Origin of the sequence: Maribacter sp. MAR_2009_72 (genome assembly GCF_007827235.1) — a bacterium.
Taxonomy (GTDB): domain Bacteria; phylum Bacteroidota; class Bacteroidia; order Flavobacteriales; family Flavobacteriaceae; genus Maribacter; species Maribacter sedimenticola.
This window is the reverse complement of the sequence record NZ_VISB01000001.1, coordinates 3,114,260-3,171,930: the sequence shown is the minus strand read 5'-3', so window position 1 is coordinate 3,171,930 and position 57,671 is coordinate 3,114,260. Positions and strand designations below refer to the sequence as shown.

The following is a 57,671-nucleotide window of genomic DNA, read 5'->3' as shown; positions in this document are numbered from 1 at the left end:
TACTTCCCCCAATTTAACGGGTCCAAAAGGAGAAAAAGGAGATACGGGTCCAGAAGGTCCTGCAGGTGCAGACGGATTAAGCCAGCAAGAACAGATTATAATAGTTGCCAGCAACGGTCAAACCCGCTTCAATACTCCAGCACCAATAGTGGACGATAAAAAAATATCGGTCTACAGAAATGGTATTAGGATTGCATTTAGAGCTATTGATTCCACAACCATAGAATTGGAAAATGAAATTATATGCTATCAAAATGATAACATACGTATTGTACAAATTTTATAATAAACTTTAATAACCCAAAAATTAAAAATCATGATTTCAAAAAATTTAACTAACATTTTCAAAGGTTTGGCCGTTGGCCTAATCATGTTTGCAGGTGCCACATTGAGCGCACAACAAACTACAGGTGATGTCACAAAACAAAGTGATGTAGTTCCCGGTACTACCACTACGGCAGGGGCGGTCAGAGTTATTGACAACAAAGGAACCATTAAATATTTACAAACGCAGAATGGCATTACCATGCTTTCCAATACTACAAATGATGTTACTACTACTACTTGGCAATTGGGCGGTACATTGACCAATGATACTTTTATAGATGTTGACGGTAATGTATTTGGGTTGGACGGTATTGAATTGATTTCTACCGAGACTCCTTCTACAGATGCTACTACAGCTTCTGACCATGGTACGGGTACAGGGTATACGCTCTTGGTTAGGGACGAGGCCACAGGGGCGGTCAAGAAATTATTGGCAACTGATTTGCTTCAAAGCGGACAGGAAAGTTTTACCGCAACGGCCGCACAGGTAGCATATCCTTTAACCGGAAGTCCGGTTCTACCTACTTTCAGCCAAGTTTGGGTATACAGAAATGGCGCAAAATTAATTGCCAATGTTGATTATACGGTGGCTGCATCTACGGTTACTTTAGTTCCAAATACCACAAGTCCAAATGACTGGGCTGTTTATGCCGGTGATACAATAGAGGTGCAATATGTAAAATAGTGTTTTACAATTATCTACTACCCCGTTCCATTTTAATTTAACTTATGAACTCAACATACTCATTTATTAAAGTATGCAGGAACGGGGCCCTTAAAAAACCATTATACACATTTAACGTTCACACAATTTTCACAAAAGGTACTAAATATCGATTCTTTGCCCTGTTCCTACTATATTTTGTCCAGGTGGGCATGTATGCGCAAGAAGAAGAGGTCATTAACCATAAAGGTACAAGGGTCTTGGTAAGAAATACCGTGGTAACCACTTCTGCCACTGCACCTACAGGACCGTTGTTAAATGATATTTGGTTTGATACCAGTGCCGAGGTCACAAAAATATATGACGGTACTTCATGGCTCACCATAAACCTGGATGCCTTGAACAAGAAGGAGAATAGCGAAAACAAATCTACCGATAGCTCTTTATCCGATGCTACCAACACGAAATTCCCTACCGAACTTGCCGTTAAAACATATGTGGATAACGAAATTGCAGCCGTTGGAGATGATGACATCACCGGTGTAAGTTTTGATGGTACGGACTTAACTGTTGCGGAAGGTGCCACAAATTTCTCTGCAGATTTATCCTCGTTGGAAGAATCTGCGGATATAACCGCCAATACAACTTTGATCAACAACCACATTACAGCGGATAACGATCTAAGTGCTACCAATGAATTGCAGGATGCAAATGAAATTTCCATAGATGACAGTTTAAATAATTTTACTGCAACAAACGTAGAAGATGCACTAGCGGAATTGGCATCAGGTACTGCCACCAATTTATATACGGATGACGGTAGTCTTTCTGGCAATAGGGCGGTTACCCAAAATAACTTTGACCTAAATTTTGATGCAAATACCTTAGTGATCAGCGGTAATGACAATAGAGTGGGCATAGGCACTGACTCCCCCATACAGGAGATGGATGTAAGCGGTAGAATAAATATTACCAATGGAGTTATACAGAAAGGCGGCACTGCAATTACTACGACCAATGACCTTGGGTTATATAGCAATATCTCAGGAGATGCAATTCGCGTGGCCACAAATAACGCACCTATAAACTTTTATAGTGACCTAAACGGATCCGGAAGTACTGGCGGTACGGCAAATCTTTCTATAAACGCAAATGGCAATGTTGGCGTAGGCGTAGCTACGGCCACTTCTAAAATGGATATTAACGGAGATCTTAGGGTGCGTTCCTTAGGTCCAGGCTCCAATACGGACAATATAGTCATTACGGATAGTGATGGTAACTTAGGACAGCTTCCTATTACCGATCTGGAAACACAGACCACAATTTCCCAAAATAACACCACAGGAGTAATAACCCACAATAGTGAGAACGGTGCCACACAAACTGTCAATGTAATCAGCACAAATGCCAATAATAGTATTTCAACAGGTACAGACGGAGGTGCTTATTTCAACAATCCCATAAAAGCATATGGCACTTTAATACCTTCAACAAATTCCATAATGTCCATTGGTATTAGCAGTGCAGTGAAAAACGGGGTGGGTAGATATACCTTTACAATGTCTACGACACGATCAACTGCAAACTATCCTATTCAATTAAGTGTTTTTGAATCTGGCACCCGTGACATCAATATATTTGTAACATCACAAACGACCACCACCTTCAGTATTGCCATCATAGAGGAAATTGGCGGAGCTTTTCCTTCAGATAATTACATAGATCGGACCTGCTATTTCAACATAATGGATTTTTGATATCATGAAGATACTACCGTTTTTTACTCTATATATATTATTTATACAGTATACCTTTGCACAGAATATAAGAAATATTGGTGACCTTAAAATTCATGAAAAAGGTCAAATTGGTTTTTATTCAAATTTAAAAAATGACGGTAATTTTAATAATACCAATGGGTTAGCCGGTTTTTATGGATTAAACTTGAATACAATTTACGGTACAACCCCTCTTTCATTCCATGATATAGAGATCAATAATGACCAAGGTGTATTACTACAAGTACCGGTTCAGGTCAACCAAAACATAAACTTTATATATGGAGATTTTATAAGTTCAAAATCAACTAGTTCTCCAAGTTTAAACTTAACCACGGATTCGTTCTATAATGGAGAATCTAATTTTTCAAAAGTAAATGGCTTTGTTTCTGTATACGGTCAACAGAATTTTCTTTTTCCTATAGGGGACGAATTTTATTTGCGCCCATTGGGTCTAAAAACCAATAACTCTATCACAACCTTTAAAAGTGCCTATCTTTTTGAAAACAGCACTTGGTATTATCCCTTTATTGATCAAGGACAAACCGGTATAGCGCAAATTAGCGAAAATGAATATTGGGTTTTAGAAGGTAACGATTCCGCAATCATTACGATAAGTTGGGACGAAAGGAGCGCTATAAGTAAGATGACCAATAATCTGGACAACCTAACCATTGTTGGTTTCAATAAAGAATTGAATTTATGGCAATCCTTAGGAGCGCTAGATCGAACCGGTACCCTTGACCAAGGGATAATAACTTCTTATGAGTTCGTTCCTGACCATTATAGTGCAATTACTTTCGGCATAACACCAGGAAATACAGCAATTTCCCATAAGGGATATCATTATTTGGTTACCCCAAATGGCGACGGTATCAACGATTTTCTATTTATTCCGGAATTAACCGAATTTAAAACAAACAGATTACTGATTTTTGACCGTAACGGGCTTAAGGTTTTTGAACAAGAAAATTATACTAATGAATTTTTCGGGGAAGCAGGTTTTACCATTCCGGCCATAAGCAGAACCAAAGGACTTCCGGAGGGCATATATTTTTATCTTGTGGAGGTGGGTGAAAAAAAATTTACCATTCAAGGATTTCTTTTCCTTGATCGATAAAACCGTAAATTAACTATTTTATATACAAATGTGATAAACACACAAATTATTGAAACATTCAGTACTTTAGTCTAGCAACTAAATCCGTACAAATGAAATACTATTCTTTAATTTGTTTCCTATTCACCATTAGCGTGAGTTTTGCCCAGACACCTTCTGCACTAAAATCTCCCGTGATGGAGCATGCATCTCCACAAGAGGTAGGTATGTCGCCCGAACGTTTGAATAAAATAGATTCAATGATATCCACGGAAATCAACCAAGGCAATATTCCTGGAGCAGTTGCCTTAATTGCAAGAAACGGAAAGATTGTATTTCATAAGGCATATGGCATGGCCAATAATGAGAAGAACGTTAAAATGGAAAAAGATGCCATTTTTCGTATCGCCTCTCAAACTAAGGCCATTACTTCTACTGCTGTAATGATGCTTTGGGAAGAAGGAAAATTTCAGTTAGATGATAACATATCCAAATACATACCAGAATTTGGAGAAGCAACAGTACTGGATACTTACAATGAAAAAGATGGAACTTACACGACCAAACCGGCAAAAAACCAAATTACCATAAGAGATTTACTCACCCATACATCCGGTATTGGTTATGGAGAAATTGATGGAGACCCACGTTTTAAGAAAATTTATGCTAACGCCGGTATAACCGATCTATTTACCACAAAGAACATAACCATTGAGGAAAGCGTAAAAAAATTAGCGAAATTACCTCTACATCATGAACCAGGGGAAGCTTTTACCTATAGTGAAGGACTGGATGTCCTTGGTTATTTTATAGAAATTATTTCCGGAATGCCATTTGATGAATTTTTGAGGACTAGAATTTTTGAACCCTTGAATATGGATGATACATGGTTTTATCAACCAAAGAAAAACTATAATAGATTGGTTACCGTACAAAAAAAAGAGAACGATCAATGGATAAAATATCCTGTCACATTTTATGATACGGATTATCCTATTAAGGGGTCAAAAACATTTTTTTCTGGGGGAGCTGGTCTTTCAAGTACTGCCAAGGATTATGCAAAATTCTTACAAATGTATCTTAACAACGGAGAATACAACGGTATAAGATTACTGAGTCGTACTACTGTTAGAAGCATATTAGGAAACCAAATAGGAACAATTTGGAACGGGCCCAAGCATCACGGTTTAGCTTTCTCGCTCGTAAATGAAAAAGGTGAAATAGAAGGTGGGTTAGGTAGTGCAGGTACTTTTGAATGGGGAGGTTATTTTAACACCCAGTACTTTGCAGACCCAAAAGAAAAAATCATAGGAATTATTATGAAACAAACTCAGGGTCCTATAGATGATGCTACGAGTTGGAAATTTAAGCAAATGCTTTTTTCCGCTATCGATAATTAAGCTCCTTACGAGTCGAGTAAATAAAAGCCTAATTTAATTTTCCAATACGGAATTTTTTCTTCAAAATACTCGAAGTAATCCTTTATACCTGTAGCGTTGGTTAATTCTGATTTTGCCGCTTCTATTTTTGATATTTCATCGGCACTTACAAACTGATTTAAATCAAGTTCCTCACCTTCTGCATGCTTTTTCATTAAATGTCCGTAGATAGTATTTTCAGATAGGTTTCTAGCGGTGGCAATTTCAGCGATCGTCAAACCGTCATTGAATAGTTCAAAGGTATGGTCGTGGGTTTTCCGTTTGGTCCTTTTTGTTCCAAGATGCTTACTAATTTCCTTTATGAATACTTCGGCATATTTATCCAATTTGGCCTGCCCTACCCCGGTTACCTCCATAAATTCAGTAGTAGTGGTGGGCAATTTGGCTTCCATATCCTTTAAACTGGCATCACCAAATACAATATAGGCCGGTACGTTCTGTTCTACGGCAATTTGTTGACGTAAGACCCGTAATTTATCGAACAGATCCGTCCGTTTAGAAATGGGTTTGTCAACTACTTTTTTCTTATCGGAAGCTTTTTGTAATACGGCTAGTTCTATTTTTTTGCCCATGAACAATACCTCTTTTGCCAAAGGGGTCAATCCCAGTCTTGCACCCTCCCTAAAATTTATGAACAACACCCCTTGGTTCAACAACTGTATTACATATTGCTGTAGGTCTAGCCAAGATATATTTTTGACCGCACCATAGGTTTTTATATGTTGATATCCCTTTTCCAAAACCTGTGCATTCTGCGCACCACGTAAAACATCAATGACCAAACCCATAGGTTCCCTTTCTTTTAACCGTGCAACAGCGGAACAAACTTTTTGAGCCAATTGGGTAGCATCAAAATACGCCGGAGGTGATGTACAGATATCACAATTTCCACAACCTTTGGTAACTTGTTCCCCAAAATAATTCAATAATGCTATACGCCTACAACTTAAAGCTTCCGCAAATTGTTGCATACGTTCCAACTTGGCATATTCAACATCTGCATTCTCACTTTGTGTTATAAATCTGCGTAATTGTGCTACATCGGCAAAACTATAAAATAATAAGGCATGTGCCGGGAGTCCGTCACGGCCACCACGACCAATTTCTTGATAATACCCCTCTATATTCTTTGGTAGATTATAGTGAATAACCCAACGCACATTACTTTTGTCTATTCCCATACCAAAAGCAATTGTGGCCGCAATAATAGGAACCTTGTCCGTAATAAATTCCTCTTGTACCAAGGAACGTTCCTCAGACGACATACCGGCGTGATATGCCTTGGCCTTATGACCGGCATTACGCAATTTCTCTGCAATGGACTCGGTACTTTTTCTACTTAAACAATAGATAATTCCGCTTTCAAACGGATGTTCGTCCAGAAATTGCAGGATATGTTTTATACGGTCTTGGGCCGGTTTCACCTCCAAATATAGGTTTGATCTGTTGAACGAAGCTAAATGGCGCTGTGCATTTGGCATTCTCAATTGATCAACGATATCGTCTTGGGTGGTCTTATCGGCCGTTGCGGTAAGTGCCATGACCGGAATATTTGGGAATCTTTTCTTTAAACTTCCCAGTTGGGTATAGGCCGGTCTAAAATCATGTCCCCAAGATGAAATACAATGTGCCTCGTCAACGGCGAACAAGCTAATTTTAAGCTGCTCCAAAATTCCATTTAGGAACCCCAAACTTTCTGGAGCAACATAAAATAGTTTCAATTGCCCTTTCTCTAATTGCTGAAGAATTTCCTGTTGTGTTTCCTGGGATTGTGAGCTATTGTAATATGCAGCTGCTATTCCGTTGGCTTTTAACACATCTACTTGATCTTTCATCAAAGCTATTAGCGGTGAAATCACAATTGCAGTTCCTTCTAAAGCCAAAGCGGTCATCTGATAACAAAGCGATTTACCTCCTCCGGTTGGCATAATTGCCAACACATCTTTTTTGTTCAGGGCGTCCTCAATAATGGCCAATTGATTCGGTTTAAAAGAATCGTAACCGAAATGATTTTTTAATAATGGGAGTAAATCTTGCTCTGTAGTTATCATGTAATGCAAAAATAAGAAGTTTAATTACCATAATAGTCTTCGACTGTACATAGACTGACATCATATTGAAATCTAAACTTTAAGCAGTGAAAAGTTTATTTAACAATAATCAATATTTTATACGGTCCCCTTTTATAAAATGGCAATATGTCATCCTTAGCGCAGTCGAAGGACTTAGGGACACGAATCTGAATTATATATAGAATGTGTAAAATTTCTACATTCCGATAATATTTGAATAATATCAAAATCCTCATTTATCAGCGCAATTTTTTTAGCCCGCGTCCATCCCTTAATTCTTTTTTCAAATAATATTGCTTGGATAACATCAGTAAAGTTTAAAGAATAAACGAGTTTTACAGGTCTCCTCTTAAAAATATAACAACTACGAAAGTATCCCATCTCATGATAAACCAATCGAAGTTTTATATTACTAGAATTACCGATGTAAAAAGAATCATCTGAACAACGTAAAATATACACTATATAAGTATTCTCTAACAAATATTGGGTCTTAGACTGCGCTCAGACCTACAAGCATTTTCGCATGTAACTTGTTATCAAATTAATGTTCAAAATTTGACAAAGATTCATTGGATAAAAATTTTGAAGCCCCAATAAAACAACTTGTTAAAATATTATCCTGAGCGCAGTTGAAAAAATTAAAAGTGTAATTACTTCCCCAACATCAACAATTCATTACACCTAATTTCCGTGACATATCTCTTTTCTCCTTCCTTGGTTTCATAGGAGCGATGGGTAAGTTTACCTTCTATGGCCACCTGTTTTCCCTTTGTTAAATAATTCTCCACGATTTCTGCCGTCTTACCCCAAGCAACAATATTATGCCATTGGGTGTCTTCTACCTTTTCACCTTGGGCATTCTTATAATTTTCTGTAGTGGCTATCGAGAATTTTGCCAATTTACTTCCGCCTTCCATATTAACGATTTCCGGGTCTTGCCCTAAATTACCAATCAACTGTACTTTGTTTTTTAATGCGTTCATTTTACTAAATTTTAATGGTTAAACAGTTTATACTATCAAGTCTCCTTGACCCGACACTGCAAACCTAGTTCAGCCTAAAAAGATTAATCGGTAATTAAACGTTTACTATCGTTTGTATTCGTTTACAGTTGTTTAAAAACAGATATGATACTGTTATACTGATGATTACACATATATATTTATTTATAAAATATGGCCATTAAGTGAAAATAATTAAGAAATACTACGTTTTTCAACTAGTTCTAAGTTTAAAATCAAGAGCCGATTTTGCGGAAGGACCACCAATTCATATCCCTAGTCAATTCAAACCCCAATTTTTCATAAAGCGGAATGGCCAAATTACCCTTATTAGTATGTAATATTGGTTTCTTATTTACCTTTAATATTTGGTTTGTGGTATATGCTATCAACTGTTTTGCAAGACCTTTTCTGGTATAATCTGGATGTGTGACCACTGCACTGATCTCAATGAATAGATCGGTTTGAAGACGCTGTCCGGTTACGGCCACCAATTTTCCTTCTTTAAAAATGCCATAGTAGTTGCCCATTTCAAAAGTTCTTCTTCTATAATAACCTGGCATAACCAACCAAATTAAATTATAGATTTCATCCATATGTTCCCTGCCCAATAAAGTAATATCTTCGGAAATCTTTATTTCTGGAAGTTGATTAAGCACCATTTGACAACCCTCTATCTTTTTCTCCAGAACAATTTTAGATTCATCAACTATGGGCGTTTTATTCTCGGAAACAAAGAAGAAACTATCCGTAGATTCCACATAATGTCTTGAAGCTCCCAATGTATGTGCCTCATCAAAAAAAGAGCCGAACGTACATACTTCTTGATCATAAAATTGAACCCCCTCATACGCAATAAGATACTTGTTATGGGTTTCATTTAACGAATACCATACCGGGTTTTTAAGTTGATCTTCCAGATTGGACATGTAAAACAATGATTGATTATAATTAGTAAGACGTTCTATTTTAATTTAAACTTCCCCTTCCAAATTCATTAACTTTTGAAACTCCTCTACGAACAAACCAACTTCATACCCATCCATTAATGCATGGTGCACATGTATGGATATAGGCATTGACCTATCCTCACCTTCACCGGTCATCTTACCAAATGAAATTTTTGGACAACTATCCTCAAATTTAAAATGCCTGGCATGGGAAACGGATGTAAAATCTAACCAGGGCATACTGGAGCAATGAATAACGTTTAATCCACATTGGGGCAGTTCTAATCCTTTTGAATGGGCCACCTTGTCAATTTCAGTTGTTGCCCGCTCTTTAAAATCATAAAAAGATTCTTGATATGGCATATAGGAAAAACCAAAGGTGCCATCGGTTCTAGCAATAGTAGGTGAAGCATGCACATCATCATATTGGAAAACCTTACCCTCCTCAATTCTATATTTAAAAGGTTGTATTTTATTGGCTGCTTTCAATGTCCTATGCAAATAGATCAGGAAAAAGGAATTCCCGGTGTTTTTGGCATACTCATATGCCTTAGCACAATTAACCCTCACGTTAACGCCAAAAAAAGGTTCATCGAACTGGGAAAAGAAATTAAAATGTCCTGCCCTGTTCCATTCTTCAATATTCAGCTCCTTCTTCATTATATCCTTTAATTCAACGTTTACATTTAAGAGGTTAAATATACAACGTACCGGTTTTAATATAAAATGGAATATGATCTATGGGTGTTTGCGTATAATTATTAACAATTAGGTAATTACATATTCCCTGTAAGATGCATTTTTTTCCTACCTTAAAACTTCTAAAATATTGAACAAACCTATTGTTCATTAACATAAATCAATAACAATGAATGAAAACCAACCAAAAGACCCCTGCATAACCGAAATCATCGTTGCAAACAATGGTCCGCTAAAAATCAAAGGAAATCTAGAAATACAATTGGCCTCGGGTGAAATTGTAACTAAGGAAGGTACCACCGGATTCTGCCGTTGCGGTGTTTCTAAAATCAAGCCTTTTTGTGATGGATCACATAGAAATATAGAATTTATCGGATAAACAATACAACCTTACCAACCCATGGAATTAGCCATACATAATTGGATGCGTGCAGAATCATTAGAGCACACACTCAATAGGATCAACAAATTAGATTATACGCATATAGAAATACAGGGTGCACCAAAAAGTTATGATACCCAAAAGGCAAAGTTGCAGTTAGACCTCTACGGCATACAATGTTGGGGCTCGGTTACACTTATGTTAGAACAGCGCAATTTACTGGCAAAAGACCCCGCGCAACGTAAAATGTCTATACAATACGTAAAAGATGTCGCCAAAATGGTATATGAATTGGGCGGTAAAGTCATTTCATTGGTACCGGCAACCGTAGGCAAAATTGTACCCGATGCCAGACCTGAAGAGGAATGGAAATGGGCGGTAGAAGGCATTAAAGAAATTTACAAATATACCGAAGACCATGGTTTACAAATAGGCATAGAGCCCATTAACCGTTTTGAGACCTATTTTATTAACAGAGGTGAACAGGCATTGGCGCTTGCGGAAGCTGTTGGTCCTAATTGTGGAGTTTGCCTGGATACTTTTCATATGAATTTAGAGGAGGTCAATATGTTCGATACCATTAAAAAAGTAGGCAAGCGTTTGGTGAATTTTCATGTTGCCGATAATAATAGAATGGCACCGGGCATGGGGCACCTCAATTGGACTAAAATCATAAATACGTTAAAAGAGATTGAATATGACAAGGTGCTATCTGTAGAATTTTGTTCCCCGTTAGATAGAACACCTGCCAATCCGTATCCGAATTCCATAGAAACAAATCCAGAGGGACTCACTGCAGAACAAAAGAAATTCTTGGAAGATCACGGTAGTTCTGCCGTCACCGATGAGTTTTACACCATGCTGACCAAAAAATCTATAGACACCCTAAAAGAGCTTATTAAATGAAAATCACCAATATAGAAGCGTTTTGGTTACGCTGTCCAATACCCAAAGAAAAGCAACATTTTTCCGATTATGGTCTATTGACAAATTTTGATATGACCTTGGTAGTGGTAACGACCGATACTGGGTTACAAGGTTTTGGCGAAGCAAAAGCCGCTGTAGGTTCTTCTGGGTCTTGTGCCTCTATTGTTAGCTGCATAGAAAATGAACTAAAACCACAATTAATAGGTAAGGATGCCCGAAATATCTCCCGTATTTGGGAACACGTATACAACGGCACACGAGATCATTATTCCCTATCAAGAGGTCGTAAATTTCCCATTTTAGGAAGAAGGGGATTGACCATTTCTGCCATGAGCGGAATAGACACCGCGCTGTGGGACATTAAAGGAAAGGCTTTAAAAGCTCCTGTGGTAGAATTGTTGGGTGGTAGCTGTCGCGATAAAATGCCAGCATACGCCAGTGGTGGTTGGGCAAAAGCCGATGCTATTGGCGAACAACTGTTGGGGTATACCCAAAAAGGGTTTAGCGGTGTAAAAATGCGTGTGGGTATTATGGATCAAACTGTAGCCGAAAGTATTAAACGTGTAAAGGCAGCCCGTGAAGCCTTGCCCGATAACATAAAGTTAATGACCGATGCCCATGGTACTTTTAGCGTACCCGAAGCCAAGCAGTTTACAAAGGGTGTAGAAGACTGCAACTTATACTGGTTTGAAGAACCTATTAGTCCAGATAATAAAATAGGTACTGCGGAAGTTCGCGCCAATACCTTTATACCCATTGCTGCTGGTGAAAGCGAGTACACCGCTTTTGATGTTCGAGATTTAATAGCTGAACGTGCGTTAGATGTGTTACAACCAGATTGCGCCATAATTGGCGGTATTACAGAAGCCATGCGGGTTTCACAATTAGCACATACCTATCAACTGGAATTGGCACCGCATTGTTGGGGATCTGCATTTTCCTTTATGGCGGGACTTTCGGTGGCATTCGCTTCCCCTTCTGCCAATGTAATAGAGTTTTCATTGGGCGGCAACCCTATGATGTATGATTTGGTAGAGGAACAAATTACGGTGGATAATGAAGGTATGCTCAATACACCCACCAAACCCGGACTCGGTTTAACCCCTAATTGGGATTTTGTAAAAGACTTTAAACAATAAATTATGGCAAAGGCAGTACATATTAATCACGTTGCACTAGTGGTAAGCAACTTAGAAGAAGCTTGTAAATTTTACGAGGAAGAACTCGGTTTGGAAGCCATACCCGCATTCTTATTTGATTATCCTACGGCATTTTTTAAATTCAACGAGGAGCAACAATTGCATTTAACCGAGTGGGAAGATGCGTATTCGTTTAGAGGTCACATCTGTGTTCAGGTAGATGACATCAATACACTATTCTTTAGAATGAAAGAGCTTGGTGTCATTGACATAAAACCGTGGGGCAATGTACGTCAACTGCCGGACGGCGCCATACAGATGTTTGTTCGTGACCCATCGGGGAATTTGGTAGAACTCTCTTCCGTTCCCGGCGATTATATAGACCCAAAGATTTTTGAAGACGAGTTGTTCAAAGAAGGAATCTATGTATCGGGCAGAAATGATTTCCGTGGATACAAATCCAAAGACGCCACGCTTTACCATAAATCAGATGAATAGAAAAAATATTCTTTTACTGGAAACGGTTGCCGAAGATGCCATGAATATGTTGGAAAATGCTTCGGACATGAATATTTTAACAGGGTTTGATGAAGCATCGCTAAAGAATCAGATAGAAAACAATGCTATTGATGCCATCATTACACGAGGGAAAGGTCAGGTACGTGATTCGTTCATGGAACAGTTGCCCAATTTAAAAGTAATATCCCGTTGTGGTGTTGGTTTGGACAATATTGATGTATCAAGTGCCACAAAACGAGGAATTAAAGTGGTGAACGCCCCAAATTCCAATGCCGATACCATTGCAGAACACACTATTGCCCTGTTATTAATGCTTCAGCGAAATTTGTACAATGCCGTTACCATGGTCAAAGAAAATAGATGGGGAGACCGGGGAACGTATGTTGGCGATGAAACCCATAGCAAAACTTTGGGGATTATAGGTATGGGAAATATTGGAAAAAAAGTAGCACATATCGCCAAGGCTTTAGGCATGAATGTCATTTATTGGAGCTCAAAAAAAGAAGATGTACCCTTCTCATTTGTAGAATTTCAACAGCTTTTAACCACTTCAGACGCAATTAGCTTACATCTTCCCTTGACCTCTAAAACAGAAAAACTAATTGATTCCGCTGCCTTTTCATTAATGAAAACCAATGCGTTGTTGATCAATACCGCCAGAGGAGGAATCATAGATCAAAAGGAGTTGTTCAATGCCCTGCAAAGTCATAGCATAGCAGGTTTCGCTGCCGATGTTCTGGCAGAAGAACCACCAGTGGAAAATGATTCATTACTTCAATTAAAAAATGTATTGATTACTGCACATTTAGGCAGCCTAACCAAAACCACGTATACTAAAATGTGTACCATGACGGTTAAAAATACCTTGGCAATTTTACGTAGTCAAGCTCCAATGGAAAATTGTGTTTTCAATAAAAAAGAACTGGAGAACTACTAAAGCATAATATTATGAGAAACAGTGAGCCTCTAATTGTCACTCAGCTTTTTAACACTTCAATTAAGCAGGTATGGAAAGCATTGACACATGTGGAATACATGCGAAAATGGTACTTTGCTGTTATTCCGGACTTTAAGCCAGAAGTTGGTTTCACCACCCGCTTTCTTATTACCAACGAAGGAAGAAATTTTACCCACAACTGGGAAGTGATAGCGGTAACACCGCCATCAAAAATCAGTTATCGTTGGTCATTTGATGAATACCCCGGAGAAAGCATCAGTACTTTTGAGTTGTCCAAAAATGAACTAGGCACCCTTCTTACCCTTACTGGTGAAGTCATTAAAGATTTCCCGACCGATATTCCTGAATTTAAAAAAGAAAGTGGCAAAGCGGGTTGGGAATATTTAATTCAGGAAAGTCTAGTCCAATTTTTAAAATCCCATAAATTTTAACAGCGGGCTATCGCCCTTAAATGAGTACCTTAGTTCAAAGAACTAAACTAACTTGAACATGAAAAAAGTACTACTCATTGGGGCATATTTTCTATGCTCCACATTTGCAATTTCACAAACGGTAGAAGATATGGTCAATGCCATAGAGAAAGAAGGCATTGAAAATTCTCAACTAGAACAATTGGCTTACGAATTAATGGACCTCAACGGTCCAAGATTAGTAGGTACGCCAGAAATGAAAAGTGCCCATGATTGGGCGGTAAACACCTACAAAAAATGGGGGATTTCTGCAGAAAACCAGCAATGGGGAACCTGGAAAGGATGGCAAAGAGGTATTACCCATGTAGATATGGTTTCACCTCGTGTAGCATCATTACATGCAACACAATTAGCATGGAACCCAAGTACTAGCTCTAAAGGTGTTACGGCTTCATTAATTACACTGCCAAGTTTTACAGATTCATTGTCCTTTGTAAAATGGCTACCTAACGTAAAAGGAAAAATAGTAATGGTGAGCATGTTGCAACCTACGGGCAGACCAGATGAAAATTGGGAAGAATACGCAACCAAAGAATCTTTTGAAAAAATGAAGAGCGAGCGCGATTCATTGGAGAAAATCTGGAGACAGAATATTAATAATACGGGCTATACCAGTAGAAACATCAATGCAGCATTTGAAAAAGCGGGTGCTGTAGGTATTGCACAATCAAGATGGTCCGAGGGTTTTGGTGCCAATAAGATTTTTAGTGCAGGTACTGAAAAAATTCCTGCTGTTGATATTTCATTAGAAGATTACGGAATGCTATACAGGATGGTAGAGCATGGTGCGGACACCAAAATTAAAATAGTGGCAGAGTCAAAAGACTTGGGCGTTGTACCTACTTTTAATACCATAGCCACCATACCCGGCACCGAGTTCCCGGATGAATATGTGATTCTTTCCGCTCATTTTGATTCATGGGATGGCGGTACAGGTGCAACCGATAATGGCACAGGTACCATTACCATGCTAGAAGCAGCACGTATTCTGAAAAAAGTATATCCAAACCCAAAAAGGACTATTCTTGTAGGGCACTGGGGCAGTGAGGAACAAGGTTTAAACGGTTCTAGCTCATTTGTTGAGGATCACCCAGAGATTGTTGCCGGTGTACAAGCTTTATTCAATCAAGATAATGGTACGGGCCGTGTGGTTCGTTTATCCGGGCAAGGATTTCTTCATGCATATGATTATTTAGGGCGATGGTTAGAAGCCGTACCGGAAACCTACAAAAACGAAATAGAAACTACATTCCCCGGTTCGCCTGGTCGTGGTGGATCAGATTATGCATCTTTCGTAGCAGCAGGTGCCCCTGCGTTTTCGCTAAGCTCGTTGAGCTGGGATTATTGGAACTATACTTGGCACACCAATTTGGACACCTACGATAAAATTGTTTTTGACGATGTACGCAACAACGCCATATTAACTGCTATTCTTACCTATATGGCATGCGAAGACCCAGAAAAAACATCTCGTGAAAAAGCTGTTTTGGGCATTAACCCAAGATCTGGCAAACAAGGAGAATGGCCAACACCAAGAACGCCACAACGTAAAGGCGGACAAGATTAACGGTACTAACTAAAACTGATTTTCAAGTTCAAGGCTATCCGCTGCTTGGAGTGCTTTTTTAATAGCAGTACTCCACAGTGCATAGCCTTGCTTGTTCAAATGTAATCCGTCAGATAGGTATAACTCCGGAATAGGCCTATTATCCGTAGTGATCATTTGTGCGAACACATTAATGTATTGAGCATTAAGTTCCGTAATTATATACTTGGACAACATTAAATTGGTTTCCATGATCAACGGAATAAGATGTTCGCGCTCAACACTTGGTTTAAGGCTAATCAATGCCAGCTCTACACCAGGATATTTATCATAAATCATTGTTACCAACTCCATGCATCCCGAAAGTACCTCTTGCGGAGTTTTGCCATCATTTAAATCGTTTTCACCTGCATATAATACAATTTTGGATGGGTGGGCTTCTTTAAAGATCTCATCAAAGTAATGAATGCACCATGCAAAGGTGGAGCCACCAAACCCTAAATTGACCACATTGAACGGGCTTAGGTCCCGTTGCATGTTCACCCATAATCGCACGGAAGAACTTCCATAAAAGGCAATAAGGTTTTCTTGGGTTTCCAATTTGCCGATTCGCCTTTTAAGTCGTTTTATTTCATTACACCAAATTGCAGGTGGCTCTTCAAGATTATCCGATCCTGAATTGGACACATTGAGTTCATCTGCCCTATCAATGGCAGTTTTTACATAGGATGAATATTCATCTTGATATTTTTGTAAAAAGGCATATAGATCTTGATTACTCTTACTGGCTACTTTCTCACTTAACAAAAAAGGTTTTTTTATTGCGCAATAGTATAATGATTTCCCTAAACGATGGTCAAAGTTGACCATAATCACAGGTACTATGTACGGTTCCGGTTCTGTGTGCAAAGCCAATTTAAATGCTCCCATTTTAAAAGGCCCCGGAGATTCTTCCGTTCTATAGGAAGTACCTTCAGGACTAATGATCAAATTGTATCCTTGTTCTAGATGCTTGGTAGCTTCGCGGTAAAAAATGCTTCTTGCTTCTTCTTTCTTATCGGTTGAGGGTTGTTCAGACTCTTTAGTATAAACATTAATGTAGCCCAGGTTATCATAATAATTTTGATGCCCGTATTCCTGTCCTTTTCCTATACGTACCGTTCTAATACCTGGCTCAGCATATTTCTTGTACAAAACCATGGCACTAAGAAAGTGTGAATCTAGTGTAATCTGAAAATTATTGTTCAGGGTATAATGTGCATCATTGACCAAATGGTTGTAAATAAAGATATTTCCGGTATTATCCGGTAGGTTTTCCCATCCTTCAATGATATGGGGCACGTTATTAAATACCTTAATGGTTAGCTCCGCACAGGATTTTCTGTTTTGTTTTACATCTTTGCTGTTCTTTTCGGCTACACTTTTATAAATTTCCTGTAATCCGCTCAGAAATTCATATTCCTTTTGGTCTTCTCCCAACAACTCTAAACTTAACGAAGCTATATGACGTTCTAAGGATGTTCCGCTTTTAACCAATTTGGTCAAAGCCCCATAGGCTAATTGTTTCGTCGTATTGCTCTTTAATAGATGTGGTACTTGATGTAATGGCGATGATAACAACAAACGGGATTTGTTATTCTTGATCAATTGATATACGGCCTGTAGGTTATGCTTGCCCAATAGTCCTACATAACGAACAAAGGCAGCATTTAATTGGTTGCCTATCAACCACAATAACCGTTGATAAAATTGACCCTCAAAAATATCGTCCTGTTGAAAGAGTTTCATTAAATCGCCCTCAGGAATAAAATAAGCAGATGTTTTTGTATTCGTTATTGCAGAACATATATCCTTTTCTTTTAACAGGCAAGACCATCCGAATACAAAGCCGGAATTTTTAATGGACCGTTGTTTAATTTCAATAGTGTTCTCTATCCGTTTAATGGTAACTTCACCATGTATTAATATAAAAAGTCCATTACTGGAACCATCCTGTACATAGAGCACTTCATCCGGTTCGTATTCCCTACGTTCCGCCAGTGCGGCCAAAGCCATTAAATTCTTTTCTTCAAAATAATCCAAAAATGGTGAGCGTCTCATTAACGAAACAATGGCTTCTTGCTCCGCTACTGGTGAAATAAAAAACTGACGGTCCTCCACAAAGGGTTGAAAACGCACAGGATTCAACAATTCTGTCTGTTTTAACAATGCCGTGCGCAAAACATGATAAAGTTTTGAGCCTATATTTTTTAAGAGTATGTTCTGATGTCCTTTTTGCAAATACGCCTTTAGTTCCTTAAACGGTATTTCAAAAAAAGTTGCTTGTGTGGAAGCTACAATTGCCTTATATGTAAATCTTTTAGGGGTATTGAACCCATTTAGTCCTATGGTTGAAAATGGTTCGGAATTTTGACAGACCAGAATATCGCTTTCTGGATTTTCCAATGAAATATAGTAATTGACACTACCCTCTAACAACCATCTAAATGTTGACACTTTTTTATGGATATAACTAATAGCGTACCCTTTAGAATACGTTTTAATTTGACCGTTGGGAAAATATTCCTGTAGCTTTTGGGTATTTATTTCTTGCTTTAAAAGTCTAGTTTGGTGTTCCATGGGCCACCTAACTTAAGGCATTAAACTTAAAAAATGAAGTCTGCACGGTATTAAAATCAATTTATCATTTTAAGAAATTTAAATTGATCAAAACCTTAAAATAGGCCTTGTAAAATTAGAATTACCAAATTCAAATACACCATTATTTTATTATCAGGCCTTTTGCTATCTTCCCAAAAATATCGTCTTTAAGCGGTTGTCTGCAAGATGGCCAGTAAAATGAAAAATGTAGTGGAAAAGTTAATAGTGGACAAAACCTTTATGGGAGAAAATTTTTCCTCCGAGCGGTTACCTAGGGCAGAATATGAAAACTGCATTTTTGAAAGATGCAATTTTAATAAAGGTTATTTGGACAACCAGACTTTTTTGGAATGTGAATTTATTGATTGCAACCTAAGTAATGCAAACATTGTGAATACCACATTTAAGGAAATAACATTTTCACAATGTAAATTAATGGGGTTAGCGTTCAACACCTGCAATCCTTTTTTAATGCAAATGTATTTTGCGGACTGTAACCTAAGTTTTGCAAATTTTGTAGAAATGAAGTTGATCGGTCAACAATTTAAGTCTTGTAACCTAGAAGAAGTAGATTTTAGCGATTGTGATTTAAGCAATGCCAAATTTTTGGAATGTAATCTGGAACGGTCCATATTTTCGCGAACTAATCTGCAAAAGGCAGATTTTAGTTCAGCGACAAATTTTAGTTTGGACCCAGAAAACAATATGGTAAAGGAGGCTGTTTTTTCAAGAGAAACACTGCAAGGATTATTGCATAAGTATAAACTAAACATCGTGGATTGATAACTAAAAAAGGCACCCTTTAATGACCCAAGAAATAAAACAAAAAATTATTCAGGTTTGCGATTCAAAAATTGCCGCTAAAGGAGAAAATGTAGGACTCTCTTTCTATGCATTCTTTAAAAATAAAAATGACAACCCAGAACTGTTAATGGAGGTGGCCCAATGGTGGATCTTGGAACATAGGTTAGATCATTTTGAGAAAGCAATAAAAATCAAGGGGATGATTAAATCGTTAAGCTAACAACAAATGAAATATTTAGTGTTTACGCTGTGTTTTGTGGGTGTTTTGATCAGTTGCGCCTGTCAACGCCCAAATTATAAAGAGGCTACAAAAATATACTACAATGCTCTGGATACAGGTAATTATAATGCTTTAAAAAATGTACTACACGATAGTGTTACCTTAATTTCCGGGGATTATATAACCCCCTATAACCATAATAGTTTCCATGAATTCTTTAAATGGGATTCTATTTTTAAATCCTCTTATAAAATCATTGCATTAGAAGAAAAAAACCATGTTGTTATTGCTACAGTTGCCCAAAAAAATAAGAGAAACGCATTTTTAAAAAACAACCCTTTAAAATATAAAGTGGAAATATCCTTTGCAAATGATAAAATAACCACATTTAGGGAGTTAGAATACATAGGGGTAAATTGGAATAACTGGAACCAAGAAAAAGATTCCCTTATAAACTGGATTAAGATAAATTACCCAAAACTAGATGGCTTTGTAACGGATATGACTATGGCCGGTGCTAAGAATTATATAAAGGCAATAGATGTATATGAAACTTATAAAAAGGTAGAAGTTGAGTAAATATTTCTTAAAATATAAAATGAGTACATCATGGTAATTAAAAGGTTGATATTACCCAGCACAATACTTTCAAAAAAAGTGGATTTAAATTAATCTCAATGAACAAAGTACACCATACCGCCATAATTTGCTCTAATTACGAAATTTCCAAAAAATTTTATACAGATGTTTTAGGTTTAGAGATAATCCGTGAAGTATATCGCAAAGAACGGCAATCATACAAACTAGATTTAGCATTGAATGGAATTTATGTTATTGAATTGTTTTCCTTCCCCAACCCTCCCAAACGACCTTCCAGGCCAGAAGCCTGTGGACTGCGCCACTTAGCCTTTGAAGTAGATGATTTGGACAAAATCATAGCTCACTGTAAATCGCAACATGTAATTGCAGAACCTATTAGAATAGATGAGCATACACATAAACGGTTCACTTTTATTGCCGATCCGGATGAGCTTCCCATAGAATTTTATGAGAAATAACCCTAAGTGTTTGTAAACGTTTAATTTGTATCTTGTTTACAAATACAAATTAATGAAACCAATTACGTTATGCTTTCTTTTTGCCTCTATTTGGCTACGATCACAACAAACCGTTTCATATGAAGAAGGAATGTTGAGCCCAACGACTAAGTTGGACACTATTTCATGGTTGGCCGGCCATTGGAAAGGTGAAGCATTTGGTGGTATTGTAGAGGAAATATGGAGTCCGCCACAAAACGGTTCCATGATGTTTTCATTTCGTTTGATTGCAGATGGTGCGGTAGGTTTTTATGAGTTTGGACATATTATTGAAACTAATGGTACTTTGCTCCTTCAATTAAAACATTTTGACGCTGACTTAAATGGTTGGGAAGAAAAGGATGAAACGGTAGATTTTAAGTTGGTCAAAATAACGGAAGACCGTTTATATTTTGATGATTTTACCATTGAGTATATTTCTGATAAAGAAATAAACATGTATGTAGATGTAGGTGAAGGTGATGGAAAATCCAATGAAGTTAAATTTAACTACCATAGGCAATAGATGAAACGGGAATGTTTAGAATGTGGTAAGGAAGTTTTTGGCAGAATTGACAAGAAATTCTGTAACGATTATTGTCGTAATGCCTATAATAACAAGGTAAATCCGGAAAGCAAGAATTTAATACGGAATATCAACAACAGGTTGCGGAAGAATTATAAAATATTGGATAGTTATAAACTTACCAATGGCAAAACCAAGACCACAAGAACTCGTTTAATGAACAAGGGTTTTGATTTTGACTATGTCACCAATCTATATACTACCAAAAAAGGAACTACCTATTATTTTTTATATGATTTAGGGTATTTACCTTTGGACAATGATTTTTATATGATTGTAAAGCGAGAATAAACAAATAAGAAAAGGCACCTCAATAGAAGCGCCCATAGCTATTATTCATATAAAAATTTAAACTACTTCCAATTATGTCCGCTAAGTTTTAAGGCTGCTATCACAATATCCTTTCTACTGATTTGCCCTACCAAAATACCATTTTTCATTACCGGTAGCCTTCTTCTGTTATGTTGTGCAAAGATACCTGCAGCATCAAATATGGATATATCATGTGGTATGGTCTCTACGGTTTTGGTCATAAATTTTTCAACGCTTTTATCCAATATCGGTTGATTAAAATAACGACTTTCGGATATTTGCTTCATGCAATCCGCTTCAGAGATGATTCCAACCAAAAACCCGTTACTGTCCAAAACCGGTCCACCGGATATATGATGTTTGGCAAATTTCTCCATTACCGCCAAAATAGAGTCTTCTGGAGAAAAAGTGATTAACTTTGTGGTCATGTAATCGGCTACCAAAATAGGGGCCTCAAATTCTTTTTTAAATACCTTTCTAACACCTTGAAAGCTTTTGATTCCCATAACAGTTTATTTAAAGGTTGATTAATAAAGATAACAAAATATTTGACATTTACTAATAATATTCGATATAAGCAATGTAATTTTTAATAATTTGTGACTTTAAAGAAGAATACCGTAATTATGAGAAAAACACCAACCGTATTAACCCTACTCCTGATAGTACTTGCTATTTATTGGAGTTTTCATTCCCTTTTGCCCAAGTATCAAACGGACATGGAAGTTCTGCAAACCAACTTTTCCACAGACAGGGCGTTACAACATGTACAACAACTTTCCTTAGAACCACATAGTGTTGGTTTTCCCGGTCATGTCAAAGCTCGTAACTACATCATTTCCCAACTCAATGAACTAGGGCTTGAAACCTCCGTTCAAGAAGGCTATACTGCGGGAGATTGGTCCAATCTTAGCAAAGCGGAAAATATTCTTGCTAGAATCAAGGGCAGTGAAAATGGCAAAGCCTTGTTGTTACTGAGCCACTATGACAGTAACCCACATTCTGCACTAGGGGCAAGTGATGCCGCCAGTGGGGTAGCAACAATCTTAGAAGGTATACGCGCTTATTTAAAAAGTGATACCAAGCCCAAGAATGATATTATCATTTTAATTTCAGATGCGGAGGAACTAGGTTTGAACGGAGCCCAACTTTTTGTAGATCGGCATGAATGGTTAAAGGATGTAGGGTTAGTACTTAATTTTGAAGCACGTGGCAGCGGCGGACCTAGTTATATGCTTATGGAAACCAATAGGGGCAACCGTAACATGATTACGGAATTCATTGCGGCCAATCCAGATTTTCCTGTGGCAAATTCTTTGGTTTACAGTATTTATAAAATGTTGCCCAATGATACGGACCTTACTGTATTTAGGGAAAACGGGGATATTGAAGGATTTAACTTTGCTTTTATAGATGACCATTACGATTACCATACCGTAATGGATAATTACGAACGCTTGGACCGGAACACATTGGCACACCAAGGTAGCTATCTTATGCCCTTATTAAAACACTTTGCAAATGCAGATTTAAGCAGTATAAAAAGTTTGAGTGACAATGTCTATTTCAATGTACCTTTTTTCAAAATGGTTTCATACCCCTTTACATGGATAATGCCCATGTTGGGCTTGGCCATACTATGCTTTATAATGCTACTCATTTTAGGTTTTAAAAAGAAGGTATTGAATGTAAAGGATATTTTCAAAGGTTGGATACCGGTACTTTTTACCCTTGTTGTAAATGGCGTAGTAGGATTTTATAGCTGGTCTGTTTTAAAATGGCTATACCCCGGTTATAAGGACATGCTACATGGTTTTACCTATAATGGACATGCCTATATTATGGCATTTACGCTATTTTCAATAGGTATTTGTTTCTACGCCTATTATAAATTTAAGGTCGTAAAAACGGCAAACTTGTTGGTTGCCCCAATCTTTTTATGGTTGGTACTATGTGGTTTAATTGCCGTATATTTAAAGGGAGCGGCATTTTTTATTGTTCCCGTATTTAGCGTTCTTGTTGCTTTGTATATACACATAAACCAAAAAAATCCAAATTCCTATTTACTGGTATTTCTAGGGCTCCCGGCCTTATTTATTTTTTCTCCATTTATAAAAATGTTTCCTATTGGCCTAGGTCTTAAAATGATGGTTGCCACAACCTTGTTGACTACCCTGACCTTTTTCCTGTTATTACCACTGTTTACCAGATATCGTAAAAAAGCGGCCTTGGCATTTTTAAGCTTCCTGTTGGGAATAGGGTTTTTGGTGTCCGCCCACATGAATTCCGATTTTTCTGAAAACAATCCAAAACCAACCAGCTTGCTATATGTTTATAATACGGATGAAAACCAAGCAATGTGGGCAACTTACGAACATGTACCTTCTAACTGGACAAAGCAGTATATTACAATGACCAACAATGCAGATAGCGTGTTGACTAAAAATACGTTAAGCAGTAAATACAGTTCTGGTTTTACCTACACCCAAAAAGCACCGTTAAAGAAAATTGAACCATTACAAATGGATATACAATTGGATACCGTTATCAATGGAATACGAAACCTAAGAATATGTTTAACCCCAAAAAGGTCCATTAACAGATTGGAAATATTTAGAAACGATTCGGAAATTTTAAGCGCTGAGGTCAACGGTATACCATTATCCACATTTGCATTAAAAGACGGAGGAAATAGTAGGTTGGTCACGCACTATATTAGTGATATCAAGTATACCGAACTAGATTTAACCTTACCAGAGTCAGAACAATTGGAATTAACGGTATATGAAGCTTCCAATGATCTGTTAAGCAATAGTTTGTTTACCATTCCGCAAAGACCTTCCCAAAACATACCAATGCCCTTTGTTTTGAACGATGCAATTTTAACTATTCAAAAATTTAAGTTTGACTACTAAAATAGGCATCATAGGCTGTGGTTGGTTAGGCCTGCCTTTAGCAACTAGTTTAATTGGTAAGGGGCATGTCGTAAAAGGCACCACTACATCCAAGGATAAATTAGAGTTGCTAAAAAAGAATGGAATTGAACCTTTTCCTATTACCCTGACCGAAAACAATATACAGGGCCCAATAGAAGATTTTCTACATACCATAACAACTTTGATTATTGATGTCCCTCCAAAATTAAGGGGAAAAGGTCCTAAAGAAAGCTATATCGCAAAAATACAATTGCTTCACGAGGCTATTAAAAAATCATCCGTTCAAAATATTATATTCACCAGTAGTACGGCCGTCTATGGAGATGTGGAAGGTATGGTCAACGAAAAAAGTCTGCCCGTACCAAACACCTCATCCGGAAAACAGTTGGTGCAATGTGAACAATTGTTTAAAAATGACAGCTCCCTTAAAACGACCATTATCCGTTTTGGAGGTTTGATCGGTCCTGGCAGACATCCAATTACCATGCTGGCAGGAAAGCAAAATCTAAACGGGGGTACGGCTCCGGTAAATTTAATTCATTTAGATGATTGCATCGGTATTATAGAAACGATCATTGAAACGGACCATTTTGGGGATACGATCAATGCGGTATACCCTGAACATCCAACAAAACAAGACTACTACACTCAAGAAGCCATAAAACGCAATCTCCCTTTACCACACTATACCCAAACTTTAGGAAAAACGTACAAAAAAGTCGAATCTTGTAGTATTTTTCTTATTAATAATTATGATTTTCTCACAACTATAAATTGAATTTTTACAACACCTATTAACTATTTCACAACAAAAGCCCTTAATTACCGTTAATATATTATTGGTTTACAAGTAGTTATCGATGTATGACATACCTTTATACCTCAATTTAAAACCAAAATGTTATGGAAAAGTCAAATTTAAGGGAGAGGGTTTTAGTTGAATTAGAGAAACTCATCTCCCTAAGCTGTAAAAATCCTACGGCATCTAAAAGATATCAGCAATTACATATTGCCTTATTGAAGAAATACTATAATGCAACGAACGTTACCATTGATTATCATCGCCATAGAATTCAAATGGAAGTAATCCAAGATGAGAGTGTCTATGATCCTAAACGGGTAAACACGTACTTGCCTACCATCTATACCAATTTGCTGTTTAAAAACCTGCGAAGTTTTTTGGCAACTTGTATAGAGAAAGATAACAAGAGCGTAGGGTTCTATTCTCAATTATTAAAAATGTTCGGTACTAAACAAAAAGGGTTGGAACTGGTATAGAAACCAATGTTATAAAAATTTGAAAGGCGCTTTTATAAGCGCCTTTTTCTTTTCCGGACATTTAAACCTTTCCTTAACAGGAGGATACAAATTATTTTAATAGTTTAGCGCACCTTAAAAAGAATCTAAACAGATGAAGAAAACAGTATTAATAGTGTTAACGACATTATTATTTTCAGGCAGTTATGCCATTGCACAGACCAAGACAGAATTGCAGAAACATTATGAGGCATTTTATGACCAAATGCGCCTACAGGGTGATATAGATGGTGTAATAAATGCCCTTACCCATTTAAATGTACTATCTCCTTCCAAGGAAAGAATGGATACCTTGGCCTATATATATGCCAATGATAATCAACACTTACAAGCATTGAACACCATTGGCATTGAAAAGATTGATACGGATTCTGATCTAGCGGTACAGGTAAAGGCTATATCCCTAAAAGCATTGAACCAACCCAAACGTTCCTTGGAACAATTTGAAATTTTAAACCAAAGAGACCCAAATGCATATTTGGCATATGAATTGGCAGACCTTAAGGTTCAATTAGGTGATAATGCCGGGGCCATGAACCATGTGGAATATGGTATTGCCAATGCAACGGATGATATGAAATATGCCTTTTATGAGCGACAACAACCGTATGAGGTTTCTTTAAAAGCTGCCTTTCTCCATATCAAGGGCCTTATTCAATACAATATGGATAAAAATAATATTGATGCCGCTATTGCCTCAATGGATGAAGCTTTGGCCATGGACCCAAACTTTAACTTGGCAAGTTTAAGTAAACAAGCGTTGACCTCTAGAAAAGATACCCCTGAGGATAAAAAATAATAAATAGGAGGTTTTGAATTAAAAGGCGAACAGCTTTTGTTCGCCTTTTTTAATATTTGGACCTTAGGTCAACCAGAAGAAGACTATCTTTCTCATTCTTTAATTTTACCAACTCCTCAACAATAGCATTGGGTACGGTGATAGATAGCACATAGTGGGCAATTTTCCACTGCCCGTCCACTTTTTTTAGTACTCCAGAACCGCGACAAATTTTCATTTGGGTGTCCAATAACTCATCGAACCAGGCAATATCATTTGTTCCGCCAACATAAATATTACGCTCTACGGCAGTAAAATTCCATGCCCGGCCTTTATCAAAATGGGGTTTTGCATAGGCCATAAACTCTTCCCGTTGCCAATTTTCACCGGCATCCGTCCCTATAAAAACGGCATCATCCGTCATAAGTTCAAAATAGGCCTTAAAATTTGCCATTGCTGCGGCTGCATGCCAATCATCAAGTGCACGTGAGACTTCCATGTTCGTATTGTTCTGTGCAAGCATGGCCGAGGATACAAAAATAAAAAGCAATTTAATTTTCTTCATTTGCACGTAATTCTTCCAACAGGGTATTGTTAACCACCACATTAACCTGATTTCGTAAATTGTTGAAGGCCACAATCATTTGTATAATGGATTCCTTTGGATTCTGTCGGTATTCCAAATCTCCTTTTGTTTTTAATATAAACGTCTTAAATACCTTTTGTCTACTTTTAATTTGCGGTATATCAAGTGAAGCAGGATATACACTATCCTCCATTTTCTTTTGGTTCTCGATCAACTCTTCCATTATAAGTACGAAGTCCTCTCTAAACTCCGTCGTGTACAGTTTATCAAAACTACGCTCAACGGCTACATATTCCTTCCAATCGCTCAAAAGTAATTGTGCTTTGGAATTTACCGGACTTTTGGCAGGAAGGCTATCTACAACAATCTCCCAGCCGGAACCTTGTGCTTCGGCCGTTTCTGAAACAGGGTCTTTACATGAAGCTATTAAGACCAGTACAACTAAATAAGCTAATATTTTAGGCATAAGCGAATGTACAAATTTTAAGAAAAGGTATCTTTATGCGGCAATTCATTTAACGCATTTTTAAATGTCAAAATATATATTGATTATCGGCGCCTGTGGTCAAATTGGAACAGAACTCACCTATACCTTAAGAGAAAAATTCGGAAGCGAAAATGTAATAGCAAGTGACATACGAGAAGGAAATGATGATTTAATGCAATCTGGACCTTTTGAAATCTTGGATGCTACCAATTATGATGCCCTTGAGGAAGTTATTGCGTATTATGATATTTCAGAGGTTTATTTAATGGCCGCAATGTTAAGTGCAACAGCGGAGAAATTTCCCATGCGTGCATGGAATCTTAATATGAACACCCTTTTCAACGTGCTTAATCTAGCTAAGGAAAAAAAGATAACCAAGATATTTTGGCCCTCCAGTATCGCTGTTTTTGGCCCAAATACCCCAAAGGACAATACCCCACAGAACACCATCATGGAACCTAGTACCGTTTATGGGATCAGTAAACAGAGCGGGGAGCGCTGGTGCGAATATTACTTTAAAAAATTTGGTGTAGATGTGCGGAGTATTCGTTATCCCGGACTGATCAGTTGGAAAACGATGCCGGGTGGCGGCACAACGGATTATGCCGTGGAAATTTACCATAAAGCGTTAACACAGGGCACCTATACATGTTTTTTGGAAGAAGATACCAAATTGCCCATGATGTTCATGGACGATGCCATTAGGGCAACCTTACAAATTATGGAAACCCCGGAGAATGAGATTAAAGAACGGTCTTCATATAATCTGGGAGCCATGAGTTTTACCCCAAAGGAAATAGCGGCCAGTATCCAGGCTATAATACCTGATTTTACGATTGACTATGCACCGGATTTTAGGCAACAAATTGCGAATTCATGGCCAAGTAGTATTGATGACAGTAATGCACAAAAGGATTGGAACTGGAAGGCTGAATTTGACCTTGAAAAAACAACAAAAACCATGTTGGAAAATTTGAAGAACAGGGTTTAGCCTGTTCTTCAAATTGGTTAACTACTAAACTTCAATCGCTTTTCAATCGCCATGACCATGGCATTGGCTATATCTTTACCGGTAGCATTTTCTATCCCTTCCAGACCGGGAGAAGAATTTACTTCAAGCAATAATGGTCCTTTATTAGATCGGATAATATCTACCCCGGCAACTGCCAAATTCAAAACTTTGGCCGCCTTTAATGCCAACTTCTTTTCATCTGCGGTGATTTTAATAATGGAAGCAGTACCTCCTTGGTGTATATTGGCCCTAAATTCACCTTTTTGGGCTTGTCGTTGCATACTTGCAACCACTTTGCCATTGACCACGAAACAGCGAATATCCTGCCCGTTGGCCTCTTTAATGAATTCCTGGACCAATATATTGGTATTGACACTTTTAAAGGCATTGATAACACTTTCTGCAGCCTTGTTGGTTTCGGCCAAAACAACTCCCTTACCTTGGGTACTTTCCAATAATTTAATGATCAACGGAGCTCCGTTCACCATTTTGATCAAATCCTTGGTATCCATGGGTGATTTTGCAAAACCGGTAATAGGGATATGGATATCATAGTTTGAAAACAACTGTGAAGCGAACAATTTATCCCTGGACTGTGTAATGGCTTCTGCAGAATTTTGACAGTATACCCCCAAATTATTAAATTGACGGATCAATGCACAACCGTAAAAGGTAACCGAAGGCTTAATACGTGGTATTACCGCATCATAGTCCTTTAAAATGATACCTCCTCTATATCTAATTTCCGGGGAACGTGCATCAAGCTTCATATAGGCCTGCTCAACATTCAAAAAATCGATTTCATGCCCCCTGGCCTCGGCTGCTTCAATAATTCTTTTATTACTATATAAATTGGGATTACTTGCCAAAAGGGCAATTTTTAAACCTGTCTTTTCCTTAAAATAAGGTGCATATTTTTTGTTGACCGCACTTTCCTCAAATGATTGTAATTGATAATTTACGGCAGGGTTGACAATATAACGTTCGTTCAATGCCTCTCTACCCAACAGCATACGAAACTCCATTGTATCCCTATTCGCCAAGGTCAGCTCAATATCAAAAGTATCTTCACCAATGGTAACCGGGGTTTTTATGACCAAACGTTCCTCAGAAATTCCGGAAGAACTTTTTACCATCCTGCGATCTACCAACCTAGCTTGGCATTCTATGGCTATACTACGGTTTTCCTGTAATGGGCTCACCTCAAATTTTACCCATTCATGTCCGCCCTTTACTACAATTTTTAAATTGGTAGCCTGTATGGAAGACGTTTTAGCCCCAGAATCTACCCTGGCCTTAATTGCCGGTATACCCAGTTCATTGAACACACACCACTCTTCACTACCTATAATCTTTAAATTATCCAAATTCTATTATTTTGTCTCCGTTGTATTTTGGAGCTTTAATTATTTCTTTCTTAATTCGAACAGATCGGTTCTTCTGTCCCTAAGGTTACGTACGGCCCCAAATTGGTTAAGTTCCCTAAGTAAGCTAATATCTACGTCTGCAATGAGGATCATTTCCGTATTAGGGGTTGCCTCTGCTTTTATTCCGTTGGTAGGAAACGAGAAATCACATGGAGTAAAAACCATGGATTGTGCAAACTGAATATCCATATTCTGTACATTGGGCAAATTACCTACACTACCGGCAATAGCCACATAGCATTCGTTTTCAATTGCCCTTGCTTGCGCACAGTTACGCACCCTTGAATATCCGTTTTGCGTATCGGTCAAAAAAGGAACAAATAAAATATCCATACCCTCATCTGCCAATAAACGGCTTAATTCCGGAAATTCAGAATCATAACAGACCAAAACGCCAATTTTACCACAATCCGTATCAAAGGCCTTTAATTGCGTTCCTCCCTGCATACCCCACACCTTAGCTTCATCTGGCGTAACGTGTAGTTTTTCATAGCGTTCCATGCTACCATCCCGTCTACAAAGGTACCCAACATTATATAGGCGGCCATCTATGATTTCTGGCATACTCCCTGTTATGATATTGATATTATAGGATATGGAAAATTCAGAAAATTTTTGGGCAATTGCCTGTGTATGCTTGGCCAATTCCCGAATAGCATCTGGCGTGGACATGTGATTGTTTACCGCCATTAACGGTGCATTGAAAAACTCTGGAAACAAGGCAAAATCCGAGCGGTAACCGGATACGGCATCTATAAAATATTCCGCTTGTTCCAAGAGTTCGTCCAAATCCTTGTACGGTCTCATTTGCCACTGGATAAGCCCTAGACGGATAACGGTTTTCTTCGTAGCCGCTTTTTTGGAAGGTTTCTGATAATATATATTATCCCATTCCATTAAAATAGCAAAATCCTGGGAAGCTTTGTCCCCGTCCAAATACCCCTTCATTACTTTAGCGGGATGAAAATCATTACTGATCTGAAAGTTCAGTACGGGATCTTGAATTTCTTTTCTACGAACCTTGTCAATGTATTCCTTTGGTGATAGTTCCGATGCATATTCATGGTAATTGGGCATACGACCCCCAAAAACGATACTCTTTAAGTTTAACTTTTCGCAAAGTTCTTTTCTATAATCATATAAACGGCGGCCCAAACGAAGACCTCTAAAACTTGGCTTAATAAATACTTCAATACCATAGAGAACATCCCCTTCGTTATCATGGGTGTCAAATGTATATTTACCCGTAATCTGCTCATAGGTATGGTTATCGTCAAAAGCATCATAGTCTACTACAATTGATAATGCCACACCGGCCAATTGACCATTGATTTTAATGACCACTTGCCCCTCTGGAAACTTATCTATTAAGGATTTTATATGCTCCTCTTTCCAATAAGATCCGGGCATATTGGTATATGCGGATATCATGGCGGTCTTTAGTTCTTGATAATCATCAAGATCTAAAAACTTTAATTCAATATTCTCAATTTCATCTATGTTCATATACCTGTTGTAAAAACAACGATCATCTATTTAAATTAGGGAAAAAATAAGTAATCCGGTCTATCTTGATTAGACCGGAAATTTGCTGGGCCTGGGCAACGGCCATAATCGATTAAATGATAAAATTAATCTTCATCATCGCCATCGACCATATCCTCAGGATTCGGCTCAACTACCGCAGTTGGATCGTCATCATCAAAATCCTCATAATCGTCCTCGTCATAATTCTCCATAGTATACTCTAATTTAGCGCTGATCTTTACCAAATACTTAGTATCCTCGGTCAATACTTCAACTGCCTCTATACGTTCTCCTTGAGCATTTCTAAATGAGATGATATTGCGGTCATCATACCCATCCGGATATCTTTCCACCAAAAGTTTAAGTACCTCTGGTGTCAATTTTTTAAAGTCTACAATGACTTTTTTTAAATGTGCGTTCTTGTCCATAACTACATGTCTAATAGGTAAGCAAAAATTAAGGGTGCAACAATTGTGGCGTCACTTTCAATAATATATTTTGGGGTATTGATATCTAGCTTTCCCCAGGTTATCTTTTCGTTAGGTACGGCTCCGGAATATGAACCGTAACTTGTGGTGCTATCACTTATTTGACAGAAATAGCTCCAAAAAGGTGTGTTAGTACGCTCCATATCCTGATATAACATAGGCACTACGCAAATTGGGAAATCTCCTGCTATACCACCGCCAATTTGAAAGAAACCTATACCATTTTCAGAATTATCCGTATACCAATCTGCCAAAAAGGTCATGTACTCTATTCCAGATTTCATGGTGCTGGCCTTCAACTCCCCTTTTAGCACATAGGATGCAAAAATGTTACCCATTGTACTATCTTCCCAACCTGGACAAATAATAGGTAGATTCTTCTCAGCTGCGGCATACATCCAAGAATCCTTTAGGTCTATTTCATAATATTCCTCTAACACTCCGGAAAGTAACATTTTGTACATAAATTCATGGGGCAGGTAACGTTCCCCTTTATCATCGGCATCTTTCCAAATCTTAAATATATGCTGTTGCAGCCTTCTAAAGGCCTCTTCCTCCGGTATACAAGTATCTGTTACCCTATTTAGGCCTTTTTCCAATAGGTCCCACTCATCTTGTGGAGTTAAATCCCTGTAATTGGGCACTCTCTTATAGTGTGAGTGTGCAACCAAGTTCATGATATCCTCTTCTAGATTGGCACCTGTACAAGAAATAATCTGCACCTTGTCTTGGCGAATAACCTCTGCGAAAATTTTACCCAGCTCCGCCGTAGACATGGCTCCGGCCAAGGAAACCAACATTTTGGCTCCATTGTCCAATTGTTGTTCATATCCTTTTGCGGCATCTACCAAGGCAGCGGCATTAAAGTGTAAATAGTATTTTTCTATAAAATTGGTGATAGCACCTTTAGTCTTCGTCATCTTCAAATTTTGAATTTGTATTTGCTTTGTAATCGATATCATAAGTATTGTCATACTCCTGATCTATATCTTGCCCGGCAAATTTATAGCTAAGCATTTTGTAATATAATTTGGCCGCCAAAAAGTCCGATGATCGATCGTTCTTATTAGGACATAGTTCAACAATATCGAAACCAACCACATTCTTGTCTTCAAATACCTGTTTCAAGAACTCTAAGGTTTCGTACCAAAACAATCCACCAGGTTCTGGAGTACCTGTAGACGGCATAATTGAAGGGTCAAAAGCATCAAGATCAAAGGTGATAAAAACATTATCTGTCATGGTATCTATAACCTTATCCATCCAATATTCGTCGTTCACCATATCATGGGCAAAGAACGTTTTATCTTGATCCATTAATGTTTTTTCAATACTGTCCATAGAACGTATACCAACCTGCACCAAATTCGTGGTTTGGTTGGCCTCATAGACCGCACATGCATGATTGTATTTGCTACCTTCATAAGACTCCCTTAAATCTGCATGGGCATCTATCTGAAGAACGGTCAGGTTGTCAAAACATTCGTTGAAAGCCCTTATTGAACCAATGGAAATAGAATGTTCACCTCCAAATAAGGTTACGAATTTATTACGCTTGATAAAATCCTTTGTAATAGCATGCACCTCTTTTACCACGGCCTCTGGTGAGCTGTTTACGGTAATGGGGCTGGTTAAATGAATACCTTGCTTGTAAACTTCAGAATCTGTTTCAATATCATACAGTTCCATATTCTCAGAAGCTTCCAAAAAAGCTTCAGGGCCTTTATCCGCTCCTTTTCCCCATGTACTGGTTCCGTCATAAGGAACAGGGATCAATATAATCTTTGATTTTTCCAGTTGGGCGAATTCATCGGAAATACCCGCATAATTCTTAGATGTACTCATGTTACTTTAGCTATTGTTAAGTGGTTTTGTTTTGAAAAAATGTTCAATTTTAAAATGTATTCAATTGTTTATATATTTTTTGACCTATGATTAATCTTCTCCTAAAGATAGGAAAATATGCTATTGGGCTGGTGAATCCACATCATATCCTAAAATTCCCAAAAGGTCTTCCGCTTTTTGTTGTCCCTTAAATAATTTATAGGAAAATTTACCGCTTTCATCCTTATCTATTAAAATATGTTTGGGCTGTGGTATAAGGCAGTGCTGCAATCCTCCATAACCCCCAATGGTTTCTTGGTAGGCCCCTGTATTGAAAAATCCTATATATAATGGTTTTTCCCTTTTATATTTTGGCAGGTAGATGGCGTTCATATTCTGTTCGCTATTATAATAATCATCACTGTCACAGGTAAGACCCCCCAATAGAACGCGTTCATACTCATCGTTCCATCGGTTTATGGGAAGCATTATAAATCTCTTGTTAATGGCCCAAGTATCTGGTAGCGTGGTAATGAACGAAGAATCGATCATATTCCATTTTTCCCTATCGTTCTGCTGTTTTTGATATAAAATCTCATAAATGGCCCCACCGCTCTCACCTACGGTAAAACTACCGAACTCCGTAAAAATATGAGGTACCGGTACATCTGCCTCTGAACAGGTTATATTGATCTGGTTCAAGATCTCATTAATCATATATTGATAATCATACTCAAAGGCCAATGAGTTTTTTATAGGAAAACCTCCTCCAATATTTAAACTGTCCAGGGATGGACAGATTTTCTTTAAGCGGACATACACCTTTAAACATTTAACAAGTTCGTTCCAATAATAGGCATTATCACGAATGCCGGTATTAATGAAGAAGTGAAGCATTTTTAGCTCTACCTTATCATTGTCCTTTATTTGGTTTTCATAGAATGGAACTATATTCTTATACCCTATACCCAACCTAGAAGTATAGAACTCAAATTTTGGTTCTTCTTCTGATGCAATACGTATACCCACTTTAAACGTATCGTCAATAACATCTGTCAACAAGTCTATTTCCTCATAGTTATCAATGATAGGAATACAGTTTTGGTGCCCGTTATTGATTAACCGTGCAATATTGTCAATATATTTTTCACGCTTAAATCCGTTACAAATGACAAATGTTTGATCATTTAATTTACCGTCTTCCTTTAATTTTTCAATGATATTGATATCAAATGCAGAGGAAGTCTCCATATGGATATTATTCTTAAGGGCTTCATGCATGACATGTTGAAAGTGCGAACTTTTGGTACAATAGCAATAATGGTATTTTCCCTTGTAATTATTTTTCTCAATGGCATTGGCGAACCAATTTTTAGCCCGTAATATATTTTCTGAAATTTTGGGCAGGTATGTAAACTTTAAAGGACTACCATATTCTTGCACTAGCTCATGTAAGGGTATGCCGTGAAACTGGAGGTGTTCACCATCTAGATTAAACTCTTCTTGGGGAAAATAATAAGTTTGATCAATTAGATCAATGTATTTGGTATTCATGAAATGAAATTATAATGAAAAATGAATTTTGTTAAATATAACAACTACTCTAGGCTTTGAAAGTTAAGAAAACGTAACCATCATAATAAAAAAATCAGACTAAAATCTGTTTTTGTGTAGTAGGAATGAAGAAGTAATCATGCTGGCTTTGCATGATAGCGTTGTATTTGTTGGAAGTTTGCTTTACTAATCGGCAACCTATCTTATAAGCCATTTGCGAGAAACACTTCCAATTTCCCTCAAACCCGAACATAGAATAACGATACATAATGTTCAGCTAAAAGCCTGAAATCTCCAACCCACAAAGTAGTGTGTTAGGACACGACAAATGAAATCAAAAAAATTGAAAAAACAAGGCTTTTTATTTTTTTTACGACCAGTGGCAAAAAAAAAATTTTTTACCTGAATTAAATTTTAAAAACTCATGTAACTAGTTTATTTTTAATAGTTTAAAAACAAGCTCATACTACGAAAAATAATGAAAAACAATATACATACTCCATTTTGGCTTATCATTATGCTGTTTTTATCAATCAGTTTAGGCGTATATGGCCAAATTATGCCTGGTGTTTATACGGATACGGTTGAGACCAATGGCGTAAAAAAGGTACATCAAGTAAAAATTTTTAACGATTATTTTGTCTATAACGAATATGAAATAACACCTGCTACGTTCATTAAAACTTTAGGCGGCTTTGTGGATTATGAAATGACCGGATCTGAAAAACAGATTTTACTGCGTTTAGAATTTAATTCTGACTACAATAAAGATGCACAGACCCAACTATCCATTCCTTATACAATTGATGGAAAAAATTTAAAATTATACTGGACAGAAAATTTAACCTTAAAACCTACGGCCAATAGTAATCAAGAATTGGACGGAGCATGGCTATTTGCCACTAGGGGCCCGGATAACGGTCAGGAAAGGCGCGGGGAAAGCAATACAAGAAAGACATTAAAGTTATTGACTAACGGTACTTTTCAATGGATTGCCTATGACACACAATCCTTTCGCTTTTCTGGAACTGGTGGTGGAACATATGGTGCAAAAGATGGTATATATACGGAACAGATAGAATTTTTCTCCAAGGATGACACCAGGGTGGGCGCTACCCTAAACTTTAATTATAATCTTAAGGATGATGATTGGCACCATACCGGTAATAACAGTAAAGGAGAACCTATGTATGAAATTTGGGGCAAGAGACGGTAATTAGTCCGTGATCAAATTATTATTTAAAAAGTAGCCTCGGCAAGAATCGAACTTGCATCTAAAGTTTAGGAAACTTCTATTCTATCCATTGAACTACGAGGCCAAGATTTTTAAAAGACGGTAAAAATAAAAATATTTTAAATATTCCTATAACATTAATGCGTAACATTTATTATTCTGGATATACTTCTACGACCATTTCTACCTCAACCGCCATGTTACCAGGCAAAGACACCATACCAACGGCGGCACGGGCATGTTTTCCTTGATTGCCAAAAACCGCGACCATAAGATTGGAATAACCATTGATTACTTTGGAATGATCGGTAAAATCAGCCGTAGCATTTACCATTCCGTGAACACTAACGATTCTTTTTACTTTTTTAAGGGATCCCAATTCCTTCTTTAACACGGATAACTGATTAATTCCTGCTTCACGTGCCGCAAGATACCCTTCTTCTACACTTAAATCTTGCCCCAATTTCCCAACAATATTTTCACCGTCGGCTTGCCTTGGTCCTTTACCTGCTAAAAACATTAAGTTTCCACTTCTAGCGGCATGCACATAATTTGCCAAAGGATTACCTATATCCCGTAATGATATGCCCAAACTATCTAATTTGGCTTCTGGATCATAATTACTTTGTAAAACCTGGTTGTTCAATGTTGTGCTCTCTTCTAATTTTCTGTCCACATTGGTACAGCTACTCCATACTAAAACAACAAATAAATAGATTACATTTTTCATGGATATATTATTTAACGGGTTCCCTTTACGAAATACAAGGTAGTTAATAGTTAAGAATCAACATAGTAGGCATGAAAACCTAGATTATCATGATTATATAAATAGCATTAAAATTTCTGGAAATAGTAATTTTTATGTCGTATGTCGCACTTATAGTATCATTTTACTAAAAAAGCACCGTTATAATTTCATTTTTATTAGTTTAGCATATTAACCAAAACATCAACTAAATCAATACAAATATGGAAAGTTCTAGTACAACTCCTACAGTAAATGCGAATAGGCTCTTCTATGCCAGCTGTTTTGCATTAATTACCACGGCATTTTCTTTTGCCATTGCGGCAGGTATTTTGGACCAACTTAAAACTGAGTTGGAACTCAGCGCCAGTCAAGCGGGGCTCATTACTTCTATGTGGTTTGCGGGTTTCCCGATCGCCATGGTCATAGGTGGTCTAATCTATCATAAAGTAGGCGGAAAAGCCATAATGCAGTTTGCATTTTTTGCGCATACCATAGGTATCATATTACTGATTTTTTCCGGCAGTTATATGGGCCTTTTGATTGCAAACCTTTTAATTGGTTTGGGTAATGGTTGTACGGAAGCGGCTTGTAATCCTATGATAGCTGATGCTTATAAAGGCAATAAAATGAGTAAAATGTTGAACCGCTTTCACATGTGGTTCCCAGGAGGTATTGCAGTAGGCAGTTTACTTTCCGGCTTTATGACAAATCTTGATATTACCGGTCAAAATCAGGTTTGGATATTATTAATACCAGCCGTTATTTATGCCTTTTTGTTTTACGGACAGACATGGCCAAAAGCCAAAATTGAAGAAGCGGCTACCATTAGTGGTAATTTAAAAGGAATGTTCACCCCATTGTTCTTGTTCATTGCCGTATGTATGGCATTAACGGCTATATCGGAATTTGGACCAAACCAATGGGTAGGGCTTATACTTTCCAAAAGTGGAGCAGAACCAACTTTGATTTTAGCCTTAACAGCAGGGTTAATGGCTATAGCACGGTATTTTGGTGGGAACATGGTCGCTAAATTTGACCAAACGGGGGTATTATTAGGTTCCGCCATCCTGGCAACCATAGGAATATATCTGTTTAGTACACAAACGGGTACCATGGCTTATGTAGCGGCCGTAATATTTGCATTGGGCATTGCCTATTTCTGGCCAAATATGATTGGGCTTACAGCAACCAAAACTCCCAAAACCGGTGCTTTGGGCATGTCTATCATAGGTGCTATAGGGATGTTTTCCACATCAATTTTTCAACCGATTATTGGAGGTTGGATCGATGCCGACAGAGCTGCAGCAGAGGCACAGGGTTTTACTGGTGATGAACTGGAACTGGTTTCCGGTCAGGAAACATTAGGTACTATGGTTCTATTTCCAGCCATACTTATTGTATTGTTCACCATATTATATTTCTGGTTAAAAAACAGAAAGAGTGAAGTAGAGGTTGCCGTAGCGTAACCAAAATACCATAACTTAAAATTGGCCGGATATACCATATATTCGGCCAATTTTAGTTTTAATTGGTAGTTAAAAGTAATTTGAGCAATTGAATTGCCGCCTCACTTATTTTTGTTCCCGGTCCAAAAACTGCCGTAGCTCCCGCTTGCTCCAAAAATGCATAATCCTGTTTGGGTATTACCCCACCTACAATTACCATAATATCCTCCCGGCCATAAGATTTCAATTCCTTGATTACTTCCGGTACCAAAGTTTTATGTCCGCCTGCAAGGCTAGAAATACCCAAAATATGCACATCATTCTCTACGGCCTGCTTTGCCGTTTCCTTTGGAGTCTGAAAAAGGGGACCAATATCTACATCGAATCCTAGATCGGCATAACCGGTAGCCACTACTTTTGCGCCCCTATCGTGACCATCTTGTCCCATTTTGGCAATCAAAATACGAGGGCGTCTACCGTCTTGCTCTGCAAATTTATCCGCAAGTTCCTGTGCCCTCTTAAAATCCTTGTCTTCCTTTATTTCTCTAGAATACACTCCCGTAAATGAATTTACTACCGCCGTATGCCTACCAAAGGCGTTTTCCAAAGCATTACTGATTTCCCCTAGTGTAGCTCTTTCCCTGGCAGCTGTTATTGCTAAAGCTAGTAAATTTTCGTTCGTATCCCTTTTTTCAAGCTTAATTTTAGCTGCCTTCGTCAATGCCTTTAGAGAACGTTCAACATTCGCCGTATTCCTTTGTTTTTTTATAGTAGTTAAACGTTCTATCTGTTGTCTTCTTACCTCTTTGTTATCTACCTCCAATATCTGTAATTGGTCTTCTTCCTGAAGTTGATATTTGTTGACACCCACAATAACATCTTGCAAGCTATCTATTCTTGCTTGCTTTCTTGCTGCGGCTTCTTCAATTCTGGTTTTGGGTATTCCGGTCTCTATTGCTTTTGTCATGCCACCCAAATGCTCTACTTCTTCCATAAGTTCCCATGCTTTATGGACAAGATCGTGGGTAAGTTTTTCAACATAATAACTACCTGCCCAAGGGTCTACTGTCTTAGTTATCTGGGTCTCTTGTTGAAGGTACAATTGGGTTTCCCTGGCAATACGTGCAGAAAAATCCGTAGGTAGGGCAATTGCCTCGTCCAAAGCATTGGTATGCAGACTTTGGGTCCCCCCAAAAACCGCCGCTGTTGCTTCTATAGTGGTTCTGGCAACATTGTTAAATGGATCCTGTTCCGTTAAGGACCAACCACTGGTTTGACAGTGTGTTCTAAGCATTAAGGATTTTTCATTCTTGGGATTAAATTGCTGAACCACTTTTGCCCATAGCATTCTTGCAGCGCGCATTTTTGCTATTTCCATGAAATGGTTCATACCAATACCCCAAAAGAAAGAGAGTCTTGGAGCAAAATCATCTATTTGCAATCCTGTCCCTAATCCGGTTCTTATATATTCCAATCCGTCCGCAAGGGTGTAAGCCAGCTCCAAATGTGCTGGGGCACCTGCTTCATGCATATGATACCCAGAAATACTTATACTATTAAATTTGGGCATATGCTTACTGGTATATTCAAAAATATCTGCAACGATTTGCATGGAAGCCTTTGGAGGATATATATAGGTATTGCGCACCATAAACTCCTTTAAAATATCATTCTGTATAGTGCCTGATAATTGTTGTAGAGAAACCCCTTGTTCTTCGGCAGCTACAATAAAGAAGGCCATAATAGGTAAAACCGCCCCGTTCATGGTCATTGAAACGGACATTTCATTTAACGGTATACCTTTAAAAAGTATTTTCATGTCCTCTACCGTATCAATGGCTACTCCAGCTTTGCCAACGTCACCTATTACACGCTCATGATCACTATCATAACCCCTATGGGTGGGCAAGTCAAACGCAACCGATAATCCTTTCTGCCCAGCTTTTAAATTTTTCCTATAAAATTCATTACTTTCCTTTGCGGTAGAAAACCCTGCATATTGTCGTATGGTCCATGGACGTTGAACATACATAGTGGTATATGGTCCACGCAAGAATGGAGGAATACCTGCGGCAAAATTCAAATGTTCTACATGGGCCAAATCCGCATTTGAATATTTTGGTTTGATTTGGATGGTTTCAGCTGTTTCAAAAAATGATTTGTCCTTATTAACGGTTTGGCCTAAGGGTGCGGGTTTAACGGTATCCGCCAATTGAATATGCTGCATGTCCTTTCTACTCATGAGACAAACGGTTTTGCTCTAATTCTTCTGCCAATCTTTTTTCGATTATAGGAAGTATCAATGTCTTTCTTGGTTTTCTTTTGACAAAGGGAAAAAGTTCAATCTCATTGGACATTGTATCCGTATTCGTTACAAAAGCATTGGTACCTACTAAAACCATTTGCTTGGAATTAAATTTTTCCTGCTGTTTTTTGGCGGCAATGGCAATCTGTTGCTGAATAGTATGACTTTTTAGCAGTTTTAAAAATCCACCTTCCTTTTCAATACGTTTAAAATACAGCAATGCCTTCTCGGCTAATTGATTTGTCAAGGTCTCTATATAATAACTGCCGTCTGCCGGGTTTTTTACTTTAGCGAAATAACTCTCTTCCTTCAAAAGAAGTAATTGGTTTATAGCAATACGATTGGAAAACTTATTTTCTTTCTTAAAAATCGCATCATACGGCATATTAAAAACCGTATCCGACCCGCCTAAAACGGCTGACATAGATTCCGTCGTAGTCCTAAGCATATTAACATTATAATCATATACCGTTTTGTTTCTTCTTGAAGGTGTTGATATGATGTGGCACGGAATGGATATTTCGTATGCACCTATCAAAGTAGACCAAAGTTTTCTAAGCGCCCTAATTTTTGAAATTTCGAAAAAGTAATTTCCCCCTATCGCCAATTTAAACTCCATTTTTTTTAATCGATGGAGGTCACCTTGCTCTTGACACATATGTAAATACTCATTGGCATGGGCCATGGCATATGCCAATTGCTGTACAATATCCGCCCCTGCATTTTCATATAACCCAACATTAACCTGTAGCACATTTTCAATATTTAGGGAAAGAATATCCTTTACCCCCAATAGGTCTTCTTTCATAGAATGGTGCCAATTACCTGTTCTTGCCAAATAGCCGACAGGATCTACCCCAAAACTTATTTTGGAAGCATCTGGACAACGGTGTATTGAATTTGAAATATAGCTTTTGGACAAAAATTGCATATCAAAGTATATTTTTACAAGATTGATATCAATATTGTCCAAAAGTGATGACACATCAATGGTATCATTAGGAATTAAAAAAGTAATAGCCTCCGCCCCTCTTTCAATATGTCTTAAGGCGTTAGCATTTGCCATTCTTGCATTGCCGGCATAAACCAAATGGCCAATCTTCCATGAATTACCTTTAGCGGATAATGGAGTGGTATTCCCCAAATCCTCTGAATTATAGAAAGGTTTTATCTTGATGCCTTCAGGAGTATCCCAAACAACTTCTTCATTATACTCTTTACCTTTTAGAGCATATTGAATTTTTTGTTTCCACTCTTTTGCGGAAATTTCCCGAAAATTGTCAAACAAGGTTTTACCATTCATGTGCGGTTGCTTTTAGGTGTCAACACATTAGAAAATGAGCTGTAACCACATAGGTTAAACAGCATAGTCAAAGATACAATAACAATAAGTGATGCATTAATTAGCCGAGATTATTCCTCTATATCCTTGGCGTCCATATTCTGAACATCCACGGTCTCAATTCTGGACAATTCCTTTAGTTGACCTTTTTCAAATAATGCTGGGAGGTCGCTTAATGAAGTTCCTATTGGAGCCTCCCAATTTATATAATCCTGAAATCGTATACCGTCTACGGTTCTTGGGTTATAAGCACTTCTAAACCTAACACCTCCTTCATTTACACTATAACTATATGCCAAATAGTTTATGTAATGCGATTTTTTGTTGATCCAGTACATAAAGATATCATCATGGTCCACACCACCCCCTTCTTGTTTAAACGTGACCTTGACCACATCATAATCCTCCCCTTTTACCACGGCTTCACCAACATATTGTTTTATTACGGCATTGTCCTTTAGCTTATGGGGTAATGTAGCAAAATAAACAACAGAGTTTAAGGCATTGCTATACTTGGTCTTGTCTTCTAAAGACAACGTAACAGGGTTTTCGTTAACGGTTCTTTTAAACGTGCCGTTTTTTAAATAATCTGCAATACGGTTTCCAACACTATCAATAGAATGAACCGTATAGGTATTCCCATTTTTATTGTTGAATGTATAGAGTTTGTCTCGAAAAACAAATTGATAGTTGGCACTATCATATAAAGGGCCTCCATGTGCCTTAATAGCCTCCTCTATAATTATTTCACCCTTATTATCATTAACCGTTTCAACAGTGCCGTCTGCTGCCGAGCCCTTTTCCTTGGGTTGATCTTTACAATTTAAGCCTATTAGGGACAAGGCAATCAACGCAGTCTTATAATAATGATTCATTGGCTATATAATTTTATACATCAACGGAATAACACCTAAAATACATACTTATTATGGTACTAAAAATATGAATTTGATAAAGGTATTATTAATACCTACAGGTAAAAGTTAAACATATTACAAATAAAAAGTCGAACAAACCATCAACGCAATGCTGACAGCCATTCGACCTTAATTATCTTTACCATACACACAAGTAGGAAAGATAAATATTTGATTTACTTTATTGATTTACGATAAAGGCATGGATTACACCTGGCAACCATGCAAGTAAGGTCAATAAAATACTTATTAAAAGGGTTGTACCTATACCATGGTTCATAAATACGGCCAATGGTGGTAATAATATATTTAAGATAATTGTTAATAATGACATTGTATATTTTTTATTTAATACAAAATTAGGCTCTTAATACTGAACCATTTAACTCTATACCTTGAGATCGTAACTCGAACCAAAATTCAATAAAAAAGCCCTGATCATAATGACAGGGCTTTTATTTATTTAATGTTATACTATTATTTGGTACCCGTAATCGTTACGTTTGCGCTAATCTGCAGTGCAGAAGTTATACTAATGGCACCTAGGTCAAGGCCTGTAGTGGACTCGACCTCCAGTAAAGCATTGAATGCAAAACCGTCACCTTCTTGAGTGTAGGAAGCAAAAACAAGTTCATATTCCCCTTCTTTCAAAAAGCTCAAGTTATAACCGTTATTTAAACCACTTACTTCAGAACTTGTAACCGCATTGGCAAATAATACATTGCTTTCCCCTTGACCATTACGCTCTACATCAGCATTAAATGTTCCGTTTTCATAGGCATATACAATGATTTTATCCGATGTATTTTCCGCATCGTTTGCAGAACCGGAAATATTGCCTGCCTGATCATTATTGACCGTTCTTATACCGGAAGACAGTTCCTGCATGGATACAAACTCAAAATTACCATTAGCGGAACCCTGTTCTTCCTTAATGGTCTTTCTTAAATCAAAATCTATAATGATTTCGTTGGTGGTCGTAGCCAACACCTCAAAAGAATCGGTAATAGAGATTTTGCTGGCCGTAGCTTCCAATTGGTCTTTTTCACCATTGACCAACTCAACATAACATCCTGGAGAGTTACCATCGGCATCGGTTTCATAATCCAATTCAAGTTCTATATTGGAATAGGAGCCTGCTTCTAACTCCAAATTACCTAGAGTAAGCGTTTCTCCATTGACAAGTGCAGATAAATCAAAGGTAGTTTTGTTAAAACCTTCCAAAGAAGTTCCGTCAACCTTTACGTTGGATACTGTAACGAACACAGCCTCTACATTGGAATTATCAATTGGAGCATCGGTAATCTTAAAAGTGGTATCATAGGATTCTGCATCCATATTTACATCTCCGTCATCATTATTACTACAAGAAACGGCCATTAATGTTGAAATAAAAACAACTGTAACTGTTTTCAAATAATTTTTCATTCTTTTAATTTTTAATTGTTTGGGTGTAAAACAATCCAACACGAAAAAACCCTAACTAAAGAAATGTTAATTTTTTACTATGTCTTATCCCAAAAAAACTACATCGCATCAATACTATTTATAATCTACTATATATAAACCTAATACACGCTTAGCAATTTTTAAAATTTAGTGTCAAGATATTCCAACATCTTTGGTGAAAAATTAGTGCCCATAAAAAAAAGACAACTTAAAAGCTGTCTTTTTTATCAAAATAACCACTATACTTATTCCACAACAATAAACTCTGAACGACGGTTGATCTGGTGCTGTGCATCATTACACACATCTTTGGTTACACAATCATTCAACAACTGCGTTTCCCCAAAACCATGTCCACTAAACCTAGCCTTATCTATGCCATTTTCTTCCAAATACGCCATAGTTGCCTTTACCCTTCGTTCACTTAATCTTAAATTATACGCAGTACCTGCAGAAGCATCTGTATGGGATCGAACCTCAATTTTAATTTCCGGATATTGTTTCATATAGGCTATGACCTCATTAAGAGTGGTTAAGGCATCTTGCCTTATAAAAGATTTATCCAGATCAAAATAAATTGGAGACAAGCCTAGAAAAGTTGTTAAGTCAGTGCCCATTGAAGGGGTCTTGACCACAGGGGCAAGTTGCAATGCAATTTCATGTGCGACCTTTGTGCCATTCCATGTAAAAGACGTAGCATCTTTTTCAAAATCTAATTTAGCACCTTCCACCCTGTATGTCCCTGTTCCACAAGGACCAACTAGATTAAACCCTCCATTTTTACCGGAAATTGATTCTGCCACTTTGTTGTCCTTATCATCATACAATGTTATTTTGGCCCCTTGTAATGCCTTACCTATATCTTTTATCGACACGATACCTTTGATTTCCTTCTGGCATTCCAGGACAATTTCTTCGGTTTCCTTGAACGAATAAATATCATCACTACCTACACCGCCTTCACGATTAGATGCAAAAAATCCTATTTTGGAATTTTCGTCAATGACAAATGAAAAATCATCCTGTTCGCTATTTACAGGTTCCCCTACATTTACCACAAAACCCTGATCCAAATGATCGTTTATGCGTGTTGCAAAAACATCTAAACCGCCCAATCCCGGGTGACCGTCAGAGGCAAAATATAGAATATTCTCTTGAGTTATATGCGGAAAGGTTTCTCGACTTTCCGTATTTACTTGATTACCCAAATTTTTAGGATTCCCAAAACTACCATCCTCATTAATTTCCACCACAAAAATATCCGACTTGCCATAAGTACCGGGCATATCTGAGGCAAAATACATTTTACGTTCATCTGCACTAAGTGTTGGGTGCGCTACGGAATAGTTATCACTATTAAAAGGTAATTCGGTAATATGCATCCATTCGCCATCTTGAAGGGTTGCCTTATAAATTTTTAACCTACTAAGCCCTTTATCATCTCTTGCAAAATTTCCGTTTTTTGAGTTATTCCTCGTAAAATAAACCGTTTTACCATCCTTTGTAAAAGCAGTTGAGGTTTCATGGGTTTTTTTGTTCAGCTTCTTTGAAAGACGCATAGGATCGGTAAATGTGCCATCTTCCAGAACCGTGGCGCTATAAAGATTGGAAAAGGGCCTATTGTTCCATTTATGTAAATTCTTGGAAATTTTTCCAGAATCCCTAGCGGTAGAGAATACAAGCTCTGATCCTTTTAACGATGGTGCAAAATCTGATGCAGGTGAATTGATCGCCACGTTTTTGATGTCATACCTACTGGCTTTTGCCTTTATGTTTTCCAAATATTGGGTGTCCTCCAAAAATTTGATGGCCCTTAAATCCTGTGGATTGTTTGCGCTAAAGGTTTTCATCCATTCATTAGAAGCTTTATAATCACCTACAGATTTTAAGGTATGTGCATAACGGTATTCGTATTCCGCTTCTATAGTGGAATCATTTAGAGCAAACAATTGACCATACCAGTGTGCAGCTGCATTATAATCTGCTTTTTGGTAATAAGAATCACCAAGGTTCTTGTAGATGTCCTTGGTTTCATAACCATCTTCTACCAATTGTTCATATGCCTCTATAGCCTCTGCATACGCATAATTCTTAAATTCGTTTTGTGCACTTTTCAATTTTCTATCCTGTGCATATGTAGTGGCACCCACCAATACGATTGCGAGGAAAAGAAAATATATGTAGTTTGTTCGTTCGGTCATTTCTAGAATAGTTTAAAAGAATCTTGGTGCTATAATGTTTTTGTATCGGGTAAGGAATTCGAACCTTAAAAAGACTTCAAACGAGCCATCATTAAAGGCGGTATTGCCAAGTTCCGTTACTTCCCGGTCATAGGCAAGTCCCAACATTATTTTATCGTTCAATTGAAACCCTACGAGTCCGCTTAATGCGGCATCCCATCTATAGGCGGCACCCAATGAAACTTTATCGTTTAGAAGTACCGTAGCCGAAAGATCCGCTTGTAATGGTGCACCTTCCACCGCCTTAAACAATACTGCGGGCTTAAGCTTTACGTTTGGATTAATTTCAAAAATATATCCTGAAATAAAATATATGTTCATACGCTCTTGTGCAATAAAGGATGCGCTGGAACCTGATGAGTCAAAATGTTCCGTTTCTAAAATGTTAGGCACCGAAATTCCTGCATAGAACTCCTCGGTATGGTAATAAATACCCGCCCCAAAATTTGGGGAAAAACGCTTGTCAATATTGTTCTGACCAACTGCGGCGCTAGAAGGATCATAATTTCTTAATTGATTAAAATCAATATTTAATAAATGACCTCCGGCCTTAAGTCCAAAGGACAATTTGCCAAATTCCGAAGTAGGTACCGTATAGGAAAATACAGCATCAAAATACGTGTCTTGATTGGTACCGTTACCTATTTCATCGTTTACAATGGACAGTCCAAGCCCCACACGTTGTGATATTGGGGTGTGGATATTCAAGGTCTGGGTGGTTGGCGCACCATCTATACCCACCCATTGCGACCTATGTAACGCTGCAATACTTAGCACGCCCCTATTACCCGCATATGCAGGATTTACCGCCACGGTATTATACATGTATTGGGTATACTGGGCATCTTGCTGAGCATTGGAACACCAAATGGAACCGACCATTACTAGTGTAAGTAAGAAAAATCTTTTCATAGTAATTTTTAAAATTTTATAATGTTTTACCTATCGGTTGATATATAGGTAACCGTTCATTGTCCTTGAACTTTCATTGTTAGCATATTCAATGATATAATAATAGACACCTACAGGTAGCTCTTCGTTCTTCTTCACCGTAACCCTACCGTTAGATATGCCCCTGAAGACATTTTCTACATTGTCATAGCCTTTGCTCTCAAAGACCAATACGCCCCATCTATTGTAGATTTTCACTGTATTATTAGGGAAAGATTCAATATTATTTATAGTGAACGCTCCATCATTTGTATTTGGATTTATAAGGTCACTTTCAATACTGATATCACATACGGCATCTACCGGAGGCGTTCCTCCTTTAGAACTACAGCCATCTAGCGGATCGGTTCCGTCTAAAACTTCTTGTCCATCATTGATACTATCACCATCAGAATCTGCATTGTTGGCATCGGTACCAAGTGCTGTTTCCTCATCATTGGTAAGTCCGTCATCGTCACAGTCACTTGTAGGTAACGGCGTTCCGCCTACTGAATCACAATCGTTCAAAGGATCGGTTTCTTCCTCAACTTCCTGTCCATCAGGTATACCATCCCCGTCAGAATCGGCCTCATTAGGGTTGGTGCCAATGCTAACTTCCAAACCATCGTTAAGAATATCATCATCCGTATCCGGATTATTTGGGTCCGTCCCCAATAGTATTTCTTCATCATTGGTAAGTCCATCGCTATCACAATCACTTGCAGCTAAAGGTGTACCGCCTACAGAATCACAACCGTTCAGTGGATCGGTACCATCAATAACTTCCTGACCGTCACCAATACCGTCACCATCGGTATCAATGTTATTTGGATCGGTACCCAAACTTGCCTCCTCACCGTTGGTTAGTCCATCATTGTCTGGATCATTATCTTCGACATCAATGCTATAGGCCTTAGTTTCATTTACGGTAATACTGTTACCTGCTGTATCGGTGGTTGTCAGACTTATTTCAATTGAATTGTCATCATCCGCTACCAAATCACTACCCGGCACGTCTATGTTAAAGTTACCTAGGGAATCAACAGTACCTGTGTAAGTGTTCCCGTTGATAATCAAGGACACTACATCATTCTCATTGAAATCACCAGTTACCGTTCCAGTTATTGCAACATCGGAAGCTGCTTCTGTAGCATCGATACTATTATCATCCGTAACATCATTGTTGTTCAATACCACTACGGGCGCAGAAGTATCAACACTATATGTTTTTGTTTCTACGGATGTTCCAGTATTTCCACCTGTATCAGTCGTAGAAACACTTCCGTCTACCGTAGTATCTGCATCGGTAGCTAATTCACTACCCGGAAGACCAATGCTAAAGTTTCCGGAAGCATCTACCGTTCCTATATAATCTGTACCATTGACGGTCAAGGTTACCGGATCATTTTCGTTAAAATCTCCAGAGACAGTTCCCGTTACGGAAACGTCCGCTCCCGCTTCCGCGGTGTTCAATATATTGTCAGTGGTGATGTCGTCTATCTCTAGAACTGGAACAGGGTTTACCGTATCCACAGTATATGTTTGTGTATCCGTCGCCGTACCTTCGTTGCCGGCGGCATCCGTAGTGGTCACGCTTCCGTCCACCGTGGTGTCCGCATCGGCGGCCAGTTTGCTACCAGGTACATCGATACTAAAGTCTCCTGCTCCATCTACGGTTCCGGTATAGTCCGTGCCGTCCACTGTCAAGGTCACCGTGTCTCCTGTGGTAAAGTCTCCGCTTACCGTTCCCGTTACCGCTACATCGGCTCCGGCTTCCGCTGCGTTCAAGATGTTGTCCGCGGTGATGTCGTCTATTTCCAAGACTGGTACCGGGTTTACCGTATCCACAGTATATGTTTGTGTGTCCGTGGCGGTACCTTCGTTGCCGGCGGCATCAGTTGTCGTTACGCTTCCATCGACCGTGGTATCGGCATCGGCGGCCAGTTTGCTGCCAGGTACATCGATGCTATAGGCGCCAAGGGCGTCTACCGTTCCGGTATAGTCCGTTCCGTCCACCGTCAAGGTCACCGTGTCTCCTGTGGTAAAGTCTCCGCTTACCGTTCCCGTTACCGCTACATCGGCTCCCGCTTCCGCTGCGTTCAAGATGTTGTCCGCGGTGATATCGTCTATCTCTAGAACTGGTACTGGAGCTGTGGTATCCACAGTATATGTTTGTGTGTCCGTGGCGGTACCTTCGTTGCCGGCGGCATCCGTTGTCGTTACGCTTCCATCGACCGTGGTATCGGCATCGGCGGCCAACTTACTTCCGGGGACATCGATGCTAAAGTCTCCTGCTCCATCTACGGTTCCGGTATAGTCCGTTCCGTCCACCTTCAAGGTCACCGTATCTCCTGTGGTGAAGTCTCCGCTCACCGTTCCCGTTACCGCTACATCGGCTCCGGCTTCCGCTGCGTTCAAGATGTTGTCCGCGGTGATGTCGTCTATTTCCAAGACTGGAACAGGGTTTACCGTATCCACAGTATATGTTTGTGTGTCCGTGGCGGTACCTTCGTTTCCAGCCGCATCCGTTGTCGTTACGCTACCATCGACCGTGGTATCGGCATCGGCGGCCAGTTTGCTGCCCGGGACATCGATACTAAAGTCTCCTGCTCCATCTACGGTTCCCGTATAATTGGTGCCGTCCACCGTCAAGGTCACCGTATCCCCGGTGGTGAAGTCTCCGCTCACCGTTCCCGTTACCGCTACATCGGCTCCGGCTTCCGCGGCGTTCAAAATATTGTCCGCGGTAATGTCGTCTATCTCCAAGACCGGTACCGGGTTTACCGTATCCACAGTATATGTTTGTGTGTCCGTTACCGTTGCGCTGTTTCCAGCCGCATCCGTTGTCGTTACGCTTCCATCGACCGTGGTATCGGCATCGGCGGCCAGTTTGCTACCAGGTACATCGATACTATAGGCGCCAAGGGCGTCTACCGTTCCGGTATAGTCCGTTCCGTCCACCGTCAAGGTCACCGTATCTCCTGTGGTAAAGTCTCCGCTCACCGTTCCCGTTACCGCTACATCGGCTCCGGCTTCCGCGGCGTTCAAAATATTGTCCGCCGTGATATCGTCTATCTCTAGAACTGGAACAGGGTTTACCGTATCCACAGTATATGTTTGTGTGTCCGTGGCGGTACCTTCGTTTCCAGCCGCATCCGTTGTCGTTACGCTTCCGTCCACCGTGGTGTCCGCATCGGCGGCCAGTTTGCTACCAGGTACATCGATACTAAAGTCTCCTGCTCCATCTACGGTTCCGGTATAGTCCGTGCCGTCCACTGTCAAGGTCACCGTGTCTCCTGTGGTAAAGTCTCCGCTTACCGTTCCCGTTACCGCTACATCGGCTCCGGCTTCCGCTGCGTTCAAGATGTTGTCCGCGGTGATGTCGTCTATTTCCAAGACTGGTACCGGGTTTACCGTATCCACAGTATATGTTTGTGTGTCCGTGGCGGTACCTTCGTTGCCGGCGGCATCAGTTGTCGTTACGCTTCCATCGACCGTGGTATCGGCATCGGCGGCCAGTTTGCTGCCAGGTACATCGATGCTATAGGCGCCAAGGGCGTCTACCGTTCCGGTATAGTCCGTTCCGTCCACCGTCAAGGTCACCGTGTCTCCTGTGGTAAAGTCTCCGCTTACCGTTCCCGTTACCGCTACATCGGCTCCCGCTTCCGCTGCGTTCAAGATGTTGTCCGCGGTGATATCGTCTATCTCTAGAACTGGTACTGGAGCTGTGGTATCCACAGTATATGTTTGTGTGTCCGTGGCGGTACCTTCGTTGCCGGCGGCATCCGTTGTCGTTACGCTTCCATCGACCGTGGTATCGGCATCGGCGGCCAACTTACTTCCGGGGACATCGATGCTAAAGTCTCCTGCTCCATCTACGGTTCCGGTATAGTCCGTTCCGTCCACCTTCAAGGTCACCGTATCTCCTGTGGTGAAGTCTCCGCTCACCGTTCCCGTTACGGCAACGTCCGCTCCCGCTTCCGCTGCATTTAGGATATTGTCCGCCGTGATGTCGTCTATCTCTAGAACTGGAACAGGGTTTACCGTATCCACAGTATATGTTTGTGTGTCCGTGGCGGTACCTTCGTTGCCGGCGGCATCCGTAGTGGTCACGCTACCATCGACCGTGGTATCGGCATCGGCGGCCAGTTTGCTGCCCGGGACATCGATACTAAAGTCTCCTGCTCCATCTACGGTTCCCGTATAGTCCGTTCCGTCCACCGTCAAGGTCACCGTATCCCCGGTGGTGAAGTCTCCGCTCACCGTTCCCGTTACCGCTACATCGGCTCCCGCTTCCGCGGCGTTCAAAATATTGTCCGCGGTAATGTCGTCTATCTCCAAGACCGGTACCGGGACAGTGGTATCTACAGCGTATACTTGTGTGTCCGTTACCGTTGCGCTGTTTCCAGCCGCATCCGTTGTCGTTACGCTTCCGTCCACCGTGGTATCGGCATCGGCGGCCAGTTTGCTACCAGGTACATCGATACTATAGGCGCCAAGGGCGTCTACCGTTCCCGTATAATCCGTGCCATCTACTGTCAAGGTCACCGTATCCCCGGTGGTGAAGTCTCCGCTCACCGTTCCCGTTACCGCTACATCGGCTCCCGCTTCCGCGGCGTTCAAAATATTGTCCGCGGTAATGTCGTCTATCTCTAGAACTGGTACTGGAGCTGTGGTATCTACAGTATATGTTTGTGTGTCCGTTACCGTTGTGCTGTTTCCAGCGGCATCCGTAGTTGTTACGCTTCCGTCCACCGTGGTATCGGCATCGGCGGCCAGTTTGCTACCAGGTACATCGATGCTATAGGCGCCAAGGGCGTCTACCGTTCCCGTATAGTCCGTGCCATCTACCGTCAAGGTCACCGTATCTCCTGTGGTGAAGTCTCCGCTTACCGTTCCCGTTACCGCTACATCGGCTCCGGCTTCCGCTGCGTTTAGGATATTGTCCGCCGTGATGTCGTCTATCTCTAGAACTGGTACTGGAGCTGTGGTATCTACAGTATATGTTTGTGTGTCCGTGGCGGTACCTTCGTTGCCAGCGGCATCCGTTGTCGTTACGCTTCCATCGACCGTGGTATCGGCATCGGCGGCCAGTTTGCTACCAGGTACATCGATACTAAAGTCTCCTGCTCCATCTACGGTTCCGGTATAGTCCGTGCCATCTACTGTCAAGGTCACCGTGTCTCCTGTGGTAAAGTCTCCGCTTACCGTTCCCGTTACCGCTACATCGGCTCCCGCTTCTACTGCGTTTAGGATATTGTCCGCCGTGATATCGTCTATCTCTAGAACTGGTACTGGAGCTGTGGTATCTACAGTATATGTTTGTGTGTCCGTGGCGGTACCTTCGTTGCCGGCGGCATCCGTTGTCGTTACGCTTCCATCCACCGTGGTGTCCGCATCGGCGGCCAGTTTGCTACCAGGTACATCGATACTAAAGTCTCCTGCTCCATCTACGGTTCCGGTATAGTCCGTGCCGTCCACTGTCAAGGTCACCGTGTCTCCTGTGGTAAAGTCTCCGCTTACCGTTCCCGTTACCGCTACATCGGCTCCCGCTTCCGCTGCGTTTAGGATATTGTCCGCGGTAATGTCGTCTATCTCCAAGACCGGTACCGGGTTTACCGTATCCACAGTATATGTTTGTGTGTCCGTGGCGGTACCTTCGTTTCCAGCCGCATCCGTTGTCGTTACGCTTCCGTCCACCGTGGTATCGGCATCGGCGGCCAGTTTGCTACCAGGTACATCGATGCTATAGGCGCCAAGGGCGTCTACCGTTCCGGTATAGTCCGTTCCGTCTACTGTCAAGGTCACCGTGTCTCCTGTGGTAAAGTCTCCGCTTACCGTTCCCGTTACCGCTACATCGGCTCCCGCTTCTACTGCGTTTAGGATATTGTCCGCCGTGATATCGTCTATCTCTAGAACTGGTACTGGAGCTGTGGTATCTACAGTATATGTTTGTGCGTCCGTGGCGGTACCTTCGTTGCCGGCGGCATCCGTTGTCGTTACGCTTCCATCCACCGTGGTGTCCGCATCGGCGGCCAGTTTGCTACCAGGTACATCGATGCTATAGGCGCCAAGGGCGTCTACCGTTCCCGTATAGTCCGTTCCGTCCACCGTTAAGGTCACCGTGTCTCCTGTGGTAAAGTCTCCGCTTACCGTTCCCGTTACCGCTACATCGGCTCCGGCTTCCGCTGCGTTTAGGATATTGTCCGCGGTGATGTCGTCTATCTCTAGAACTGGTACTGGTAATGTAGTGACATGCTGAATATCTCTAGTGGCTTGAACTGCTGAAGTACCTAAACTATTCTCTACATCTGCAGTAATGGTTTCAGTAGGATCCAAAGCTTGTGCTTCGGTAGCCGTGATATTAAATGTCCATGCCCCTGAAGTTACCGAAGGAGAATAGGTAGTTCCGTTCAAGATTACGGTTACGATTTGCCCATCTTCGACATTGGTAGTAGTACCCGAAATAGTCACCGGACTATCATCTTCCGTTGCATTTATAATATCATCTACAGCAACTACATTAATGGCGATAGTCGGAGTTGGAACCACGGTTACGTTCACAGTAGCTGTAGACGAATCGTTATTTGCATCTGTAATGGTATACGTAAAAGAATCCGGACCGCTATAACCTGCTGCAGGCGTATACAATACGGTATCATCAGTTGGATCTAAAGGCGTACTATTATTATCTATAGAGACCGTACCCCCATTAGTACTCGTAGTACTTGGGAGGGTAATAGCTCCGGCATTAGGACCGTCACCTCCAAAGGAGTCAGGACCATTCCCATTATTAGCCAATACGTCAATACTGTTATTACTTGTATCTTGAGAAATTGAAACCTCATCATCTTGCGCAGTTGGTAGACTATTCACTCCAACATTTACCGTTACGGTAGCGATATCGCAATTTGCAGGGTTGGTGGCGTCACATATTTGGTAGTTGACCGTATAAGAGCCCGTACCTGTATTATTTGCGACATCTACAGAACCATCTCCATTAACTGTTAAAGGCCCGTTAGTAACCGGTGTTATCGTTACACTTGCAGGATTCAATACTGCGCCATTGAATTCATCATTATCAAATACATTCAATACATCTGTAACTCCTGTAAATCCTTCTACTGCGGTAATCCCCGCTACATCATCGATTGCGTTTACGCTATTTATTACTGTTAAAGTAGCTTGAGCTTCTTCCGGACAAGAGTTGTTAGCACTACTAACCAGGACTTTATAAATATTCCCATCCATGATAAGAGTAACATCTGAAATAGTTAAACTGGAATTAGTTGCTCCCGAAATGTTCGAAAAGGTAGAGCCAGAATTTGTACTTACTTGCCATTGATATGTTATTCCTGCATCTGCATTCACATCATAAGTAGGTGTCCCCGAAGAATACGAAGAGGCGTCTAGGGCTGAAGCCGCTACTGTAAAGGTAGCGTCGTCACCCACGCGTTCTTCCTGGTTCGTTGGCGCTGTATCAATACTAGTTTGTGAAGCAGTCGTTACCCCGTTCGTAGTACCGGTATATGCCGTTGATGCACCTGTAACCTGACCGTTAGCATCATAGCCAGAGCCATCTACCTCACCATCATTATCATCATCTATATGACCTGCTTCGACTGCATCTAGACAACCATCGTTATCTGAATCTGTATCTAAATGATCAGAAACACCATCAGAGTCAATATCGAAGCTATCTACGACACCATCACCATTGGCATCTATTCCAAAATCAGAATCTTTATAATTTGCTATTCCATCGCTGTCAGCATCGGCATTTGGGTCAAACCCCCCTTCATTTTCAGCTGTATCTAAAATACCATCATTATCATCGTCTAGATCAACACTATCAATGACGCCGTCTTCATCAGAATCAACTTGTGTTCCTTTTAAGGTGATAATAAGATTGGCAGTATCAGAATTTGAGCCATCTGATAGTCTATATTCAAAAGTTTCCGTTAAAGTATTGCCAACCAATAAATTAGCAACTAACGGATTATTAGTATCTGGCGTATACGTATAACTACCATCTGATTCTACAAGAATAGAACCATATACACCAGTATATAGTGTTCCTACATTAGCAGCATTAGCATCAATTTCTGAGATAACAATGTTTGGATTATCTCCTTGCCAGTAAATATCTGATACACCTGCTATTTGGCCCAATTGGTCAGCATCTGTAGCATCTGGACCGTAATTGTAACTTAAAACCAATTGATTTATTGGTGCCTCAAAAAATACGTTAACATTACCCGTTGCATCACTGGGTATAGCGCTACCTATACCATAATAAGTATTATTCCCTGCAGTTACTACACCTCCTGTAGTTGTAAAGTTAAAATTGGACTCAGTACCATCTAAGTACCCTTTTATTTTAATTTGATCTTGCCATGCCGAACCTTGAGGAAAATCAATATCTGTAATTAAAAACCCTAAATTGAAAACGGGTTCGTTAAAATCTATTATTAATTCTGTATCGGCTGATGGGTTAGTCGATGCGTCTATAGCGAACCTTAAATATCCTGTATGCCCACCATTCGTAGCTGTTTGGTAAACTGTTTGATTATCATTTGCTATTCCAATATTTGATGGGTCTGTAGATGTAAAATCTAACGTTACACCCGAAATTATTCTACTTTGACCATCTACTGGTGCAGAAACATTTGCAAATACTCCACCCGGAGCACTAAACTCATTTTCCCAAACTAAAGTAGATAACCCCCTATCAATAAAATCCGCACCGTCTACTCCTATATCTGAAATAATATTTCCTGAGACATTTACTTCTGAAACCACGTTAATTTCATCTGTATTATCTAATGCTACAGGTGCTTCATCTACCCCATCAATAGTAATAGTAAGAATACCATAATCAGTAATGTCATTTTCATCTTTAAGGGTGTAAGAGACAATATCTTGAATACTCTCCCCATTTTTCAATCCGGTTACCGCAGAGTTAGTTTCATCTACATCATAGCTATAGGAACCATCCATATTAATGGTAAACGTACCATAAAGTGTTTCATAAGGAACGCCTACTTGTGCTGGATAAACATCAACTTCGGCAACTGTAAGTCCTGTTCCTGAATCTGGTGTACCTCCTGTCAAAACATTTCCGGTTACCGTACCTGTGTTATTAGCTACAATGGTATTAGCATCATCCACCGCTGCCGGTGCTGTAGTATAAACGTTAATCTTAGAAGTGGCCGTGGCCGTTCTTGAACTTGTATCTGTTATTGTAAAGATGGCCCTTCTTGGACCATCTGTAGGTGTATTGGTAAGATTACCATAAGTTACCGTTGCTAAAAAATCTAAAAAATCTTGGATCGGAATGGTTCCGCCAAATGCCTCTGTAATTGTAAAGTTGTTTAAATTTTGGGTTACTCTTATTGTTGACCCTGCAAAGGTGTAATCATTTGATGCAGTTGCAGTGGTAAAATAATAAAAATCACCTCCATTGGTAATATACATTAGTTCTGTATTATCCACATAATCTAAAAACTCA

49 protein-coding genes and 1 tRNA gene (2 of these 50 running past the window's edge) are annotated in these 57,671 nt (G+C 39.4%); 25 read left to right on the top strand and 25 right to left on the bottom strand.

Features of this window, described 5'->3' with window-relative positions; all coding sequences use genetic code 11:
• The 5 genes from JM81_RS13360 to JM81_RS13340 all read left to right on the top strand — a co-directional run.
• Nucleotides 1-286 carry the 3' end of a hypothetical protein gene (locus JM81_RS13360; RefSeq protein WP_144804143.1) on the top strand. It extends 347 nt beyond the left edge of the window, so only the last 286 of its 633 coding nucleotides appear in the window; the start codon falls outside the window, past its left edge; its stop codon occupies nucleotides 284-286.
• Nucleotides 287-316: 30 nt separating this feature from the next.
• A complete protein-coding gene (locus tag JM81_RS13355; protein WP_144804141.1) occupies nucleotides 317-1,012 on the top strand; it encodes a hypothetical protein in 696 nt (231 codons plus the stop codon).
• Between the two features lie 44 nt (nucleotides 1,013-1,056).
• Nucleotides 1,057-2,748: a hypothetical protein gene (locus JM81_RS13350; protein ID WP_144804139.1), complete on the top strand. Its 1,692-nt coding sequence runs from the start codon at nucleotides 1,057-1,059 to the stop codon at nucleotides 2,746-2,748.
• A gap of 4 nt (nucleotides 2,749-2,752) precedes the next feature.
• Nucleotides 2,753-3,889: a gliding motility-associated C-terminal domain-containing protein gene (locus JM81_RS13345; protein ID WP_144804137.1), complete on the top strand. Its 1,137-nt coding sequence runs from the start codon at nucleotides 2,753-2,755 to the stop codon at nucleotides 3,887-3,889.
• Between the two features lie 92 nt (nucleotides 3,890-3,981).
• Nucleotides 3,982-5,268, top strand: a complete 1,287-nt coding sequence (locus JM81_RS13340; RefSeq protein WP_144804135.1) for a serine hydrolase domain-containing protein — start codon at nucleotides 3,982-3,984, stop codon at nucleotides 5,266-5,268.
• 5 nt (nucleotides 5,269-5,273) lie between these two features.
• Here JM81_RS13340 and recQ read toward each other — a convergent pair whose 3' ends face one another.
• From recQ to JM81_RS13315, 5 genes are all read right to left on the bottom strand, one after another.
• Complete coding sequence (recQ, locus tag JM81_RS13335) at nucleotides 5,274-7,358, bottom strand: DNA helicase RecQ (protein WP_144804133.1); 2,085 nt, start codon at nucleotides 7,356-7,358, stop codon at nucleotides 5,274-5,276.
• A gap of 174 nt (nucleotides 7,359-7,532) precedes the next feature.
• Nucleotides 7,533-7,841, bottom strand: coding sequence for a GIY-YIG nuclease family protein (locus tag JM81_RS13330; protein WP_315897763.1), 309 nt, complete (start codon nucleotides 7,839-7,841; stop codon nucleotides 7,533-7,535).
• Nucleotides 7,842-8,032: 191 nt separating this feature from the next.
• The gene (locus JM81_RS13325) at nucleotides 8,033-8,365 is read right to left on the bottom strand and encodes a single-stranded DNA-binding protein (protein WP_144804129.1); all 333 of its coding nucleotides are present in this window, start codon (nucleotides 8,363-8,365) and stop codon (nucleotides 8,033-8,035) included.
• A gap of 254 nt (nucleotides 8,366-8,619) precedes the next feature.
• The gene (locus JM81_RS13320; protein ID WP_144804127.1) at nucleotides 8,620-9,312 is read right to left on the bottom strand and encodes a GNAT family N-acetyltransferase; all 693 of its coding nucleotides are present in this window, start codon (nucleotides 9,310-9,312) and stop codon (nucleotides 8,620-8,622) included.
• A gap of 45 nt (nucleotides 9,313-9,357) precedes the next feature.
• Nucleotides 9,358-9,993, bottom strand: coding sequence for a CatA-like O-acetyltransferase (locus JM81_RS13315; protein WP_144804126.1), 636 nt, complete (start codon nucleotides 9,991-9,993; stop codon nucleotides 9,358-9,360).
• 208 nt (nucleotides 9,994-10,201) lie between these two features.
• Here JM81_RS13315 and JM81_RS13310 point away from each other — a divergent pair, with 208 nt between their 5' ends.
• Genes JM81_RS13310 through JM81_RS13280 form a run of 7 tightly spaced genes read left to right on the top strand, consistent with a single transcriptional unit; the run spans nucleotide 10,202 to nucleotide 15,994 of the window.
• Nucleotides 10,202-10,411, top strand: coding sequence for a CDGSH iron-sulfur domain-containing protein (locus JM81_RS13310; RefSeq protein ID WP_089258825.1), 210 nt, complete (start codon nucleotides 10,202-10,204; stop codon nucleotides 10,409-10,411).
• A gap of 21 nt (nucleotides 10,412-10,432) precedes the next feature.
• On the top strand, nucleotides 10,433-11,320 hold the full coding sequence (locus JM81_RS13305) for a sugar phosphate isomerase/epimerase family protein (protein ID WP_144804124.1): 888 nt from the start codon (nucleotides 10,433-10,435) through the stop codon (nucleotides 11,318-11,320).
• Nucleotides 11,317-12,480, top strand: a complete 1,164-nt coding sequence (locus JM81_RS13300; protein ID WP_144804122.1) for a mandelate racemase/muconate lactonizing enzyme family protein — start codon at nucleotides 11,317-11,319, stop codon at nucleotides 12,478-12,480. Before JM81_RS13305 ends, JM81_RS13300 begins: the two co-directional genes overlap by 4 nt.
• A gap of 3 nt (nucleotides 12,481-12,483) precedes the next feature.
• Entirely contained in the window at nucleotides 12,484-12,978 is a 495-nt protein-coding gene (locus JM81_RS13295) for a VOC family protein (protein WP_058104161.1), read from the top strand.
• A complete protein-coding gene (locus JM81_RS13290; protein ID WP_144804120.1) occupies nucleotides 12,971-13,936 on the top strand; it encodes a 2-hydroxyacid dehydrogenase in 966 nt (321 codons plus the stop codon). The genes JM81_RS13295 and JM81_RS13290 overlap by 8 nt, the downstream gene beginning before the upstream one ends.
• Before the next feature lie 11 nt (nucleotides 13,937-13,947).
• Nucleotides 13,948-14,388, top strand: coding sequence for an SRPBCC domain-containing protein (locus JM81_RS13285; protein WP_261375055.1), 441 nt, complete (start codon nucleotides 13,948-13,950; stop codon nucleotides 14,386-14,388).
• Nucleotides 14,389-14,446: 58 nt separating this feature from the next.
• A complete protein-coding gene (locus tag JM81_RS13280) occupies nucleotides 14,447-15,994 on the top strand; it encodes a M20/M25/M40 family metallo-hydrolase (protein ID WP_144804116.1) in 1,548 nt (515 codons plus the stop codon).
• Nucleotides 15,995-16,003: 9 nt separating this feature from the next.
• Here the strand turns inward: JM81_RS13280 and JM81_RS13275 are convergent, their stop codons facing one another.
• The gene (locus JM81_RS13275) at nucleotides 16,004-18,592 is read right to left on the bottom strand and encodes a cyclic nucleotide-binding domain-containing protein (protein ID WP_144804114.1); all 2,589 of its coding nucleotides are present in this window, start codon (nucleotides 18,590-18,592) and stop codon (nucleotides 16,004-16,006) included.
• Nucleotides 18,593-18,811: 219 nt separating this feature from the next.
• Between JM81_RS13275 and JM81_RS13270 the strand changes: the two genes are divergently transcribed.
• From JM81_RS13270 to JM81_RS13245, 6 genes are all read left to right on the top strand, one after another.
• A complete protein-coding gene (locus JM81_RS13270; protein WP_261375054.1) occupies nucleotides 18,812-19,396 on the top strand; it encodes a pentapeptide repeat-containing protein in 585 nt (194 codons plus the stop codon).
• Nucleotides 19,397-19,418: 22 nt separating this feature from the next.
• Nucleotides 19,419-19,637 carry a DUF6500 family protein gene (locus JM81_RS13265; protein WP_089258811.1) on the top strand — a complete coding sequence of 73 codons (219 nt, stop codon included), beginning with the start codon at nucleotides 19,419-19,421 and terminating at the stop codon, nucleotides 19,635-19,637.
• Between the two features lie 6 nt (nucleotides 19,638-19,643).
• A complete protein-coding gene (locus tag JM81_RS13260; RefSeq protein WP_144804112.1) occupies nucleotides 19,644-20,216 on the top strand; it encodes a hypothetical protein in 573 nt (190 codons plus the stop codon).
• 98 nt (nucleotides 20,217-20,314) lie between these two features.
• Nucleotides 20,315-20,695 (top strand): VOC family protein, encoded by a 381-nt coding sequence (locus JM81_RS13255; RefSeq protein WP_144804110.1) that lies wholly within the window; start codon nucleotides 20,315-20,317, stop codon nucleotides 20,693-20,695.
• 52 nt (nucleotides 20,696-20,747) lie between these two features.
• Nucleotides 20,748-21,239, top strand: a complete 492-nt coding sequence (locus tag JM81_RS13250; RefSeq protein WP_144804108.1) for a DUF6265 family protein — start codon at nucleotides 20,748-20,750, stop codon at nucleotides 21,237-21,239.
• Nucleotides 21,240-21,590 carry a hypothetical protein gene (locus JM81_RS13245; RefSeq protein ID WP_089258803.1) on the top strand — a complete coding sequence of 117 codons (351 nt, stop codon included), beginning with the start codon at nucleotides 21,240-21,242 and terminating at the stop codon, nucleotides 21,588-21,590.
• 62 nt (nucleotides 21,591-21,652) lie between these two features.
• Here the strand turns inward: JM81_RS13245 and JM81_RS13240 are convergent, their stop codons facing one another.
• Nucleotides 21,653-22,117, bottom strand: a complete 465-nt coding sequence (locus JM81_RS13240; RefSeq protein ID WP_089258801.1) for a CBS domain-containing protein — start codon at nucleotides 22,115-22,117, stop codon at nucleotides 21,653-21,655.
• A 120-nt stretch (nucleotides 22,118-22,237) separates the two neighbouring features.
• Here JM81_RS13240 and JM81_RS13235 point away from each other — a divergent pair, with 120 nt between their 5' ends.
• The 4 genes from JM81_RS13235 (at nucleotide 22,238) to JM81_RS13220 (ending at nucleotide 26,663) form a co-directional block, all read left to right on the top strand.
• Nucleotides 22,238-24,526, top strand: coding sequence for a M28 family peptidase (locus JM81_RS13235; RefSeq protein ID WP_144804106.1), 2,289 nt, complete (start codon nucleotides 22,238-22,240; stop codon nucleotides 24,524-24,526).
• Nucleotides 24,516-25,325: an NAD-dependent epimerase/dehydratase family protein gene (locus tag JM81_RS13230; RefSeq protein ID WP_144804104.1), complete on the top strand. Its 810-nt coding sequence runs from the start codon at nucleotides 24,516-24,518 to the stop codon at nucleotides 25,323-25,325. The genes JM81_RS13235 and JM81_RS13230 overlap by 11 nt, the downstream gene beginning before the upstream one ends.
• 125 nt (nucleotides 25,326-25,450) lie before the next feature.
• Nucleotides 25,451-25,825, top strand: a complete 375-nt coding sequence (locus JM81_RS13225; RefSeq protein WP_089258795.1) for a hypothetical protein — start codon at nucleotides 25,451-25,453, stop codon at nucleotides 25,823-25,825.
• 133 nt (nucleotides 25,826-25,958) lie between these two features.
• Nucleotides 25,959-26,663: a hypothetical protein gene (locus JM81_RS13220; protein ID WP_144804102.1), complete on the top strand. Its 705-nt coding sequence runs from the start codon at nucleotides 25,959-25,961 to the stop codon at nucleotides 26,661-26,663.
• 49 nt (nucleotides 26,664-26,712) lie between these two features.
• Here JM81_RS13220 and JM81_RS13215 read toward each other — a convergent pair whose 3' ends face one another.
• Together JM81_RS13215 and JM81_RS13210 are read right to left on the bottom strand one after the other, a co-directional pair.
• Nucleotides 26,713-27,207 (bottom strand): nuclear transport factor 2 family protein, encoded by a 495-nt coding sequence (locus tag JM81_RS13215; protein ID WP_144804100.1) that lies wholly within the window; start codon nucleotides 27,205-27,207, stop codon nucleotides 26,713-26,715.
• Nucleotides 27,194-27,694 carry a hypothetical protein gene (locus JM81_RS13210; protein ID WP_144804098.1) on the bottom strand — a complete coding sequence of 167 codons (501 nt, stop codon included), beginning with the start codon at nucleotides 27,692-27,694 and terminating at the stop codon, nucleotides 27,194-27,196. Before JM81_RS13210 ends, JM81_RS13215 begins: the two co-directional genes overlap by 14 nt.
• 64 nt (nucleotides 27,695-27,758) lie before the next feature.
• On the opposite strand from JM81_RS13210, the gene JM81_RS13205 reads away from it, so the two are divergent.
• Complete coding sequence (locus JM81_RS13205; protein WP_144804096.1) at nucleotides 27,759-28,706, top strand: NAD-dependent epimerase/dehydratase family protein; 948 nt, start codon at nucleotides 27,759-27,761, stop codon at nucleotides 28,704-28,706.
• Nucleotides 28,707-28,723: 17 nt separating this feature from the next.
• Here the strand turns inward: JM81_RS13205 and rimK are convergent, their stop codons facing one another.
• From rimK to JM81_RS13175, 6 genes are all read right to left on the bottom strand, one after another.
• Nucleotides 28,724-30,094 (bottom strand): 30S ribosomal protein S6--L-glutamate ligase, encoded by a 1,371-nt coding sequence (gene rimK, locus JM81_RS13200; protein WP_144804094.1) that lies wholly within the window; start codon nucleotides 30,092-30,094, stop codon nucleotides 28,724-28,726.
• Nucleotides 30,095-30,133: 39 nt separating this feature from the next.
• Nucleotides 30,134-31,660, bottom strand: a complete 1,527-nt coding sequence (locus JM81_RS13195) for a bifunctional GNAT family N-acetyltransferase/carbon-nitrogen hydrolase family protein (RefSeq protein WP_144804092.1) — start codon at nucleotides 31,658-31,660, stop codon at nucleotides 30,134-30,136.
• Between the two features lie 125 nt (nucleotides 31,661-31,785).
• The gene (locus JM81_RS13190; protein WP_089258780.1) at nucleotides 31,786-32,109 is read right to left on the bottom strand and encodes a hypothetical protein; all 324 of its coding nucleotides are present in this window, start codon (nucleotides 32,107-32,109) and stop codon (nucleotides 31,786-31,788) included.
• A gap of 2 nt (nucleotides 32,110-32,111) precedes the next feature.
• Entirely contained in the window at nucleotides 32,112-33,089 is a 978-nt protein-coding gene (locus tag JM81_RS13185; protein ID WP_089258778.1) for a deoxyhypusine synthase family protein, read from the bottom strand.
• Nucleotides 33,076-34,014, bottom strand: coding sequence for an agmatinase (gene speB, locus JM81_RS13180; protein ID WP_089258776.1), 939 nt, complete (start codon nucleotides 34,012-34,014; stop codon nucleotides 33,076-33,078). Before speB ends, JM81_RS13185 begins: the two co-directional genes overlap by 14 nt.
• A gap of 120 nt (nucleotides 34,015-34,134) precedes the next feature.
• Nucleotides 34,135-35,547, bottom strand: coding sequence for an arginine decarboxylase (locus tag JM81_RS13175; RefSeq protein ID WP_089258774.1), 1,413 nt, complete (start codon nucleotides 35,545-35,547; stop codon nucleotides 34,135-34,137).
• A 478-nt stretch (nucleotides 35,548-36,025) separates the two neighbouring features.
• Here JM81_RS13175 and JM81_RS13170 point away from each other — a divergent pair, with 478 nt between their 5' ends.
• The gene (locus tag JM81_RS13170) at nucleotides 36,026-36,763 is read left to right on the top strand and encodes a hypothetical protein (RefSeq protein ID WP_144804090.1); all 738 of its coding nucleotides are present in this window, start codon (nucleotides 36,026-36,028) and stop codon (nucleotides 36,761-36,763) included.
• A gap of 31 nt (nucleotides 36,764-36,794) precedes the next feature.
• Here the strand turns inward: JM81_RS13170 and JM81_RS13165 are convergent.
• Together JM81_RS13165 and JM81_RS13160 are read right to left on the bottom strand one after the other, a co-directional pair.
• Nucleotides 36,795-36,866, bottom strand: a tRNA-Arg gene (locus JM81_RS13165).
• Nucleotides 36,867-36,935: 69 nt separating this feature from the next.
• Nucleotides 36,936-37,511, bottom strand: coding sequence for a RidA family protein (locus JM81_RS13160; RefSeq protein ID WP_144804088.1), 576 nt, complete (start codon nucleotides 37,509-37,511; stop codon nucleotides 36,936-36,938).
• Nucleotides 37,512-37,753: 242 nt separating this feature from the next.
• Between JM81_RS13160 and JM81_RS13155 the strand changes: the two genes are divergently transcribed.
• Nucleotides 37,754-38,998 (top strand): MFS transporter, encoded by a 1,245-nt coding sequence (locus tag JM81_RS13155; protein ID WP_144804086.1) that lies wholly within the window; start codon nucleotides 37,754-37,756, stop codon nucleotides 38,996-38,998.
• 58 nt (nucleotides 38,999-39,056) lie between these two features.
• Here the strand turns inward: JM81_RS13155 and scpA are convergent, their stop codons facing one another.
• The 8 genes from scpA to JM81_RS13115 all read right to left on the bottom strand — a co-directional run.
• Nucleotides 39,057-41,219 carry a methylmalonyl-CoA mutase gene (gene scpA / locus JM81_RS13150; protein WP_144804084.1) on the bottom strand — a complete coding sequence of 721 codons (2,163 nt, stop codon included), beginning with the start codon at nucleotides 41,217-41,219 and terminating at the stop codon, nucleotides 39,057-39,059.
• Nucleotides 41,212-42,585 carry a methylmalonyl-CoA mutase subunit beta gene (locus tag JM81_RS13145; protein WP_144804082.1) on the bottom strand — a complete coding sequence of 458 codons (1,374 nt, stop codon included), beginning with the start codon at nucleotides 42,583-42,585 and terminating at the stop codon, nucleotides 41,212-41,214. Before JM81_RS13145 ends, scpA begins: the two co-directional genes overlap by 8 nt.
• A gap of 110 nt (nucleotides 42,586-42,695) precedes the next feature.
• Nucleotides 42,696-43,499 carry a DUF6503 family protein gene (locus tag JM81_RS13140; protein ID WP_144804080.1) on the bottom strand — a complete coding sequence of 268 codons (804 nt, stop codon included), beginning with the start codon at nucleotides 43,497-43,499 and terminating at the stop codon, nucleotides 42,696-42,698.
• A 223-nt stretch (nucleotides 43,500-43,722) separates the two neighbouring features.
• A complete protein-coding gene (locus tag JM81_RS13135) occupies nucleotides 43,723-43,875 on the bottom strand; it encodes a YqaE/Pmp3 family membrane protein (RefSeq protein WP_089258762.1) in 153 nt (50 codons plus the stop codon).
• A gap of 143 nt (nucleotides 43,876-44,018) precedes the next feature.
• On the bottom strand, nucleotides 44,019-44,969 hold the full coding sequence (locus JM81_RS13130; protein WP_144804078.1) for a DUF4382 domain-containing protein: 951 nt from the start codon (nucleotides 44,967-44,969) through the stop codon (nucleotides 44,019-44,021).
• Between the two features lie 266 nt (nucleotides 44,970-45,235).
• Nucleotides 45,236-47,191, bottom strand: coding sequence for an OmpA family protein (locus JM81_RS13125; RefSeq protein WP_144804076.1), 1,956 nt, complete (start codon nucleotides 47,189-47,191; stop codon nucleotides 45,236-45,238).
• Between the two features lie 12 nt (nucleotides 47,192-47,203).
• The gene (locus tag JM81_RS13120) at nucleotides 47,204-48,142 is read right to left on the bottom strand and encodes a type IX secretion system membrane protein PorP/SprF (RefSeq protein ID WP_144804074.1); all 939 of its coding nucleotides are present in this window, start codon (nucleotides 48,140-48,142) and stop codon (nucleotides 47,204-47,206) included.
• Nucleotides 48,143-48,172: 30 nt separating this feature from the next.
• Nucleotides 48,173-57,671 carry the 3' portion of an Ig-like domain-containing protein gene (locus tag JM81_RS13115; protein WP_144804072.1) on the bottom strand. Its footprint extends 1,124 nt past the window's final position, so 9,499 of the gene's 10,623 nt are visible here — the last part of the coding sequence; the start codon falls outside the window, past its right edge; the stop codon is at nucleotides 48,173-48,175.

Excerpts from the sequence above, each read along its gene's own strand:
- JM81_RS13355 (WP_144804141.1), top strand. The coding sequence starts at position 317 with ATGATTTCAAAAAATTTAACTAACATTTTCAAAGGTTTGGCCGTTGGC.
- JM81_RS13350 (WP_144804139.1), top strand. The coding sequence starts at position 1,057 with ATGAACTCAACATACTCATTTATTAAAGTATGCAGGAACGGGGCCCTT.
- JM81_RS13345 (WP_144804137.1), top strand. The coding sequence starts at position 2,753 with ATGAAGATACTACCGTTTTTTACTCTATATATATTATTTATACAGTAT.
- JM81_RS13340 (WP_144804135.1), top strand. The coding sequence starts at position 3,982 with ATGAAATACTATTCTTTAATTTGTTTCCTATTCACCATTAGCGTGAGT.
- recQ (WP_144804133.1), bottom strand. The coding sequence starts at position 7,358 with ATGATAACTACAGAGCAAGATTTACTCCCATTATTAAAAAATCATTTC.
- JM81_RS13325 (WP_144804129.1), bottom strand. The coding sequence starts at position 8,365 with ATGAACGCATTAAAAAACAAAGTACAGTTGATTGGTAATTTAGGGCAA.
- JM81_RS13320 (WP_144804127.1), bottom strand. The coding sequence starts at position 9,312 with ATGTCCAATCTGGAAGATCAACTTAAAAACCCGGTATGGTATTCGTTA.
- JM81_RS13315 (WP_144804126.1), bottom strand. The coding sequence starts at position 9,993 with ATGAAGAAGGAGCTGAATATTGAAGAATGGAACAGGGCAGGACATTTT.
- JM81_RS13310 (WP_089258825.1), top strand. The coding sequence starts at position 10,202 with ATGAATGAAAACCAACCAAAAGACCCCTGCATAACCGAAATCATCGTT.
- JM81_RS13305 (WP_144804124.1), top strand. The coding sequence starts at position 10,433 with ATGGAATTAGCCATACATAATTGGATGCGTGCAGAATCATTAGAGCAC.
- JM81_RS13300 (WP_144804122.1), top strand. The coding sequence starts at position 11,317 with ATGAAAATCACCAATATAGAAGCGTTTTGGTTACGCTGTCCAATACCC.
- JM81_RS13295 (WP_058104161.1), top strand. The coding sequence starts at position 12,484 with ATGGCAAAGGCAGTACATATTAATCACGTTGCACTAGTGGTAAGCAAC.
- JM81_RS13290 (WP_144804120.1), top strand. The coding sequence starts at position 12,971 with ATGAATAGAAAAAATATTCTTTTACTGGAAACGGTTGCCGAAGATGCC.
- JM81_RS13285 (WP_261375055.1), top strand. The coding sequence starts at position 13,948 with ATGAGAAACAGTGAGCCTCTAATTGTCACTCAGCTTTTTAACACTTCA.
- JM81_RS13280 (WP_144804116.1), top strand. The coding sequence starts at position 14,447 with ATGAAAAAAGTACTACTCATTGGGGCATATTTTCTATGCTCCACATTT.
- JM81_RS13275 (WP_144804114.1), bottom strand. The coding sequence starts at position 18,592 with ATGGAACACCAAACTAGACTTTTAAAGCAAGAAATAAATACCCAAAAG.
- JM81_RS13270 (WP_261375054.1), top strand. The coding sequence starts at position 18,812 with ATGAAAAATGTAGTGGAAAAGTTAATAGTGGACAAAACCTTTATGGGA.
- JM81_RS13265 (WP_089258811.1), top strand. The coding sequence starts at position 19,419 with ATGACCCAAGAAATAAAACAAAAAATTATTCAGGTTTGCGATTCAAAA.
- JM81_RS13260 (WP_144804112.1), top strand. The coding sequence starts at position 19,644 with ATGAAATATTTAGTGTTTACGCTGTGTTTTGTGGGTGTTTTGATCAGT.
- JM81_RS13255 (WP_144804110.1), top strand. The coding sequence starts at position 20,315 with ATGAACAAAGTACACCATACCGCCATAATTTGCTCTAATTACGAAATT.
- JM81_RS13250 (WP_144804108.1), top strand. The coding sequence starts at position 20,748 with ATGAAACCAATTACGTTATGCTTTCTTTTTGCCTCTATTTGGCTACGA.
- JM81_RS13245 (WP_089258803.1), top strand. The coding sequence starts at position 21,240 with ATGAAACGGGAATGTTTAGAATGTGGTAAGGAAGTTTTTGGCAGAATT.
- JM81_RS13240 (WP_089258801.1), bottom strand. The coding sequence starts at position 22,117 with ATGGGAATCAAAAGCTTTCAAGGTGTTAGAAAGGTATTTAAAAAAGAA.
- JM81_RS13235 (WP_144804106.1), top strand. The coding sequence starts at position 22,238 with ATGAGAAAAACACCAACCGTATTAACCCTACTCCTGATAGTACTTGCT.
- JM81_RS13225 (WP_089258795.1), top strand. The coding sequence starts at position 25,451 with ATGGAAAAGTCAAATTTAAGGGAGAGGGTTTTAGTTGAATTAGAGAAA.
- JM81_RS13220 (WP_144804102.1), top strand. The coding sequence starts at position 25,959 with ATGAAGAAAACAGTATTAATAGTGTTAACGACATTATTATTTTCAGGC.
- JM81_RS13215 (WP_144804100.1), bottom strand. The coding sequence starts at position 27,207 with ATGAAGAAAATTAAATTGCTTTTTATTTTTGTATCCTCGGCCATGCTT.
- JM81_RS13210 (WP_144804098.1), bottom strand. The coding sequence starts at position 27,694 with ATGCCTAAAATATTAGCTTATTTAGTTGTACTGGTCTTAATAGCTTCA.
- JM81_RS13205 (WP_144804096.1), top strand. The coding sequence starts at position 27,759 with ATGTCAAAATATATATTGATTATCGGCGCCTGTGGTCAAATTGGAACA.
- JM81_RS13195 (WP_144804092.1), bottom strand. The coding sequence starts at position 31,660 with ATGAACATAGATGAAATTGAGAATATTGAATTAAAGTTTTTAGATCTT.
- JM81_RS13190 (WP_089258780.1), bottom strand. The coding sequence starts at position 32,109 with ATGGACAAGAACGCACATTTAAAAAAAGTCATTGTAGACTTTAAAAAA.
- JM81_RS13185 (WP_089258778.1), bottom strand. The coding sequence starts at position 33,089 with ATGACGAAGACTAAAGGTGCTATCACCAATTTTATAGAAAAATACTAT.
- speB (WP_089258776.1), bottom strand. The coding sequence starts at position 34,014 with ATGAGTACATCTAAGAATTATGCGGGTATTTCCGATGAATTCGCCCAA.
- JM81_RS13175 (WP_089258774.1), bottom strand. The coding sequence starts at position 35,547 with ATGAATACCAAATACATTGATCTAATTGATCAAACTTATTATTTTCCC.
- JM81_RS13170 (WP_144804090.1), top strand. The coding sequence starts at position 36,026 with ATGAAAAACAATATACATACTCCATTTTGGCTTATCATTATGCTGTTT.
- JM81_RS13160 (WP_144804088.1), bottom strand. The coding sequence starts at position 37,511 with ATGAAAAATGTAATCTATTTATTTGTTGTTTTAGTATGGAGTAGCTGT.
- JM81_RS13155 (WP_144804086.1), top strand. The coding sequence starts at position 37,754 with ATGGAAAGTTCTAGTACAACTCCTACAGTAAATGCGAATAGGCTCTTC.
- scpA (WP_144804084.1), bottom strand. The coding sequence starts at position 41,219 with ATGAGTAGAAAGGACATGCAGCATATTCAATTGGCGGATACCGTTAAA.
- JM81_RS13145 (WP_144804082.1), bottom strand. The coding sequence starts at position 42,585 with ATGAATGGTAAAACCTTGTTTGACAATTTTCGGGAAATTTCCGCAAAA.
- JM81_RS13140 (WP_144804080.1), bottom strand. The coding sequence starts at position 43,499 with ATGAATCATTATTATAAGACTGCGTTGATTGCCTTGTCCCTAATAGGC.
- JM81_RS13135 (WP_089258762.1), bottom strand. The coding sequence starts at position 43,875 with ATGTCATTATTAACAATTATCTTAAATATATTATTACCACCATTGGCC.
- JM81_RS13130 (WP_144804078.1), bottom strand. The coding sequence starts at position 44,969 with ATGAAAAATTATTTGAAAACAGTTACAGTTGTTTTTATTTCAACATTA.
- JM81_RS13125 (WP_144804076.1), bottom strand. The coding sequence starts at position 47,191 with ATGACCGAACGAACAAACTACATATATTTTCTTTTCCTCGCAATCGTA.
- JM81_RS13120 (WP_144804074.1), bottom strand. The coding sequence starts at position 48,142 with ATGAAAAGATTTTTCTTACTTACACTAGTAATGGTCGGTTCCATTTGG.